A 57,671-nucleotide genomic window follows, 5' to 3' on the forward strand; every position below is an offset into this window, starting at 1 on the left:
GTGCAGTATTAGGGGCCTTTGCAATATTAGCCATGAAAGTAAGTCCTCAAAGATCATACTTTATTTTAGCAGTAATAATGATATTGTTGGTGTTAATAGCATGGAAATGTGGATTTTTTAAACATAAAGAATAGTATGGAGGAAAAGTCATGAATAAAATAAAGATAATTACAATTTTTGGAACAAGACCTGAAGCCATAAAAATGGCACCCTTAGTAAGGGAATTAAATAATATGCCCGAAATTCAAAATAAGGTGTGTGTTACTGCCCAGCATAGACAGATGCTTGATCAGGTACTTGAATTATTTAATATCACTCCGGATTTTGATTTAAATATAATGAAAACAAAGCAAAGCTTAACAGGTATTACAACAAGAGTATTAAGCGGACTAGAGGAAATTTTTGATAAGGAAAAACCAGATCTAATATTAGTTCATGGTGATACAACAACAACATTTGCAGGTGCACTTGCTGCATTTTATAAAAAGATTAAAGTTGGTCATGTAGAGGCTGGATTAAGGACACATGATAAATATTTTCCTTTCCCTGAAGAGATGAACAGAAAATTGACTGGGGCCATTGCAGACATGCATTTTGCACCTACAACAGGGGCAAAGGAAAATTTAAAAAAGGAAGGAGTGGATGAGAAAAATATATTTGTAACTGGTAACACTGTTATTGATGCTATGAAGTATACAGTTCAGCAGCATTATGTTTTTGAAAATGAAGAACTTAATAAAATTGACTATGAAGGTAAGAAAGTCATAATGGTAACTGCTCACAGAAGAGAGAACTGGGGAAAGGGCATAGAAAACATTTGCGATGCACTTAAAAATATTGTTGAGTCAAATGAAGATGTTGAGCTTGTTTACTTAGTTCATCTTAATCCAGTAGTAAGGGATGTAGTCTATTCAAAGCTTCAGAACGTTCCAAGAGTACATTTATTACCACCCCTGGATACAAAGGAAACACATAATCTTATGAATAAATGCTTTATGGTAATGACAGATTCAGGTGGACTTCAGGAGGAAGCACCGCATCTTGGAAAGCCGGTACTGGTATTAAGAAATGTTACGGAGAGACCTGAAGCTGTAAAGGCAGGTACAGTAAAGCTTATAGGAACAGATAAGGATAATATTATTAAAAACGGAAATGAATTAATAAGGAATAAAAATGAGTATGAAAGAATGAGCAGAGCCGTAAATCCATATGGAGACGGTCTGGCATCAAAAAGAATTACAGAAGCTATTTTATATTATTTTGGAATGAGGGAAAACTGTTTTAAAGAATTTGTATAAACATAAAGTTTGTATATTTTTTAACAAAATCTATTGATAATTGCATTTTATTTGGGTATAATGAATGTGTTGACAGAAAACTTTGTAAATTAATATGGTAAATTACCAATTAACAAAATAGGAGGTTTTTATAATGAAAGATGTAGTTATAGTTAGTGCTGTAAGAACAGCCGTAGGCACATATGGAGGAGCATTAAAGAGTGTTTCAGCAGTAGACTTAGGTGCTTTGGTGGTTAAGGAAGCTTTAAAGAGGATAAATTTAGACCCAGCATTAGTTGATGAAGTTATTTTGGGTAATGTGCTTCAGGCTGGACTTGGACAGAATCCTGCAAGACAATCTGCTGTAAAAGCTGGTTTACCAGTTGAAATTCCAGCAATGACAATTAATAAAGTCTGTGGTTCCGGATTAAGAACTGTAAGCCTGGCTGCACAGATAATTAAAGCTGGGGATGCTGATATCATAGTTGCAGGCGGAATGGAAAATATGTCAAGAGCACCATATCTGCTTCCTACAACAAGATGGGGCCAAAGAATGGGAAATACAACTGTAGTTGATTCAATGATCAATGACGGTCTTTGGGAAATCTTTAACAATTACCATATGGGAATGACTGCAGAAAATATTGCAGAGCAGTGGAACATAACAAGACAAGATCAGGATGAGTTTGCTTTAGCATCTCAGAAAAAAAGTGAAGCAGCAATTAAATCAGGAAGATTTAAGGATGAAATAGTTCCAGTAGTTATAAAAACTAAAAAGGGTGAAGTTATTTTTGATCAGGATGAGCACCCAAGATTTGGATCAACAATAGAGGCATTAGCAAAATTAAAGCCTGCATTTAAAAAGGATGGCACTGTTACAGCAGGAAATGCATCAGGTATTAATGATGGTGCTGCTGCAATAATAGTAATGAGTGCTGAAAAAGCTGAAGAATTAGGAATAAAGCCAATGGCTACAATAAAATCATATGGAACAAAAGGCCTGGATCCTAAAATTATGGGATATGGACCATTCTATGCTACTAAAGCAGCTTTGGAAAAAGCAGATTTAAAAGTTGAAGATTTAGATTTAATAGAAGCTAATGAAGCTTTTGCTGCACAAAGTATAGCAGTTGCCAGAGATTTAAAGTTTGATATGAGTAAAGTAAATGTAAATGGTGGAGCAATTGCTTTAGGCCATCCAGTCGGATGTTCAGGAGCAAGAATCCTTACTACTCTTTTATATGAAATGGAAAAGAGAGATTCTAAAAAAGGATTGGCAACACTTTGCATTGGCGGAGGAATGGGAACAGCTATTATAGTTGAAAGATAAAAGTTTTAAGTTAAAAGTTTAAGTTAAAAGTTTAAGTTAAAAGTTCAAATGGCAAAGTTCAGGTATTGTTCTTTGCTGTTTGAACTTTTTTTAGTTTACTGTTATATAGAATGTAATTATATATATATTTATGAAATAAAAGTTAATATTTTGTTAAGTATTAAAAAAAAAATAAATAATCTGCATAACTTATAGTCAATAAATTAAAAATAGATATAAGGGAATTCACAGAAATAATGGGGAATTAGATCATAGGTTTTAATGTAATTAAACATTTAGTCAATAAACTATAAAGAAATGTAAAATTAGTTAAAAAAATAAATAATTTAGAAAATTTTATATTTATCATAAATTGAGTAACTATTCAGCTATTAAAATAATTTAAATTTACTGTTATTATTAATTTATTGAAAAAAAGCCTTCCATTTATCATTATTTTTTGGTATCATAAAGCCTGTCTTGCAAAAACTAATGATAAGGTGGTGACACATCGTGAGTGAAGGCCAAATCATCGAGATTTACAATCAAGGTGTATCTCAGGTTATAGGTGTTATTAAAGAATTATCAAATCAAATTAAAGAACTACAATCTCAAGTAGAAACACTTTCTAAAGAGAATAAGGCTCTAAACGAGCGTGTAAAATCATTAGAAAGCCAAGTCAACAAAAACAGTAGTAATAGCAGTAAACCTCCATCGTCAGATGGCTTTAAAAAGAAGACTAAAAGTTTAAGAACAAAATCAGGTAAAAAACCTGGCGGTCAAAGGGGTCATGAGGGAACAACATTGTGTTTACATGATACTCCTGATGAAATTGAAATTCACAATGTTGAATTCTGTACTGAATGCGGAGCATCCCTAAAGGATGTACCTCCTGAAAGATATATTGTTCGTCAAATTATAGATATACCAGATGTAAAAGTTAAAATTGTAGAGCATAGAGCAGAAGTTAAAATATGTCCTCATTGTAAAAGTAAAAATACAGCTGCTTTCCCAGAAGAAATAAAGAATACAGTTCAATATGGAGAACGCCTAAAAGCGATAGCTGTTTACTTAACTCAATATCAGTTGATTCCGTATAAACGTGCTGTTGAACTCATTGAGGATTTATTTAACCATCATTTAAGTCAAGGTAGTATGGTAACCTTCAATCAAGACTGTCATGATAATTTACAAGCTATAACAAATAGGATTAGAAATAGCCTTACCTCATCTACAGGAGCAGTTCATTTTGATGAAACTGGTATTTATATAGATAAAAAACGCCAGTGGCTTCATGTTGCTTCTAATAAAAATCTTACATATTATGAATGCCATGAAAAGCGTGGTAAAAAGGCTATTGATGATATTACAATACTTCCAAACTTTACTGGGACGGCAGTCCATGATGGTTTTAAAACTTATTTTAAGTATACTAACTGCAATCATGCTCTATGTAATGCTCATATATTAAGAGAACTTAATGGTATAACTGAATTACAAGGTCAAAACTGGGCAAAGCCAATGAAAAATCTATTGTTAGATATAAAAAAAGAAGTAGATTTAGCTAATAACAAACAAAATGCTTTACCTTTAGATAAAATTCAGGATTTTGAATCTAAGTATGATAAAATACTTAAAGCTGGCATTGACGAAGACTATGCTAAAAACATTGAATTATATTCTAAAAAGAAGGTAAAGAAAAGTGCCAGTCTTAATTTACTCAATAGATTAAATGGCTATAAGGAACAAATACTTGCTTTCATGTATGACTTTGATATACCTTTTGATAATAACTTAGCAGAACGTGATTTACGTATGGCTAAAGTTAAGCAAAAGATTTCAGGCACCTTTAGAAGTTCTGCTGGAGCTAACGCTTTTACTAGAATCCGTGGATATGTATCTACTGTAAGAAAACAAGGCAAAAATGCCTTGGATTGCATAAAATCAACATTTACAGTGAATCAATTTGATCCAACTTTGACGTAAAAGCTCCGCTTAAAAAGGAACGAAGTACCTCTTTTTGGTGAACCTAAAATTAATATTAACACCTTACTGTCAGATGCATAAGAATTTGAAAGTAAGGTGCTTTTTTATATACTTTTTAGGGTAACTGAATAGTTACTAAATTGAAGTATTAAAAAATTATATGTCAATATTGATGAAAAATGAATAAAACAAAAGCTATACAGTCGAATTATATGATGAAACCGTATAAACTATGATATTTATAAAGATTTAGTTTAAATTAAAGAAATACTAGATTTTCTTTCTTACAATAACAACTATATAATAGTTCTATTAATGAAACCCCGGGGGTAAACAAATTGAATGATGAAATAAAAAGCATGTTAAAGAAAATTTTTATCTACGATATTGTAGTAGCTATTATATTTTCAGTAATAATTATGGTAGCAATAAGACTTGATTATGCTGTAATATTTCTTTTGGGTCTGGCAATATCCTTCGGCAGTTTTTATTTAAATGCCTTTACCAGCAATTATGCAATTGAAGGCAGGAGAAAAATGTCGAAAAGTATTATTGTTTTATCATTCTTTTTAAGGGTAATAGCCGTAGCATTGATTGGAGCTATATTATTTACATTTAATAAGTATTATGTTATAGCTTATATATTCGGATATAGTACACATTTCATATCAATTTTAATATATGGCTTAACCATAAAAGAAGAGTGAAAGGAAGTGAGTATATGGAGGAAATGAAGGAATTATTCCAGATACCTTTATTTGGATACAAAATAGGTATAACATCAAGTATATTAATTCAGTGGATAGTTATAATAGCTTTAGGAGTGATTGCTTATTCTTTAACTAAAAACCTTAAAAAGGTTCCTGATAAAAAACAGGGAGCTGTAGAGATTTTTGTTAATTTCATAGATAATCTTGTAAAAGACAATATGGGCGAAAATGCTATGGAGTTTGTACCATATGTTGGTACACTGGTAATATATCTGCTTGTATTAAACTTAGTAGGATTAACAGGGTTTAAAGCACCTACAGAGGATTTCAGTGTTACACTTGGATTCGCAGCTGTTAGTTTCTTTGTAATTCAGGCTAATTCTATTAAAAAAAATGGGTTAATTTCATATTTTACAGGATATGCAAAACCACTAGGATTGTTACTGCCAATCAATATACTGGAGAGAATCATGACACCAGTATCATTAAGTCTCCGACTCTTTGGCAATATGACAGCTGGAGCGGTAATATTAGGTATTGTTTACAGCGGACTAGGAAAGTTTTCAATAGGAATACCAATACCGCTGCATGCGTACTTTGATGTATTTGATGGAACAATCCAAACCGCAATTTTTGTTATGTTAACAATGATTAATATAAAAATAATTTCAGAAGAGTAATAATTAATAAGGAGGATAAAATTATGAATATTGATTCAAAAGGATTTGTAGCTGGAATGGCTGCAATAGCAGCTGGTATTGCAGCATTAGGCTGTATAGGTGGAGGTATTGGTACAGGTAATGCAGCAGCAAAAGCTGTTGAAGCTGTAGGAAGACAACCAGAGGCAAGTGGTAAGATTACTACTACTATGATTCTTGGTCTTGCACTATCTGAAGCTACTGCAATTTATGCATTCCTTATCGGACTTTTACTAGTATTTAAAGTTACTTTATAAGAGTTTATTACATAGCATGTGAAGTAACCTGAAGGGAGGCTTCTACTTTAATGAGTGTAGATGGCTTAAGAATTATTGAGACCATTATCAATCTGTTTATTCTATACTTTATTTTAAAAAAGTTTCTTTTTAAGCCAGTTAATAAAGTTCTAACAGATAGAGAAAATGAAGTAAGTGATACCATAACAAGAACAAAGAAAAATGAGGAAAAATCAAAGAGCCTCTTACTTGAAAATGAAGAAATGATCGGTAAATCCAAGGAAAATGGAAAAGCAATAATTGAAGATTATAAAGTTAAAGCAGAAAACATTTCTTCTAATATAGTATCAGAAGCTCATAGTGAAGCAAATCTTATAATGGAAAGAGCAAAAAAGGAAGCTGAAAGAGAAAAAAATAAAGCCAAGGATGAGATAAAAACCCAGATAGTGGATTTAGCAGTTTTAATGTCTTCAAAAGCTTTGGAAGAATCTATTGATGAAGAAAAGCAAAGAAAACTAATTGATGATTTTATTTCTAAGGTAGGTATCTAATTATGTATGAATATTTAGATAGAAGATATGCTCTGGCACTTTATGAGGTTGCTGAGGAAAAGGGAAAAGTAGAAATATTTCTGGATGATTTAAGACAGATTGTAAAAGTTTTTGATAATGATGAAGATTTTTTAAAGATAATGAAGCATCCAGAGATAAGTATTGCAAGAAAAAAGAAGCTTTTCATCAAAATTTTCAAGGGTAAGATTGATGATGATTTACTTTCATTTTTATTAATTTTAATTGAGAAGGATAGAATATTGTTTCTCAAAGAAAAGCTGGTAGAAATGGAAAAGATTCATTTAGACAGGAACAATACACTGCTTGCACATGTAAAAACAGTGATTCCTCTGGATGAGTCACAGAAAAAACAATTAATCAGCAGTCTTGAAAAAAAGTATGATAAAAAAGTTATATTAAAAGAAGAAATAGATAAAAGTGTTATCGGTGGTGTCTATGTCAGAGTTGGCGATGATGTAATTGATGGTACTTTAAAATCTAAATTACAGGAAATGAAAAAATTAATGCTTAAAAGAGAATAGAGGTGAGCCTATGAACATTAAACCTGAAGAAATTACGTCAATAATAAAAAAAGAAATTGAAAAATATGATAATAAAATAGAAACTGTTGATTCAGGTACAATTATTCAGATAGGTGATGGAATAGCAAGAGTTTATGGATTAAATGATTGTATGGCAGGTGAACTTCTAGAATTCCCAAAAGATGTATATGGAATGGCCCTAAACTTAGAACAGGATAATGTTGGATGCGTTCTTTTAGGTTCAGAAGAGGGAATAAAAGAAGGAGATATAGTAAAGAGGACAGGAAGAGTTGTGGAAGTGCCTGTTGGTGAAGCATTAGTGGGCAGAGTTGTTGACGCTTTGGGAAAACCTATTGATGGTAAAGGACCCATATTAACAAATGAAACAAGACCTGTAGAATCACCAGCCCCAGGCGTTATTGATAGACAATCCGTTAAACAGCCGCTTCAGACTGGAATAAAAGCTATTGATTCAATGATACCTATAGGTAAAGGACAAAGGGAATTAATTATAGGTGATAGACAAACAGGAAAAACTGCATTGGCAATTGATACTATATTAAACCAGAAGGGTAAAAATGTAAAATGTATTTATGTAGCCATAGGTCAAAAGCAGTCAACTGTTGCCCATATAGTAAATGATCTGACACAGATGGGGGCTATGGATTATACCATAGTTGTATCTTCAACTGCATCAGAATCAGCACCATTACAATATTTAGCACCATATTCAGGATGCAGTATTGGTGAATATTTCATGGATAAAGGTGAAGATGTATTAATAGTATATGATGACTTATCTAAGCACGCTGTTGCCTATAGAACAATGTCATTATTACTTAGGAGACCACCAGGAAGAGAAGCTTATCCAGGAGATGTATTTTATCTGCACTCCAGATTACTTGAAAGAGCTGCAAAACTTTCAAATAAGCTTGGAGGGGGATCACTTACTGCTCTTCCAATAATAGAGACCTTGGCAGGAGATGTAACTGCATATATTCCTACTAATGTAATTTCCATAACAGATGGACAGATATTCCTGGAATCAGAATTATTTTATGCAGGACAAAGACCAGCAGTTAATGCAGGTATATCTGTATCAAGAGTTGGCGGCAGTGCTCAAATAAAAGCAATGAAGCAGGTTGCAGGAACACTTAGACTTGAACTGGCACAATATCGTGAGCTTGCTGCATTTGCACAGTTTGGATCAGACCTGGATAAAGAGTCTAAGAGAAGGCTTGAAAAAGGTAAGAGATTAACGGAAATACTTAAACAGCCTCAATACAAACCATTATCAGTTGAAAAGCAGGTAATGATTTTATATGCAGGTGTTGATAACCATCTTATGGATATACCTGTTAATAAAATCAGAAAGTTTGAAGATGAATTTTTAGCTTATATGGATACTCAGCACAGGGAAATTGGAGAAGAAATTAACTCTACAGGTGAATTAACTGATGATATAAAATCAAGGCTAAATGAGGCTATAAATGAGTTTAAAAAAGTTTTTTTAGCAGAGGAATAGTCTAGAATCCTTTGCAGGAGGTGAACTATGGCAGGACTAATTGCTATAAGAAGAAGAATTAAGTCCATTACCAACACAAGAAAAATTACTAACGCCATGGGGCTCGTTGCCACCGCTAAGCTTAGAAAAACAAGAAGCTTACTTGATATTAATTGTGATTATTATGATTCCTTTGAGGAAACTATTAAATTAATAGTGCAAAATGTTGAAAATTATAACATATATACTCATGGTAATGAAAGCAATAAAGAGCTGATTATAGTTTTTACTTCCGATTCGGGACTTTGTGGAAGCTTTAATTCAAATGCTGTATCAGAAGCAATTAGGCAGGCATCTGAGAATAAGGATAATTCTTTCATTATGGTGGTTGGACAAAAGGGAAGAGCATATTTCAAAAAATTGAAATACTCTACTGCAGCAGAATATGTTGGAATTTCTGATCTGCCCTCTTTAAAAGAAGCTAGAATTATTGCTGAACATGCATTAAGACTTTATAGGAATGGCGAAGTAGGAAAAATAAAGGTTGTTTATACCAAGTTCCACTCCGCTGTAAAACAAGATGTATTGACAAAAAAGCTGCTTCCAATAGATTTTACTGCAGTTAATAACAGTAGTATTATTCTTGAACCTGAAGTGAATACTTTACTGGAAGACTTATCAGATACATATATTCAGCAATGTATATTAAATTATATGCTTAACTCAAAAGCTAGTGAACAAGGGGCAAGAATGTCTGCCATGAACGGAGCAACTAAAAATGCAAATGACTTATTGGAAAAATTGCAGCTAAAATATAATAGAGTAAGGCAGAGTTTGATTACTCAGGAAATTTCAGAAATAGTTGGTGGAGCAGAAGCTCAAAAGTAAGGAGGTAAACTGATGCCAGGCAAAATAGGTAAAGTTGTACAGGTAATAGGACCTGTTATAGATATAAAGTTTGATTCAGACAGCCTTCCTAATATTTATAATGCTATAGAAATTATACTTGATGATAGAAAAATTGTTGCTGAGGTTGAACAGCATGTTGGTGACGATATTGTAAGAGCTATAGCTATGGAAGGAACTGAAGGTTTAAAAAGAGGAATTGATGCTGTTGATACTGGAAAACCAATAACTGTTCCTGTAGGAGAAGAAGTCCTTGGTAGATTGTTTAATGTTCTTGGAAAGCCTATGGATGAGGCAGGAGAGTTTAAGGCTAATGAATTTTATTCTATTCATAGACCAGCACCAACTTTTGAAGAGCAGTCTGTTGAGCCGGAAATGTTTGAAACCGGGATTAAGGTTATTGACTTGTTAGCACCTTATCAAAGAGGCGGTAAAATTGGACTGTTTGGCGGCGCAGGAGTTGGTAAAACAGTATTGATCCAGGAGTTAATTAATAACATAGCAAAACAGCACGGTGGTTTATCAGTATTTACTGGTGTTGGTGAAAGAACAAGGGAAGGTAATGACTTATACAATGAAATGAAGGAATCTGGTGTTATAAACAAAACAGCACTTGTCTTTGGCCAGATGAATGAACCGCCAGGAGCCAGAATGAGAGTTGCATTAACCGGATTGACAATGGCAGAATATTTTAGAGATCAAGGACAGGATGTTCTTTTATTTATTGATAATATATTCAGATATACCCAGGCAGGATCAGAAGTTTCAGCTTTACTTGGAAGAATTCCAAGTGCAGTTGGATATCAGCCTACACTGGCTACTGAAATGGGAGCTTTACAGGAAAGAATTACATCAACAAAACATGGTTCAATTACATCTGTTCAGGCAGTATATGTTCCAGCAGATGACTTGACTGACCCAGCTCCAGCTACTACATTTGCTCATCTTGATGCAACAACTGTATTGTCCAGATCCATAGTAGAACTAGGTATTTATCCTGCTGTAGATCCATTGGAGTCATCATCCAGGATACTAGATCCTAGAATTGTTGGAAATGAACATTATGAAGTGGCATCAAGAGTAAAACATATTCTTGAAAGATATAGAGAATTACAGGATATCATTGCTATTTTGGGAGTAGATGAACTTTCGGATGAGGATAAGCAGGTAGTAACAAGAGCAAGAAGGATTCAAAGATTCCTTTCACAGCCATTTACAGTTGGTGAGCAATTTACAGGTATCAAGGGTAAATATGTTCCCATTAAAGAAACAATAAGGGGCTTTGAAGAAATATTAGATGGCAAATATGATGATTTACCAGAATCAGCCTTTTTATTTGCTGGAACTATAGATGATGTTGTTGAGAAAGCTAAATCCATTATGGGAAGCCAGGAATAGGAGAGGATTTTATGGCAGAGACTTTAAAATTAACAATTAAATCTCCTGAAAAAGAACTTTTTAGTGGTGCAGTTATTGAAGTCATCACAGAAGGTGAAGATGGTAAGGTAGGAATATTACCTAATCATATACCAATGATCAAGTCTCTAATTCCAACAATAACTGAATTTACTGATGCAGAAGGTAAAAAATATAAAGCTGTTACTTCCGATGGAGTTATAAAGGTTCTTAATAATGAAGCCGTTATACTCTGTGGAGCCTGTGAATGGCCTGAGGATATAGATATAAAAAGAGCTCAGGAGTCAAAGTCCAGATCTGAAAAGAGATTACAGGAAAAGCAGAATATTGATATAAAAAGAGCTGAAAACTCTCTTATGAGAGCGCTTGTTAGAATAAAGGCAAAGGAAATTATATAGATTAGAGTAATTTACTCTAGTCTTTTTTTTATGCATAATTTAATGTAGAAATGAGAAAGCCCCACTTATGCACATTTTTATTTAAAAACTATATATTAATAATATATTTATTGAATATTTCAAAGGGTATTTGTCCATAATCAAAATAATACAAATTATGAGAGGGGTAAAATATATCTCTGTTGAGTTATATTGTGTTTATTATGTTGCGGAAAATAGAAGTTTTTGTATTGATAATTATATTTTTGTTTATAAATATGAACAGCCATTCATTTGCAAGCAATAAAGGAGACTTAATAGATAGCATGGTAAAAAGCTGTAATGGCAATATTCAGGAATATGGAATTAGATTTTCTTTTAATGCTAATGGTAATGGAGAGGAAATATGCAGCAGCATCTTAAAAAAAATTAATCCTAATATTAAGGATATAGATAATGTAGTTCGAAATGATAAATTATACTGTATTGAAATCAAAAGTAATATCATTAATGGTTACATAGAAAGTATTAATTATGACAATTATAATGTTGTAACTGTAAATTTAACTAAGAAGGACAACGTAAACAATTTAACTGATTTTAAAAAAGATATTTCTTCAGCTCTAAGTAAAGATTATAATGTGAACACATATTTCATGTATATTAAGTTCAAAGTTGATTCACAGGATTTAGAACATATTAATGAAAAATTGGGGGTAGTTATAAAAGAACATGGAGGTACTGACATACAAACAGTACAATTAGAAAATGGATTCAGCAGTACTGCTTATACTGGGAGATATTCACCTATTAAAAGTGCTGGAAGATCAATTGATTTAAACTATGCTGTATGCAAATATCCTTCCGGAATTGATGTGATAATTGGAACACCGGAAATACTTACTTCCTACTAAAGATAAACAAAATGTAAATTTAATTAAATTATTAAATGGCCAAAGTTATCTATGCTATACAACAGTACTGTAGATTGGAGGATGTAAATGAGTAAAATAATTATTAATGGAGGAAAAAAGCTAGAAGGGGAAGTAGATATTAGTACAGCTAAAAACTCTATATTACCAATTATAGCAGCCAGCATATTAAGTGAAGATAAGTGTATTATAAATAAGGCCCCTATGTTAGAAGATGTATTTGTATTGTGTGATGTACTAAGGTCTATTTCTGCAAAAATAGACATTGATGTTTTAAACAAAAGCGTATTTATTGATTCATCAAAATTAAAGAATTGTGAACCCAATAGTGAATTAGTTAAAAAAATGAGGGCATCATTTCTTATAATGGGTCCTATGATATCAAGATATGGAAAATTTAAAATTTCACTGCCTGGAGGATGTAATATAGGTACAAGACCAATAGATCTGCATCTGAAGGGGCTTACTGCATTAGGCGCAAAAATAAATGTTGGTCATGGGTATGTAGAAGCCAAGGCCAGCAGACTTGTAGGAAATAAAATATATTTGGATTTCCCATCGGTTGGTGCAACAGAAAATATAATGATGGCTGCTGTAAAGGCTGAGGGAGAAACAATAATAGAGAACTGTGCAGAGGAACCTGAAATAGAGGATTTAGGTAAATTTTTAAATAGTATGGGAGCAAATATTATTGGAGCAGGTACAGATACCATCCATATTATCGGAGTAAAGGAATTAAAGGGAGCATCTCATGTACCCATTTATGACAGGATTGAAGCAGGTACTTTTATGGTAGCAGCTGCTATAACCAGAAGTAAAATTAGAATTAATGGGGCTAATGAACAACATATTAAACCTGTCATTGCCAAATTATCTGAAATGGGAGTAAAAATTCACTGTGAAAGTAACTCAATAACAGTAGATGGAGATGTGGACTTAAAGCCTGTGGATATAAAAACCATGCCATATCCAGGTTTTCCAACAGATATGCAGGCTCAAATGATGGGACTTTTATGTACTGTTAAAGGAACAAGCAATATTTCTGAAACTATTTTTGAAAATAGATACATGCATGTACCAGAGTTAAAAAGAATGGGAGCTAATATTAAAATTGATGGGAGGACAGCCATTATAGAAGGCGTTGATAAATTAACAGGCAGTGAGGTAAAGGCAACAGATTTAAGAGCCGGGGCTGCATTAATATTATGTGGACTGGTTGCTGAAGGACAATCTACAATTACAGATATATATCATATCGATAGAGGATATGTAGAAATAGAAAAAAAGCTGAAAAATTTAGGAGCTGAAATAAAAAGGGTAAATTAATATAAGCTGCTTTAATGCAAAAAAGGGATATTGCTTAATAAATGCAATATCCCTTTTACTTTGGTAATATTTTTATCTTTATACTAATAAAATATATTATGCTATTTTCATTAGAGGGAGGAAGTGCATTGAAAAGAATAATTATCCCCTTTCATTTGAAAAGAATAGTAATAATCTTAACAGCTATTTTATTATTTATAATGATATTACCAATTTTAATTGTAGGTGTTAACAATAATTTAAAAGGCGATATAACTAAATTTGGAGTTAAGCCTAATGATGTTATATTTAATAAGAACAATGGCGGAGGACCAGAAATAAAAGTATATTTAACCAAGGAAAACAAGATTTTAAGCATAAGCCTTGAAGAATATATAAGGGGCGTTGTTGCAGCAGAAATGCCTGCGGAATATAATATTGAAGCTTTAAAGGCTCAGGCAGTAGCAGCCAGAACCTTTGCAGCAGCACATATGGAGTGCTTTGGAGGTGTTAAATACAAGTATGCTAATGGAGCAGATGTAGTGGATACAGTTCAATGTCAGGCATATATGGACAAGGATACCAGATTTAAGGCATGGCCTGAGAAAAAAAGCGGGGAGTATTGGAATAAAATCACTGAAGCAGTAAAGTCTACTGCAGGTGAAATTCTAACCTATAATGGAGAATTGGTTATGGAACCCTATTATTTTGCTGTAAGCAGCGGAAAAACAGAAAGCAGCAAGGATGTTTTTTCTCAAAATATAGATTATTTAAAAAGTGTAAGCAGTCCCGGTGATGAAAATTCACCTGAGTTCAAGTCAGTAGAAAATGTAAAATCAGCGGACTTTGTAAACCGGGTTAACAGCACTTATCCAAATGCAAAACTTTCAGCAGGCAGTATAAAAAAGCAGGTAGCAATTTTAAGTACAAGCAGTGCGGGCACGGTGAAATCTATTAAGCTTGGAGGTACCACAATTTCTGGATCAGATTTTAGAGCCATGTTTAATCTGCACTCCTCAAATTTTACATTAAGCTACAATAAAAACACTGTTATAATTACCTGCAGGGGATGTGGGCATGGTGTTGGCATGAGTCAGTGGGGTGCCAATTATATGGCTAAAGCCGGAGACAGTTACAATAAAATATTAACTCATTATTATCAGGGAGTTAAAATTGAAAAACTAAAATATTAATATATATACTTTGAAATCTGCAAAGTATATAATAGCAATGCTAAAGCTCAAAAGTTAAGTAATAAATATTATCGATTTCCTTTATTAAGGGAATCTTAAGTTTATCTTTTGTAAAAGAAAACTGAGATATTTATTATTTTTTTTTGGGCTTTTTTCTTGATTTAAGTTTTTCATTTGTCAGATGTGGCATATTTTGAAGATAATGTGTAATGTGCTGTCAAAAAAATATGAAAAAAGTAGTAAATTTTTTATATAAAATATGTATTTTTTAGGAGCATATGGACAGACTGAAAATGGAGGTGTTCATATGGACAAAAAAATTTTCAACAAGAGTTCAAATTTTTTTAAAAGGGAGGGCTTCTATGTAATTTTATTTGTATGCTTGTGCGTTGTAGCCGCAGTTGCTGCAGTAACTGCCAAAAACAGTGTAAAGTTAAAAAATACACCTATAACTCAAAATAGCGTTACTGATCAGAAAAATGGCAGCAGCACAGCAGATATAGCACAGGAGCCTAGCGTAGAATATGAAAATGCTCTGCAGGTAAAAAAGAATAACAGAGCAAATATATCTGTACCAAAAACTGGTTCAACAGGTGTAGCAGCTGCTACGGATACAACTTTTGTTAAGCCTGTTAATGGAACAATAGCAAGACAATTTTCATCTGAACCTGTTTATTGGGATTCTACAAATTCCTACAGACCTAATTTTGGTATAGATATAAAAGCTGGTTTAGGTGAACCAGTTGTATCGGTTTTAGGCGGTAAAATCGAGAAAATAAGCAGTACAACTGAGAATGGCGTTGAAATTGTAATAGATCATCAGAATGGGTTAAAAACAGTATATTCAAACCTTGATGCAAAAGTATTAGTAGCTCAGGGACAGACTGTTAAAAAGGGTGAAAAAATAGGTGTTGTTGGCAACACTACATTAAACTCAGCATATGAAAAGTATGGTGATCACTTACATTTTGAGGTTACAAAATCCAAACAATCAGTAAATCCATTAACATATATAAAATACTAGATTATTAGCCATTTTCCGATTAATATATCGGAAAATGGCTATATAAAGTAATTTAAATATGCAGTAAAGCATATTTATAAGTATAGAAGGGTTAAGGAGGCAGCACTTTGAAAGATTACATTGAAGATAGAGTTTTAGAAGTTGCTAAATATATCATAGGATCAAAAGCTACAATCAGAAAAACAGCAAAGGTTTTTGGAGTAAGTAAAAGTACAATACACAAGGATATGACAGAAAGATTGCCTAAAATAAATCCACAAATTGCCATGGAAGCTAAAAATATTCTTGATTATAACAAAGCAGAAAGGCATATCAGAGGTGGAAAAGCTACAAAAATGAAGTACAAGGCTATTGAAGGTTAATAACATTCCTATTATAATAAAACTATTAGTATGCTATAATCAGATTATAATTGTGATTAATTAAAGCATATAACTACAAATGAGCAGGAGTGAAGAGGGAATGTTTTTTAGTATAGGGACAGATTTGGGAATTGATTTAGGAACAGCTACTGTTTTAGTATATATTAAAGGAAAAGGCGTAATATTAAAAGAACCTTCAGTTGTAGCAATAGATAGAACTAATAACAGGGTGCTGGCTGTAGGGGAAGAAGCCAGACAGATGATTGGCAGAACCCCGGGAAATATAGTAGCAATTCGTCCAATGAGAGACGGTGTAATTTCTGATTATGATATCACAGAAAGAATGTTAAAACATTTTATTTCAAGAGCTTGCGGTAAGAGAAGAATATCATCACCAAGGGTAGTGGTTTGTATACCATGTGAGGCTACCGAAGTTGAAAAAAGGGCAGTTATAGATGCAGCTAAGAATGCGGGAGCAAAAAAAGTATTTTTAATTGAGGAGCCATTAGCTGCTGCAATTGGTGCAGGTATGGATATTACCATAGCTAGTGGAAGTATGGTCATTGATATCGGAGGAGGAACCACTGATATTGCAGTTATTTCATTAGGGGGAATAGTGGTAAGATCATCTATTAAAGTAGCTGGAGATAAATTCGATGAATCCATAATAAAGTATATAAGAAAGAAACATAAATTAATGATTGGTGAACGAACTGCAGAGGATTTAAAAATTAATATTGGTTCTGCTTTTAAAATGGACGAGGAGAAAGTGGCTGAAATAAGAGGAAGAGATTTAATAACAGGACTTCCAAAAAATGTAGAAGTATCTTCTGAAGAAATGAGGGAAGCGCTAAAGGAAACAGTAAATGCTATTGCAGATTGTACTCACTCAGTATTGGAGAAGACACCTCCTGAATTAGCAGCAGATATTGCTGATAAAGGAATAATGATGACCGGAGGCGGCTCATTATTAAATGGATTAAGTGATCTAATTCAAGAGGAAACAAAAGTTCCTGTTTATTTAGCGGAGGATCCCGTATCCTGTGTTGCTCTTGGAACAGGTAAAGTGTTAGAATATCTTGACAAAATGGACGTTTCTTTTATTGGAGAAGATATAACACTTATTGATAATAAATAAAAAAGTAAAACAAAGCTCTGATGATTTATTAGAACTTTGTTTTTATTTTTCAATAAATTACTTATAAGTCCAATCTGAAATTTCTTTAAGATAACAAGAATGAATTAATGAATTGACAATGGTTCTGGCCATTGAAATAATTAAATCCAGTCTAATTGAATTGTTACTGAATATTTCATTATTTTCACTTGAGTCAACTATGCCTATAATAGAGCTTTCCCCTACATCAGGAAGTGATTTGCCCACACCTTTTCCTGGATGTATTGCAAAATCTCTTGCTTGTATTTCTCCTATGGAACCTTCATCTCCAAGACAGGCATCTATTCCAATAAAGTTGCTTTGAGGATGAAGAGCTTTTAACTCAGATAATTTTCTATCAATATTTAATGCATGAATAGGATCAGGTATTGTACCATATACAGGCAGTGGAAAGTTTCTTTCTTTAAGAAATGTACCCACTAATGGACCTAGGCAGTCACCTATACATCTATCAGTGCCTATACACACAATTATTGTATCCTTACTAATATAGTCTTTCAAAAAATAAGCAATCTCATAATAAGCCAAAGCATTTTTGTAATAAACTTTTACCTTGTTCAAATGCCAACACCTCCTTAATAATTTATATGAAACTATTGGGAGAAATATTTTACAATGTATAAAAAATTAGTGAATAAACAATATATGCACAAAAGCTTGTGTTAGTTATTCAGGAGCAGCTATGTGTCTAATATTAAATTATTCGAAGGATTAATGAGCATTTTAAAGATATTTTTGAATAATAACTAAATGTAGGGTTTGAAATTAACTCAGTAACAATGTATACTATTGCTTGTTGATAATTTGATAAATATAGATTAAATATGCTGGCATGGCTCAGTTGGTAGAGCAATTGATTTGTAATCAATAGGTCGCGGGTTCAAATCCTGCTGCCAGCACCAGGTGTGGAGGAGTTCCCGAGTGGCCAAAGGGGGCAGACTGTAAATCTGTTACGTAATGTTTCGATGGTTCGAATCCATCTTCCTCCACCATAAAATGGGCGCATAGCTCAGCTGGGAGAGCATCTGCCTTACAAGCAGAGGGTCACAGGTTCGAGCCCTGTTGTGCCCACCATTTTATTTAATTTATATAGACAAAATAATATGCTGGCATAGCTCATCTGGTAGAGCAACTGACTTGTAATCAGTAGGTGGTGGGTTCAAGTCCTACTGCCAGCACCATGTATGGAGGAGTTCCCGAGTGGCCAAAGGGGGCAGACTGTAAATCTGTTACGTAATGTTTCGATGGTTCGAATCCATCCTCCTCCACCAAAGACACTAATTTTAGTGTCTTTTAAGTTTTTAAAAATTATATAGGTTTACTCTTATCAAGAGAGGTGGAGGGAAAGGGCCCTATGAAACCCGGCAACCGATGCATTTGCATTAAGGTGCCAATTCCTGCAGATATTTCTGCAAGATAAGAGAGTTGTTAGTAATTAACCTCTTCTTATGAAGAGGCTTTTTTATTATATTATAGTGTATAGAGAAAGGTGGAGGGAGAATAATGAGAAGATTATTTACATCAGAATCTGTTACAGAAGGACATCCAGACAAAATATGTGATCAGATTTCAGATGCAGTACTAGATGCAATATTAGAAAACGATCCAAATGGAAGGGTTGCATGCGAAGCTACTGTAACCACTGGCATGGTTATGGTTATGGGTGAGATATCTACAAAATGTTACGTTGATATTCCTAAGATAGTTAGAAAAACTATTGAGGATATAGGCTATACAAGAGCAAAGTATGGTTTCGATGCAGATACCTGTGCCATACTTACTTCAATCGATGAACAGTCACCTGATATTGCATTAGGTGTAAACCAGGCTTTAGAGGCTAAAAAAGGACAGATGGATAAATTCGAAGCTATTGGAGCTGGAGATCAGGGTATGATGTTTGGGTATGCCACAAATGAAACTCCGGAATATATGCCTATGCCTATAGCTATGGCACATAAGCTTGCCAGAAGGCTTGCAGAGGTAAGAAAGAATGGAACATTGGATTATCTAAGGCCAGATGGTAAAACACAGGTCACAGTTGAATATGAAGATGATAAGCCAGTAAGAATAGATACCATAGTAATATCAACACAGCATAGTCCACAAGTAACAAGAGACCAAATCGAAAAAGACATGATAGAGTTTGTAATTAGAAAAGTGATTCCACATGAACTTTTAGATGAGAATACAAAGTATTATATCAATCCAACAGGAAGATTCGTAATAGGCGGCCCTCAGGGAGATTCAGGACTAACAGGCAGAAAGATTATTGTAGATACTTATGGAGGATATGGAAGACATGGCGGTGGATGTTTCTCAGGAAAAGATCCAACAAAAGTTGACAGATCAGCAGCATATGCAGCAAGATGGGTAGCTAAAAACTTAGTTGCTGCGAAAGTTGCAGATAAGCTTGAAATAGAATTAGCATATGCAATTGGCATAGCAAAACCAGTATCTATTAATGTGGACACATTTGGAACAGGTAAAATATCTGATGATAAAATTGTTGAAATAATAAATAAGATATTTGATCTGAGGCCAGCTGCTATTATAAGGGATCTGGATTTAAGAAGGCCTATATACAAACAGGTTGCAGCATATGGCCACTTTGGAAGAACAGATTTAAATCTTCCATGGGAGAAGTTAAATAAAGTTTCTGAAATAAAAAAATATATGTAATTACTTTATAAGGATTTCTTTTGTGCAGGGAAATCCTTATATTTTTTATGATATAATAATGTTACGATTTATAATCATGTTTTTCGATATTTGAATAAACTATAGGAATATTGTTAAACATTATAATAATAGTAGGTGAAATTTTATGCAGGAAATACAAGGCTTTATAGAAGATATAGTGTTTAGAAATGAGGATAATGGATATACTGTAGCTAAGTTAAAAGACCATAAAACAATAATAACCATTGTTGGATGTCTGCCATATATTATTGAAGGGCAGAATGTGAAACTAAAGGGGGAATGGGCAGTACATCCTCAGTTTGGTGAACAATTCAAGGTGGAAAATATTGAGGAAATAGTACCAAGTTCTTTAACTGGAATTGAAAGATATTTATCCTCTGGAATTATTATGGGCATAGGTCCTGTTACTGCAAAAAAGATTGTAGAGAAATTTGGAGAAAAAACATTAGAAGTTTTTGATGAGGATATTGATAAATTAAAGGAAATTGAAGGTATTGGTGAGAAAAAATTAGATTTAATAAAGGAATCCTATGTTCAGCAAAAGGAAATCAGAAGTATTCTCATATTTTTACAGAATTACGGTGTCACGCCAAATCAATGCTTAAAAATTTATAAAAGGTTTGGCAGTGATTCCATCTCTGTAGTAAAAAATAATCCATATGTACTTACAGACGAAATTTCAGGTATTGGGTTTAAAACTGCAGATAAAATAGCCAGAAGTTTAGGAATAGAGGCCAATTCGCCATTCAGGATTCAAAGCGGGATAATTTACATAGTAAATCAATTCTGCATGCTTGGAAACACATATATGCCTATGGATAAACTTCTGAAAGAAAGTGTGTCCGTATTAGGTGTAAAGCAAAGTGAAGTTGAGGAAAATATTGTACAGTGTACAGTTGATGGAAAGCTTAAAATAGATAGGGTAGAAAATAATAATTGTGTTTTTACAATACCATACTATTACTGTGAACTTGGAGTTACAAGAAAAATACTTTCTCTTTGTTTTAATAAATATGAAGATTTAAAAATTGATATTGAAAATGACATTAGTGAATTTGAGAAGAATAATAATATTAATTTTGCACCATCACAAAAGGAAGCCATTAAGGGAGCAATGGAAAATGGAGTTGAAATTATTACTGGTGGGCCCGGAACAGGCAAAACCACTATAATTAACTGTATTACAGAAATATTTGAAAAATACAGTTTAACTGTTATGATGGCTGCTCCAACAGGCAGGGCAGCAAAAAGAATGACTGAAACCACAGGAAGAGAAGCAAAGACAATACACAGATTACTGGAAATGGGCATAAATGAGCAGGAAAATGATATGCTCTTTAACAGGGGAGAGGAGTCACCCCTTGAATGTGATGTTGTAATAGTTGATGAAGCATCAATGATAGATATAACTCTTATGAATAATCTTTTGAGAGCTATATCACTAGGCACCAGGCTGATAATTGTGGGAGATGTGGATCAGCTTCCTTCAGTAGGACCAGGGAATGTATTAAGAGATCTTATTGAAAGCAATTGTGTTAAAGTTGTAAGACTAAAAGATATATTCAGACAGTCTGAAAAAAGCATGATAACACTGAACGCTCATAAAATAAATAATGGGGAAATGCCAGTTTTAAATGAAAAGGATAAGGACTTTTATTTCATAAGATGTGAAGAACAAAATAAGATTATGGATACATTGATTCAGCTAATTGACAAGAGGCTTCCTAAGTTCAATAAAAACTGGAATAAGAGGTCGGATATCCAAATTTTATCACCTATGAGAAAGGGAATCCTTGGAGTAACTAATTTAAATAAAATGCTTCAAAGTGTATTAAATCCACCTGATAAACTTAAAGATGAAAAAGAAGTAAGAGATATTATTTTCAGGGTTGGAGATAAGGTAATGCAGACAAAAAATAATTACTCTTTAAAATGGACTAGGATCAGCGGAAGTGGAGAAAATGAAGGACTTGGTATATTTAACGGTGATGTTGGCTTTATTGAAGAAATAAATCATGATAATAACACTGTAAGCATTATATTTGATGATGAGAGAAGAGTAATCTATGATAATATTTATTTAGATGAGATTGATCTGGCATATGCAATTACTATTCATAAAAGCCAGGGAAGTGAATTCCCAGTAGTAATAATGCCGATTTTTAACGGACCTCCTTTATTAATGAACAGAAATTTGTTTTACACGGGTATAACGAGAGCCAAAAAGTTAGTAGTTCTGGTGGGTTCAATAAAAGCAATGAAGCACATGATTGATAATAATAGAAGTTTTGAAAGATATTCATTATTGAAGTGGAGAATTAAGGATATTATTGAAAGTGATGTAGTATGAAAACAAATTTATGGGAAAATAAGATTAGTGAACTCATTTATGAATGGAGCAATGGCAATGAGAAGGTACTGAATATTACATCAGTACCATTTAATTCCTCAATATATCTGTTAAAAACAATTATTTCATATGTATATAAACAAAAGAAAGTGCTGTATATCACCGAAGAAAACGAAAAAGAAATTGATTTAATAGATAATATAAAGCAGTCCACAAAATTCAGAGGATATACCTATGTAAGATCTAAAAGCACCAACTCTGACAGCCCGTTAGTAATATGTAATTATGAAAATGCGAAAGTCAGCATGAGAAAGTATGATCTGGTAATTTACAATGAAGTCAGGAGTCTGCCGGTTTATACAAAGAAGCAGATTATTAATGTCACAAAAGAAAAATGTAAAGAACAGGGCAAAATAATATTTTATTCTATAGAGATGATTGAAAATAATGTTAGAGAAATATTACTTCCTGTAGATAGAAGCAGATTGCCTCAAAGCGAGCCGAGAGTTGTGATTACAAGACTGGATATTAATAAAGAAATACCATATGTAATTTATGAATATTTAAGCTGGTCCATTAACTCCATGAGAAAAGTTGTAATTTTTGTTCCAGGTATGGAGCAGGTGGTAAATGTTTATGGGCATATAAGCCAGTGCTCAGGTAATTTAACCAAAAATATTTACTCTCATCATAAAGGTGATAACGATAAAGCAATTATGAGTTTTAAACATGTGAAAGATGGAATCTTAATAACAGATGATTTTTCTTCTATATTCAATAACATGAGAAATCTTGATAAGATGATGTTTTTTGCCAACGATGAGGTGTATGATTATAAAAAACTTGTTTACCTTTGTGGTCCAAATTTACAAGGGAAAAAGGATTATAGAGGAGAGATAATCTTCTTATCCAATACAGAAACTGATGACATGGAAAATGCCAAAAAAATTATAAGGGATTTTAACAAAGAAGCATGGGAAAGAAATTTATTAGATATATAAGCTACATTTTTGACTGTATAATGGAGTTGATTTATCCGTCTCCGCAGCAATGTATATTGTGCAGTAATTCACTTAAAAGTCACGAATTTCTATGTGAGGACTGCCTGAAAAATATAACCAGGTGTTCAGCTCCAATGGTTATTAAAAGGGAAAAAGAAATTAAATGTTTCAGCTTTGCATATTATTCAAGAACAATAATGGAATTAGTATTAAAGTTTAAATATAAGAGTAATTTTATATGCTGTGAGGCACTGAGCAGTTTTATGGGAGATGCATATGAAAAAAACTCAATTAATTGCGACTTGATTACATATGTACCATTAACAAAGCTTTCTTACAGAAAAAGAGGATTCAATCAAAGTGAAATTCTTGCAAAGCAGATTGGAAGAAGGCTTAATATACCGGTTAAATCGATGCTTGTAAAAAGTAAAGAAAGTAAGGATCAAATTGGTCTTACTGGAGAAGAAAGATGGGAAAATATTAAGGACAGCTTCCAGATTAAAATTGATAACAATATTATAAAAGGCAAGAAAATACTTATCATAGATGATGTTGTTACCACTGGTGCCACATCATACTACTGCGGTGAAATGTTATTAAAAAACGGAGCTAAGGAAATTATAATATTGACTGCAGCAAAAAGTAAGATATAATATAATAGTACAAATTAAGTTAGGTTTGTGGTTGAAAGTCGATGCCAGTCGCAGGCAAAACGATCCACGTAAGTTAAATAAAATATTTAATGAGCATGGTGCGGTTTAGAAGTAAGTCCTGCCGTTTAAAGCGAGAGAATTAGTAGTGACAGGGTAATTCCGGGTAGCAAAACTTCCAGCAGGCGAGTGTGGGGTCAAAGACCAGGTCAACTGACTTAATAATGCAAAATAGCAGTCTCTTTTGAGGCTGCTATATTTATTTTAAATCAAAATACTATAAACTTATTGCCAAAATGGATAAAAGTATATAAAATAGAGTTAATAAATCAAATACAGGAGGGTTAGTTATGGTATCAGAGCTTAAAAATACTTCTGAGTATAAGAATATTTCATCAGAACAGGTAATAAAGTTTTTAAGAACAAGTTTACAGGGACTTTCTGAACATGAAGCATTAAGCCGTGTTAAAAAATTTGGATATAACGAAATTGCAGAAGTAAAAAAGAATGCAGTCTTTCAATTTCTTAAAAGATACTGGGGACCTATGCCATGGCTGCTGGAGTTTTCCATTGTACTCACTATAATATTACAACACTATACTGAAAGTTCAATAATATTTACGCTGTTAACCATTAATGCGGTTATTGGATATATTCAATCCCAGAATTCACAAAAGGCAGTGGAAATGCTTAAAAAAAGGCTGGAAATTAAGGCAAAGGTTCTGCGTGATGGCAAATGGGTTTTAAGGGAGGCCAAGGATATAGCTCCGGGAGATATAATAAATATAAAGCTTGGAGATTTGGTTCCTGCTGATGTTAAAATTCTGGATGGGCATGTATCTGTTGATGAGTCAGCCTTAACCGGTGAATCTTTACCAAAGGATATGAATGAATCAGGCATTATTTATTCCAGTTCAATTGTTAAGCGGGGAGAAGCTAAATGTGTTGTAATCAATACTGGCGCCAATACTTACTTTGGAAAAACTGTTGAGTTGGTAAAAGTGGCCAAGCCTAAATCAAAGCAGGAAGAATTAATGTTTAGTATTGTTAAATACATGATGTATTTGGGAATTACAGCATCGGTTATTGTTTCAATATATGCTGTTTATCTTCATAAGGATATCATGTTTATATTATCATTTATTGTGATTTTTCTTATTGGAGCAATCCCTGTGGCACTGCCTGCAGTACTAACAATTGTTCAGGCAGTAGGAGCCATGGAGCTTTCAAAAAAGGGAGTGCTGGTAACCAGACTTGATTCTATAGAGGACGCAGCATCCATAGATATTTTCTGCTTCGACAAAACTGGGACAATAACTCAAAATAAATTATCAGTTATAGATAGTGCAGCTTTTGGCAAATATAATAATGAAGATATTATTAAAATGGCAACATTAGCATCAAAAGAGGAAGGCATGGATGCAATAGATGTGTCAATTATTAATTATTCAAAGGCAGCTAAAATAAAATTTGAAGGATATAATCAAATTTCCTATACTCCATTTAATCCTGCCATTAAAAGAACAGAGGCAGTGATTAATTGTAATGGAAAGAATTTCAGCATAATTAAGGGTGCTGCACAAACAATTATGGAGTTGTGCGGTAAAATAGATAAAGCAGTTTTGAATAATATAAATGATATAGTATTAAAGTTTTCATCAAAAGGCTTTAGAACCATTGCAGTTGCAGTATCAGATGATGAAAATAGCAATATATATAATTTTGCAGGGTTAATAGCCATTGCTGATCCTCAAAGGATAGATTCTAAGAAAATGATTGAAGAAATAAAAGCACTTGGAATAAGAACCATTATGCTAACCGGGGATAATGCTGCCATAGCTAAGGAAATAGCAGGTCAGGTTGGAATAGGCAGTAAAATCATGTGCGCAGGTGATCTGAAGGGATTAAGTAAAGCTGAACAGCTTAAAGCTATTGAGGAAAGTGACGGCTTTGCTGAAGTATATCCTGAGGATAAATATAATATAGTAAAGCTGCTCCAGGAAAACGGGCATATGGTTGGAATGACTGGGGACGGAGTGAATGACTCTCCGGCACTTAAACAGGCAGAGCTGGGAACAGCAGTAAGTGAAGCCACGGATGTGGCTAAGGCATCTGCAAGTATAATTCTGACTAAACCCGGACTCAGTGAAATAATTGATTCAGTAAAGGTAAGCAGGAAGACATATCAAAGGATGCTGACATGGGTTATAAATAAAATCATTAAGGTTGTTGAAGTAGTTGTATTGTTTACGGCAGGCTTTTTCTGGCTCCATGATGTTGTTATTTCACTTTTAGGAATGTCTTTACTGGTATTTGCAAATGATTTTGTAACTATGTCCATTGCCACTGATAATGTTAAATCCACAGATACACCTAATAGCTGGGATGTTAAAAGAATTACAGTGTCCTCACTGATTCTTGGCATATTCTTTGCATTGGAGGATTTATTTTTAATATTTGCGGGGCTGAAATATTTTCATTTACAATTTGACAAGATACGCACTTTGGTAATGCTGAGTCTTGTGTTTAATACTCAGTTTAGAATATTAATTGTGAGAGAAAGACAGCATTTTTGGTCATCAGTACCAAGTAAGAATTTGCTCATAGTTAATATAGCAACTATAATAGGATTTATACTGCTGGGCATATATGGTGTGTTTATTCCAAATCTTTTGATGAATCAGGTTTTCATAATATTATTCGCAGCTTTAACATTTATGCTTATTGTGGATTTCTTAAAATATTACCTGTTTAAAAAATTCAATATATAAAAAAGGAGCACAATTTTAATGAATGCTTATGAAAAGCTGGAATCACTTAATAATAGGTGTAAGTATATATTTAACATTATACAAAAAGAAGGTCCTTTAACTAAGAATGAACTGATGAATAAGACTGGAATAAAATTTACTACATTAAATAGAGATATGCAGATTCTAATTGACAGCAAAATTGTTGCTGAATCTGCCATAGCTGAATCCACCGGTGGAAGGAGACCAGTTCTGTATGATGTAAACCCTTATGGATTCTATAGTGTGGGTGTTGATATATCAAGAACCTATACTCAGATAGTTATAACAAATTTAAAGATTAATATTGTGGCTGAAGAAATTATAAATGACAATTATAATATTGATAATATAATTGACATTCTGCCGGAACGTTTAAATAATTTATTTAGAAAATTAAAAATTGAAAGTTCTATGGTTGCGGGTATTGGCATAGGCATAGTTAAAGGATTCCCTATAAAATCACTTAATGACAGATTGATTAAGGAATTTGGAATAACTGCATATATTGATAATGGTGAGAATGCTGCAGTTATTGGAGAGCATTTTTTTGGATTGGGTAAGGATAAGGACAATATTGCTTATATTAACTGCGGTGTGGGAATAAGAACAGGCGTAATATCTTCAGGAGTTTTAATCCGAACAATAAATAATTCTGAAGATGCATTTGGACACATGATTGTTGATATACAGGGGGAGCCATGCTCCTGCGGAAATTTGGGATGTGTGGAAAGTTATACCTCAATACCAAGGATAACTGAAAAGTTTATATCTGAAATGAAAAAAGATAAAAAGGCTTTCAGCAGTATTGCACATAAGAATTTAAATGAAATTGATTATAGATATGTGTGCAGTTTAGCAGAATCTAACAATAATACTGCTATAGATATATTATTGAATTCTGCTAAACATTTTGGCATAGGACTTTCAAATTATATAAGGCTGTTTAATCCACAGCTGATAATACTAAGCGGGCCTCTTGTTCAGTATTCCCAGTTATTTTATGATGAGTGCAAAAAAATTGCAATTGAAAAGTCTCATATTAAAAATAACAATATCAGCTTTAGCAGAGGGGGATATTTTAAAAATAAATCCATAGCTGTCGGAGCTTCAGTTATGGCTATTGAGAATCTGATAAATTCAAAGTTATAATTAAAATTAAAAGTGGTCTTATCCATAACTTCAAATTGGGGTTATGGTTTTTTTGCCTAAAAAATGAATACATAAGTAAAAATTAGTCAATAATTTAGAAAAGTATGGAAGTTACATAAGGTGGTGATTCAATGTCAATAGGCCTGTTTGGAGTAATGGGACTTGCAGCCTATATAGGGTGCAGACCAATGGATACTGCTTTGACGGCGCAGATTAAAGGCAGAGAAATTAATATTAGTGAAGTAAAGAAAGAGGAGTATGTAAATAAATGCTTTTCTGAAGATGAAGATTGGATAAATGTTATAGTATCGTATTATACCAATAATATATCAGATTGTAATAAAACAGATGGAATCGGGGCAAACAATGTGAAACTCAGCAGGGGGAATATAGCTATGCCTAAGGAGTACTCTTTCGGTACTAAATTATATTTAGAAAACATGGGAGTATTTATTAATCAGGATGTAGGTGGAGCTATTAAAAGGATAAATAATAATACAATAAAAATAGACATGTACATACCAGATGCAAGTGAAGAATATATAAGAAAATTAGGGATTAAAAAGGTTAAGGGAAAGATTATAAAGTAATAGATGTTTATTTTCGTATAATATAAAGAATAATTAAGAAATAATATTAAATAACTGCATAAATATATTTAAATATATTTAATATTTTGTAAATTAACAATATTAAACTTGTTATTATTTTAAAAAGGTATTAAAATAAGATTAACAAATTAAACATTAATGCATTGATGGTAATATGATTTATTTTACAAAAATCACCTACGGGGTGTGAGAGGGGCTGAAAGCATGAAAATAACAGTAAGTGGTAAAAATATTAATATTACTGACGGGCTCAGGAGTGCAGTTGAGAAAAAGTTGTTTAGACTGGATAAATATTTCAACCCTGAAGTAGAGGCACATGCTACTTTAAGTGTCCAAAAGACAAGGCAGATAATTGAAGTTACAATACCTTTTAATGGAGTAATCTTAAGGGGAGAAGAGTCAAATGAGGACATGTACGCTTCAATTGATTTAGTCGTAGATAAATTAGAAAGACAAATAAGAAAACAAAAAACTAAATTGGAAAGAAGAAATCATGGCGATTCATTAAGATTTCAGTACATTCCAGATGTAGATGAAAAAGAAAAGGCTGAAGGAAAAATTGTTAAGACTAAGAAATTTGCAATAAAGCCTATGTCTAATGAGGAAGCTGTACTACAAATGGAGTTGTTAGGACACACTTTCTTTGTATATGAAAATGCTGATAATGGCGAAGTAAATGTTATTTACAAGAGAAAGGATGGAAATTTCGGCTTAATTGAACCTGAATTTGAATAATGATAATAACAAAAAGAGGAGTGATGCTCCTCTTTTTTTTATAAAGAATGATATAATATATTTACCAATATTTAAAAATTACAAAGTTGAATGAAGTTTCATTAAGTGTTATAATTTTAAAGTGTATATTTATGCCTATATAAATTTTTATTTGGATAGTGAGGATAAAAAGTATGAAAATTCTTGACAAAGTTTTTGGAACATATAGTGAGAGGGAAGTAAAAAGAATAATTCCAATTGTAAATAAAATTGAAAGCCTGGAACCTGAAATTTCTAAATTAAGCGATGATCAGTTAAGGGGTAAAACTGCTGAATTTAAAAACAGACTGAATAACGGGGAATCTCTTGATGACATTCTGCCTGAGGCATTTGCAGTTGTAAGAGAGGCATCACAGAGGGTTCTTGGAATGAAACACTTTAGAGAGCAGCTAATAGGTGGTATTGTTCTCCATCAGGGAAGAATATCAGAAATGAAAACTGGTGAAGGTAAAACATTGGTTGCAACACTGCCATCCTATTTAAATGGACTGACAGGTAAAGGAGTTCATATTGTAACAGTTAATGATTACCTGGCAAAAAGAGATAGAGACTGGATGGGAAAAATACATGAATTTCTGGGACTTAAGGTTGGGGTAATACTTCATGACATGAACCAGACTCAAAGGCAGGAAGCATATAATTGTGATATAACATATGGAACTAACAGTGAACTTGGCTTTGATTATCTTAGGGATAATATGGTTATATATAAGGAAGAAAGAGTTCAAAGAAAATTAAATTTTGCCATCGTTGATGAAGTTGACTCTATATTAATAGATGAAGCCAGAACTCCTCTTATAATATCAGGTCAGGGAGAAAAATCAACAGAACTTTATAAAGTAGCAGATTATTTTTCAAAGTCATTGGTTAAAGAAAAAGATTTTACTGTAGATGAAAAGGCGAATTCAGTTATTTTAACTGATGAAGGCATTGAAAAGGCAGAGAAATTCTTCAGGGTGGAAAACTATGCTGATCCAGAAAATATGGAAATTCAGCACAATGTTGTACAGTCACTTAAGGCTAATTATATAATGAAAAAGGATAAGGACTACATGGTGAGAAATGGAGAAGTCCTTATCGTTGATGAGTTTACAGGAAGAGTAATGGAAGGCAGACGATATAGTGATGGACTGCATCAGGCTATAGAAGCAAAAGAAGGAGTTAAAGTGGAAAGGGAGTCTAAAACCCTTGCTACTATAACATATCAGAATTATTTCAGAATGTATAATAAGCTTTCAGGAATGACTGGTACTGCATTAACTGAGGAAAATGAATTTAGGGAAATTTATGGCTTAGATGTTATTGTGGTGCCTACTCATTTACCAGTTGCAAGAATTGACAGTCCTGATTTGATATATAAATCTGTAAAGGGAAAATATAAGGCAATTGCTGATGATATAGTAGAAACACATTCAAAAGGGCAGCCAATACTTGTTGGTACTGTTAGTATAGAAAAATCAGAACTGCTTTCAGATATGCTGAAGAAAAAGGGAATCCCTCATCAGGTTTTAAATGCTAAGTATCATGAGAAGGAAGCAGAAATAATATCACATGCAGGAGAAAAGGGCATGGTAACTATAGCTACTAATATGGCTGGACGTGGTACTGATATTAAGCTTGGTGAAGGAGTAGTTGAAGTAGGCGGCTTAAAGGTAATAGGAACTGAGAGACATGAATCAAGAAGAATAGATAATCAGCTTAGAGGTCGTTCAGGACGTCAGGGGGACCCTGGTGCATCAAGATTTTATGTATCCTTAGAAGATGATCTTATGAGAATATTTGGGTCAGATAAGCTTCAGGGCATAGTTGATAAACTTGGACTTGAAGAGGACGAAGCCATTGAGAGCAAAATGGTAACTTCGGCCATTGAAAGTGCTCAAAAGAAGGTTGAAGGAAATAACTTTGACATAAGAAAAACATTACTTCAGTATGATGATGTTATTAATAAGCAGAGAGAAATTATATATAAGCAAAGATCTCAGGTTCTTGAAGGGGAAGACTTAAAAGAACAGGTTCAGCAGATGATAGAGGATATTATAACCGGAGCTGTGGATTCACATATCTCAGGAGTAGAGGAAGAATTTGAAAGTGATCTGGCAAAATTAATAGATTTTGCAGAAGACTTGTATCTTCCTAAGGATTATGTTACTGTGGAAGAGCTTTCAAAGCTGTCAAATGAAGAAATAAAAGATAAGCTATTAGAAACTGCCAGACAAATGTATGCTGCAAAAGAGCAGGAATTTACTTCTGAACAGATGAGAGAAATTGAAAGAGTAATTATGCTGAGAGTTGTTGACTCAAAGTGGATGGATCATATTGACGATATGGAACATCTGAAACAGGGTATAGGCTTAAGGGCATATAAGCAGCAGGATCCTGCTCAGGCTTATCAGTTTGAAGGCAGTGATATGTTTAATGAAATGATATATAACATTAAATTGGATACTATTAAGTATTTATTCCATGTACAGATTGCAAGGACTCCTGAAAGAGAGAGGGTTGCTAAGGAAACTTCAACTAATTATGAAAGTGACAGCTCATTAAAAAAGGAACCTGTTAGAAAAGAACACAAGATAGGTAGAAATGATCCATGTCCATGCGGAAGTGGAAAGAAGTATAAAAACTGCTGCGGAAGACAGGCTTAAATTGGAGTGATGAAAATGCTACTGCAGGTAGAAGAATCAATGAACGAACTGGTAGAACTCAGGAAAACATTAAATGAAATAAGGGATTCACTTTGACATTGAGGCTTTAACAAAAAGGGTTAAAGAACTTGAGAATAAAATGCAGGAAAAAGACTTTTGGGATAATATAAATAAGGCTCAGGAAATAACTGTAGAGGCTAAAGGCATTAAGGATAAGATTGATAAATTTTCAGCTTTAAATAATTCACTGGAAGACTTAATTGTATTGTGCCAGTTAACACTTGAAGAACAGGACACAAGTTCAGTATCAGAAGTATTGTCAGACACTGGGAAAATCAAGGGAGAAATTGAAAGATTAAAAATAGAAATACTTTTATCAGGACAATATGATAAAAACAATGCCATATTAAATCTTCATGTTGGCGTTGGCGGTACTGATGCTCAGGACTGGACTGAGATGCTGCTTAGGATGTATACAAGATTTGCGGAAAAAAAAGGATTTAAAGTAGAAACTTTAGATATTCTTCCAGCAGATGATTATGGACTTAAGAGTGCCTCTTTGAAGATTTCCGGAGATTTTGCCTATGGATATTTAAAATCAGAAAAAGGCATACACAGGCTTGTGAGAATATCGCCATTTAATGCAAATGGCAAAAGACAAACCTCCTTTGCTTCACTGGAAGTACTGCCGGAGCTTACAGAGGAACAGGATATAAATATAAGAAGTGAAGACTTAAGAATTGATACTTACAGAGCAAGTGGTGCAGGCGGGCAATATGTTAATAAAACTGAGTCTGCCATAAGAATAACACATATACCAACTGGTATAGTTGTACAGTGCCAAAACGAGAGAAGTCAATACTCAAATAAGGAAACAGCTTTAAAAATGCTAAAGGCTAAATTGGTTGAGCTTAAGGAAAGAGCTCACAAGGAGAAGATTGAAGATTTAACTGGTGAACTAAAGGATATGGGATGGGGAAGCCAAATCAGATCTTATATCTTTCAGCCTTATACTATGGTAAAAGATCATAGAACAGGTGTTGAAAGCGGAAATATTAATGCAGTTATGGATGGAGATATAGACATTTTTATTCTTGGGTATCTAAAGCAAAATTCAAAGTAAGTTACAGGGGTTTACACTATTGTAAATCCCTGTTTAAAAATATTAATGCAGATATGAGAATTAAAGAAATCACCATAATCTCTTTATAGTATAGATACAGAAAGTTGTTATTAAATGCATTTGAAATAACTTCCTGTGATACTACATTAAAACATCTATCTATGGATTTACTGTCAATATAAGAAACCTTATCATTAGGTGTATGAATTCTTGACAGGTCATTATCAATAAAAGTTATGGCATCAATATTTTCCTTTCTAAAAGATTCGTGATCGCTGGAATTTTCAAAAAGATAATTAAAGTAGACTTTATTGCTTTTACATATATTAGCTGCTGATTTTATCAGTGGTGTATTGTTTGTGTCCATGTCACCCCCCATTATACATAGGGGTACAGAATTATTACTGCCTATCATGTCAAAATTAAATACCTTAGCACCATTTAAATCCGACTTGTATTTTTCAACAAATTTTGTTGACCCCACACATCCAAATTCTTCAGCATTAAAGCCCACAAAAATAATATCTCTTTCAGGCCTGCCAAGTGAGCTTATATAATCAGACAGCTCCATAACAAATGAAATACCAGATGCATTATCTAAAGCCCCACTATAAATTGTTCCATTTAAATCAGTACCTACATGATCAAAGTGACCGCCTATAATAATTGGTGAAAGTTTTGGATTTTTTCCTTTAATACAGGCTGTAACGTTATTGATTTCAGTATCCCTTATTTCGTAGGGTATGTAGCAGCTTACGGTATATCCATTTTTCAGCATATTATTAATTTCTTCATTGGCCTTCTGTGTTACCATTATAAATAAACTTATGGAGGAATCATTAATAAATGAACTTCTGAAATTGATATTGTTTTTCTCTGGAGTATAAAAAACTACTTTATCCATACCTTTTGTAACCTGAGTTGTATAATCTGAGAGAGCTGCTATGTCATTTTTATTAAAGCTTATATTATTAATTTTAAAGTTTAGCATATCCTCTTTATAGTCTGTGCCATAATTAAACTCTTTTACAAGCTTCTTATTTTGATCAAATACTTTTAAATATGGCTTACCATCCATTTTATAAGGATATTTAACCTGGAAGCTTTCATAATAGGAGCCTTTGTAAGGCTGTAAATTTTTAACCTGAAACTGTTCTTTGATATATTGGGCTGCCAGTGCATTGTCCACTGTACCGGCAAGTCTCCCATTAAGTGAATCTGATGATAGATATCCTATATAATCTATAACTTTGCTGCTGTTAAATGGACGAATGAAATAATATATCTGGAAGGAGGAAAATAAAAATACCAGTAAAATAGTTAATATATATGTGCTTATAAGCCTTTTCATAATTACTCCTTTAAATTATTACTTGTTAATATTATGAATTAAATTACACATATATAACTGTTTTAAGGTGTATTGTATTTGAATTTAATGTATAATTTATTGTATGACATAAATAATATGCTATAGAAAATGTTGTAATTGGAGGTAAAGATGAAGAACATTACTGAAAGCTTAATGAAAGAACTTAATTTAAAAAAGCAGCAGGTCAATGATGTAATTAAACTGCTTGATGATGGTAATACTGTGCCTTTTATTGCCAGATATAGAAAGGAAGCCACTGGAGGCTTAGATGATATAGTTCTTAGAAATTTTGCTGAGAGACTTACTTATCTTAGAAATTTAGAAAACAGAAAAGCAGATGTTATAAGATTAATTGATGAACAGGGTAAAATCACTGAAGAATTAAAAGCCGCAATAAAGAAATGTGATACATTAACGGAAATAGAAGACATTTACAGGCCATATAAGCCTAAGAAGAGAACAAGAGCTATTATAGCAGTGGAAAAAGGATTAAAACCATTATCAGAAGTAATATTAAATGGAGCTTTTAAAGGTGATATAAAAGAATACTCCAAACAATTTATTAATGAGGAAAAGTCCGTTAACTCTGTAGATGATGCTTTGCAGGGTGCCGAGGATATAATAAGTGAAGTTATATCTGATAATGCTGATTATAGAAAGTGGATAAGAACCCTGATGCAAAGGGAAGGAATAATTGAAACTACAGGGGGAAGTGAGGAAACTACTCCCTATGAAATGTATTATAATTATCAGGAAGCAGTAAGATTGATTCCATCACATAGGATTTTAGCAATCAATAGAGGAGAAAAAGAAAAGATACTTTCAGTAAAAATAACTGTAAACAATGAAAAAATAATAAATTATTTAGAAAAACAATGCTTAAAGAATAACACTGTTACAGATGAATATATTGAAGAAAGCATAAAAGATTCATTAAAGAGACTTATCTATCCATCCATTGAAAGAGAAGTAAGAGCTGATCTTACGGAAAAAGGTGAGAATGGTGCTATAGAAGTATTTAAAGCCAATTTGAAATCACTTTTAATGCAGTCTCCTGTAAAAGGCAAAGTAGTATTAGGATATGACCCGGGATTCAGAACAGGATGTAAAATAGCTGTGCTTGATGATACTGGGAAGTTTTTAGAAAAAGCCACCGTTTATGCTACAGCCCCGCAGAATGACATTGAAGGATCCATAAAAATACTAAAGAGTTTAGTATATAAATATAATGTAGATGTAATATCTCTGGGTAATGGTACTGCAAGCAGGGAGTCTGAAGAGGTAATTGCAGAATTAATTAAAGAAGTAAAAGAAGAAAAAGGTAAGGAACTTTATTATGTTATAGTATCTGAGGCTGGTGCCTCTGTATATTCTGCTTCTCAGCTGGCAAGTGAAGAGTATCCTGATATAAATGTATCAATAAGAGGAGCTATCTCTATAGGCAGAAGGCTGCAGGATCCATTGTCAGAGCTTGTGAAGATTGACCCTAAGGCACTAGGAGTGGGACAATATCAGCATGATGTAACCCCTAAAAAACTTGATGAGTCATTAGGAGGTGTGGTAGAGGACTGCGTAAATAATGTGGGAGTAGATTTAAATATGGCTACGCCATCTCTCTTATCCTATGTATCAGGTATAAATTCAACTATTTCAAAGAATATAGTTGCTTATAGAGAAGAAAATGGCAAGTTCAGCAATAGAAAGGAACTATTAAAGGTTAAAAGACTTGGCGATAAGGCATATGAACAATGTGCAGGGTTCCTGAGAGTTATGGAAAGTACTGAACCACTAGACAACACAGGAGTCCATCCTGAATCATATAAAGCATGCAAGTCACTGCTTAAAACTTTAGGCTATTCTGAGCAGGATCTGAAAAATAACAAACTATCAGACATTGACAGCAAAGTACAGTCAATTGGCCTTGAGAAACTGGCTCAGGATATTAACATTGGAGTGCCCACATTAAAGGATATAATCAAGGAAATAAAGAAGCCTGGCAGAGATCCAAGGGAGGAACTGCCAAAACCAATTCTTAAAACAGGGGTAATAGATATTACTCAGTTAAAGCCTGGTATGATACTTAACGGAACAGTAAGAAATGTTGCTGATTTTGGTGCATTTGTAGATATTGGAGTGCATCAGGATGGACTTGTACATATTAGTCAGCTGTCCGATAAATTTGTTAGGAATCCATTAGACGTTGTTAAGGTTGGAGACATAGTAGAAGTGAGAATTTTAGAAGTAGATGAAAAGAGAAAAAGAATATCACTTAGTATGAAAAAGGAACAATTAAACAGCTAAAATTATTCATAAGCTATTGAATTATTAATAAGTATGTAGTAAAATAAAATTGTAAAAATTAATTAAATAAAGATAATCTTCGGGGCGGGGTTTGATTCCCCACCGGTGGTAAAGCCCACGAGCCTATTTAGGCATGATTCGGTGTAATTCCGAGGCCGACAGTAAAGTCTGGATGAAAGAAGGTTAAGGTATAATGTATTTTTCGCCCTGTTTTTTTTGACAGGGCTTTTATTATGCCCGCACCCTTTGAAGATATCAAAATTTTAGGAGGGTATATCTATGAAAAACGAAAAACTTAATATTTTAGTGAAAGTGTCAATGCTTGGGGTTATCGCATTTCTTCTCATGTTTATTGAAATTCCAATACCAGTATTTCCAAGCTTCCTGAAAATTGACATTAGTGATCTGCCGGCTTTAATTGGTGCTTTTGCTATGGGACCTGTGGCAGGAGTGCTGATAGAATTATTAAAAAACATACTCCATGGCATATTTAATGGCAGTACAGCATTTATTGGAGAATTTGCTAATTTTGCAGTGGGATCTGTTATGGTAATAATTGCAGGATATCTCTATAAAAAGAATAAGAGCAAAAAAACAGCTGTTATGAGCCTTGTTTTAGGAACTGTAATTATGTCAATAACTGCAGGAATATTAAACTATACTTTATTGCTGCCTTTATATGAAAAGTTTTTAGGATTCCCAATTAAAGCTGTGGTTGCAATGGGCAATAAGATTAATCCAAACATAAAGGATTTAAATTCTCTTGTGGTTTTATCCATACTTCCATTTAATCTGCTTAAGGGAACTTTAGTATCTGCATTAACCATGGCAGTTTACAAAAGTGTATCACCAATATTACACGATGATACTTTTGCACAAAGTAAAGCAGTAAAAGAAGACTAATGAATAAAAGTACTAACTATATGAGGTTAGTACTTTTTTATTGTAAAAAATTATTGTTATATTACGATAATTAAATAGAGTATATACTAAAATTGAGGTGGATAAAATGGCGGCAGTATGGAATGTAAATAGTATAAATAATCCTGACTTAAAAAAGTTTTCAGGAAAAATTTCATTTGATATAGGACAGATCTTTTTAGCAAGAATAATTAAAGCCAGTGATAATAATGAGGAAGTACTGCTGAGATTACTGGATGGATGGCAGTTTCCTGCAGAACTATTGGATAAGGATAACATTTCAACTGATAAACTTACAAAATTCCAGGTAGATGGATTTAAAGATGGAAAGCTTCAGATTAAGATAGTTAACGAAAATCAGGATAACACAAAAAACAATGATAGTTCTATAGAATCAGTGCTAATGGATCAGAATATTGAATTAGGTAAGGAGCAATATGATATTTTAGAGAATATGGTTAAGCATAATATGCCTCTGACAAAAGAGAATATTTCAAAGGTTAAAACATATTTGGATATGGCTTCTAAAATAGCTTCAACACCTGAGGAACAGAATAGTTTCATAGAAAAATACCTTAATAGCAAGGATATAGATATTAATTCACAGCAGGGCATGAAAATTGAAAGCACTCTTAAGTCATTTTTTAATGAGCTTAAGAATGTTAATGCAGAAGATATTATGACAATGCTGGAAAATGGTATGGAAATAAATCAGGATAATATTAGAAGCTATAGAAGGCTTTTTAATGAACCTGAAGGGCTGTATAAGCAGATTAAGAATTTGAAATTCCAGATGGATATTAATTTAGATAAAAATATAACTAATAATTTAAAAAGTGATATTACAAAGCATAATATTGAAAACACAAAGAACGTAAATAATAATATTGAAAATACAGAGGACTCAAATAATAGTGTTGAAAATGCAAATGACAATTCTAAAAATACTAAAAAGGTGCAGTTAAATAATAATAATGAAAAAGAAGCTTTACATGAAAATATCAATAATAATGATGTAAATGTGAAAGAAGATAAAATTCAGGACAAAAGCAATTTGAACAAAAATGATATTAAATTAAATGAAGATGGTGTGAAAAAGCCTGACAATACTAACATAACTGATGAACACAATGATAAAAGCAGTACTAAAAATGCTGCTTTGGAAAATAAAACTGATGTTTCAGATACTAAGAATATTGAGAAAAATACTAATGGATTATTTGAAAATATAAAAAGCAAGGATATAGAAAAGGGTTCTGTGATTGAAGTTAAATCTCAGTTAAGCAGAAAAACAGAAGAATTAAAAGATATAATAAAATCAGCACTCCAGATGAATAGTGAAAAGACACCGGAAACATCAGATAAAATAACTCAGATAATTAAAGATAATATTTCGGATTTCAAGGCATTCAACACAGTTTCAAATCAATATTATTATATGGATTTACCAGTTAGAGTTTACAACAGCAATTATGAATGTAAGCTAATCATTAAAGATGATAGAAAAAGGGGCAAAAAACCAGACACAAAGGATGTTAAAATTGCTGCATCTGTAAATACTATAAACATGGGTGTGGTAAATGCATATATTAAAATTAAAAGCTCAATTATGAATGTTAATATTAACTGTAGTGAGAACTGGGTAAAAACTATAGATAATAGTAAAAATAATTTACTAAACAGCTTATCTGATTTAGGCTATAATGTTAATATAAAGATAGAAAAAAAACAGCAGGATCTTTCTTTGTCTAATTGTGCATCGTTTTTTGAAGATGGTAATTTTTCGGGATTAAACATTAGGGTCTAACAAAAGGAGTAGCAGTATTTATGAATAAGAAAAAAAAAGCTGCGGCAATAAGATATGAGGAAAATTATGCAGCACCAATAGTAACAGCTACAGGCATGGGCTGTATTGCTGATAAAATTATTGAAAAGGCAGGAGAAAACAGCGTACCAGTAGTATATGACAATGAATTGACAGAGTTACTATGTAATGTTGACATAGGTGATGATATACCTTATGAACTTTATGATGCTGTGGCTAAGGTAATTGCCTATGTAATGGATGTAGATAAAAAAGTAAGTGGGAAGTAAGGTGAAGCAATGGGTCTTTATGCAATATCAGATCTTCATTTAGCCTTATCAAGTGATAAGCCAATGGACATTTTTGGACAACAATGGTATAAGCATGATGAAAAGATTAAGGAAAACTGGTTAAAAAAGATTGGAGAAAATGATACTGTTTTAATTGCAGGTGATATATCCTGGTCAATGAAAATGGAAGATGGTATTAAAGATTTGGAATGGGTGCATAACCTGCCTGGGAAAAAAATACTGGTAAAGGGTAATCATGATTACTGGTGGTCAAGTATAACAAAGTTAAATAATTTATATGATGATATGTTTTTTATACAAAACAACTTTTTTTCATATGAAGATTATGCTATTTGCGGCACAAGGGGATGGATTCTGCCTTCAAGTGAAGGCTTTACAACTCATGATGAGAAAATTTATGCAAGAGAAGTTATAAGGTTAAAATTATCTTTAGATGAAGCTTATAAGGCAGGCTATAGAAAATTTATTGTTATGACACATTACCCTGCATCTAATGAAAACATGGAGGATACAGAGTTTACAAGGATTTTTGAACAATACCATGTAGACATAGTTATATATGGTCACTTGCATGGACCTGTTTTGAAAAATATTAAAAACTACAATAAAAATGGTGTTAACTATATTATGACTTCCTGTGATTTTATAGATTTCAATCCTATTAAACTTCTATAGAAGGAAAAATTAAAAAATAATAAGATCAATTTTGCTTTTCAGTTATAAATACTGAAAAGCTTTTCATTTTTCATCAGGAATATTATTGACTTATATATTTATATATTGTAATATATAAATATAGTGATGTTTGATATTTAACAAGCAAAGTATATATATGAATATAAGCAGAAAAAGAAAGGGTTTGCAGCTATGGATAACAATATTAAAGAATATAATGAAAGTGCCGAATTGCTGAAGGTATTGGCACATCCTGCCAGACTATGTATAGTAAGGGGACTTTTAAATAAAGGGCAGTGTAATGTAACTTATATGCAGAATTGTCTGGGACTTCCTCAATCAACTATATCTCAGCATTTACAGAAACTGAGATCAGCTGGAATAATTGAAGGAGAGAGAAATGGCCTGGAAATAAATTATAAGGTATGCAATGAAAAGGTTATATCAATTATAAATGTATTATTTGGTGAAGAATAAATTAATTTTGGGAGGTAAAATTTTATGGGTAAAAAGATTTTAATTGTAGGCGGCGTTGCAGGTGGGGCTTCTGCGGCAGCAAGACTTAGAAGGCTTGATGAAAATGCAGAAATAATAATGTTTGAGAGGGGAGAGTATATTTCCTATGCCAATTGCGGACTTCCATATTATATTGGAGGAGCCATAAAGGATAGAAGTAATTTACTGGTTCAGACTCCTGAAGCCATGAGAAGCAGATTTAAAATTGATGTAAGGGTAAATAGCGATGTAGTTTCTTTAGATACCGTTAATAAGAAGATTAAAGTTAGTTCGCTTGATAGAGGGGAATACGAGGAAAACTATGATTATTTAGTTTTATCTCCAGGCGCAAAGCCAGTGAAACCTCCCATTGAGGGAATAAATAATCCTAAAATTTATACTCTTAGAAATGTACCTGATACTGATAAAATTAAATCTTTTATTGATACAAATAATGCAAAGAGCGCTGTAGTTATCGGCGGCGGTTTTATTGGAGTTGAAATGGCAGAAAACCTGAAGGAAAGGGGCTTAAATGTGGTTCTTGTTGAAGCTGCACCACATATTTTAGCACCATTTGACAGTGATATGGTAACAAATGCTGAAAAAGAACTTCAGGATAATGGAGTTGGGATAATTTTAAATGATGGAGTTAAATCCTTTAAGGAAAATGGAGAAAAGGTAGATGTTTCCCTGCAAAGCGGAACCAGTTTAAGCTGTGATATGGTTATATTGGCCATTGGAGTAAAGCCAGATACAGATTTGATAAAGAATACTCCAATAGAGCTTGGACCAAAAGGACATATTGTTGTAAATGAGCATTTACAGACAAATGCAGATGGGGTCTATGCTATAGGTGATGCTATAGAGGTAGTAGACTATATTAATAAAGGAAAAACTGCAATAGCATTGGCAGGCCCTGCAAATAAGCAGGGAAGAATAGCTGCAGATAATATTTGCGGAATAAATTCAACCTATAAGGGAAGTATGGGAACAGCTGTTGTTAAGGTATTTGGATTAACAGGTGCCAATACAGGAAACAACGAGAGAACATTAAAAGCTAAGGGAATACCTTATAAAGTAATTTATGTTCATCCTCAGTCCCACGCAGGCTATTATCCAGGAGCAAGCCCAATATCACTTAAACTTATATTTAATGATGAAGGAAAGATTCTTGGAGCTCAGGCCTTTGGATATGACGGGGTAGACAAGCGAATTGATGAAATTGCTGTGGTTATAAGGCTTGGAGGTACAGTTTATGATTTAGAAGAACTGGAACTGGCTTATGCACCTCCTTTTAGCTCAGCAAAGGATCCTGTTAATATGGCAGGATTTACTGCAGAAAATGTTTTAACAGGCAAGGTAGAAGTAATTACTCCTATGGAAATTGATAACAGAGATAAAAATAACTCTATATTACTGGATGTAAGAGATGATATTGAAACTGATAATGGAGTTATTGAAGGTGCATATAAAATACCAGTAAATTCCCTTAGAGAAAGAATGAGTGAATTAGATAAGAATAAGGAAATAATTGTTTACTGTCAGGTGGGCTTAAGAGGATATATAGCAGCAAGAATATTATCTTCCAATGGATACAAGGTAAAGAATGTTACAGGCGGTTATAAGAGCTATATAATGGGCAAATTTAAGCCTGACACCATAGGCTCAATGCCAGGCGGGAAAAATGAGAAGGATGACAAAAGCATAAATGAAAAGGAAACTGCATCAGATATAACTTTGGATGCCTGCGGGTTATGCTGTCCAGGACCTCTTATGAGGGTAAATAATTGTGCTGAAACCATGGAAGTTGGACAAATCATGAGAGTTACAGCTTCAGACGCTGGTTTCTATGAAGATGTAAAAGCCTGGTGTGAAAGAACTAATAATGAACTGGTCAAAAGATCCAGGGAAAATGGTTTGATTTCAGCTGTTATAAGAAAAGGCAAAAAGCCGGAAGCAGCTGCATCATCTAATATTGCACCAGTAAAGGATAATAAAACTTTAATAGTATTCAGTGGAGATTTTGATAAGGCTATTGCATCATTTATTATTGCCAATGGAGCTGTAGCAATGGGCAAAAAGGTAACTATGTTCTTTACATTCTGGGGCTTAAATATTTTAAGAAAACCTGAAAAAATTAATATAAAAAAAGGATTCATGGATAAAATGTTTGGAGCTATGATGCCAAGAGGAAGCAAAAAGCTTAAGCTTTCAAAAATGAATATGATGGGCATGGGAACCAAAATGATGAGGAAGGTTATGAAGGATAAGAATATAAATTCCCTGGAGGAACTAATTCAATCAGCTATTGATAGCGGTATACAAATAGTAGCCTGCCAGATGTCCATGGATGTAATGGGACTTAAAAAGGAAGAATTATTAGATGGAGTAAAAGTTGGAGGAGTAGGTTACTATCTGGGGCAGGCAGAGGATTCGAATGTCAATTTGTTTGTATAATAAAAAATTCCTAGCATAATTTGCTAGGGATTTTTTACTTTTTAAATAATTTTGAAAACAGACCTTTTTTCGTATTATTATGTAATTGGTTTTCTTCTTCTTCCTTTTCTTTTTGCGCCTTTTCTTCTTCTTTTTCATCATATCTTATTAAATCTTTTTGATCCCGGCACATTTCCTTAATTTTTTGTTTTGCAGCTGCTGATGTTATTACTTTGCTGAACCATGAAAGAGCCTCATCACTTTTACCAATTCTTCTGTTTAATTCACCTATTAAGTACATAACTGTATATTTATCCATACCATAAATAGGCATGTCCTCATTAAAGTAAGCATCATCAAAGCCTTCCTTAGCCTTTGTTAAAAAGAGTTTTTCATTATCGGCATCTTTTTTTATTCTGTACATCCATGCAATTTTTAAACATGTCATTGCTTTCATGCTGGATTTTGAATTAATTGCCCAATAATTAAGTAATGCTAATTTATATCTTTCAATGGCTATATCTACGTCATAGGTTTCAGGATAATCCTTGGAAACCCACCTTGAAGAAATTTTTTCTTTAACCTGATCGATTTGATGATACTTAATTTTTTCAAAATCAGATTTTAAGGCTGAATATCCACATTCATTACAAACCCACACATCATAAAAATATGGGTTCACCAGATTGTATGATACATAAAAATCACTATACTTTTTACCAATTCTATAAGCGGAGCTCTTTAAAGCTTTTACCTTAAATTTGCTGCCGCACACAGGACATTCTACTTCTCTATTAAAAAGATAATCTTCTTCTGTTTTTTCTTTTTCTTCCTTTTTCTTTGGATCTTCCTGCTTTTTATTGTATAAATCAAGACCTTCAGCGTCTTCAAACCCTAAATCCTCCAGACCGGAAAAAATATCCTTGTTCATGTACAATCACCTACTATATCATATTATTATCTCTTATAAATTTATTATAGCAAAAAAAATGTGAAAATGTATTATTTATTTGTAGATATATATTATAATATAATCATAATATATATTCAAATAAACCAAAAAACACGACTTTAAATATATTTAAAATTAACGTTTAGTAAGGGATGAATAATAATGGCAATTAAAGAATGGAAAACTTTTTTAATTCCCTACGCACAGGCAACAGAGGAATTAAAGGTTAAGTTCAGAAGCATAAGAACAGAATATAGAAGAAAAAACGAATATTCACCTATTGAATTTGTAACAGGAAGAGTCAAAGAAATTTCAAGTATGCTGGAGAAAGCAAATAAATTTAATATTCCTTTGGATAGAATTGAATATGAAATGGAGGACATATCCGGCATAAGAATAATGTGCCAGTTTGTAGATGATATTCAGAAAGTTGTGGAACTGGTAAGAAATAGAAAAGACATGCAGATAATTTATGAAAAGGACTATATAACCAATTATAAACAAAGCGGTTACAGAAGCTATCACATTATAATAAGATATCCTATAAATATGGCGGAAGGACAGAAAAATATTTTAGCGGAATTGCAAATAAGAACACTAGCCATGAACTTTTGGGCCACTATAGAGCATTCATTAAATTATAAATACAAACAGCAAATACCGGAAAATATAAAATACAAGCTTAAGACTGCTGCTGATGCTGCTTTTCAGCTGGATAACCTAATGACGGAAATAAAAGATGAAATTAAAGATGCACAGAAGCTGTTTGAGGTTAAGTCAAGCATAATATCTGATATTATGAATAATATATTGTTTTTAGCATCTTTAGGGAAAATACAAGAGTCAAACAGATATCAGACACAGCTTAATAAACTCATAGAGCAGGGGGAAGTATCTGAGTTAAATAATCTAAAAGAAGCTGCTAAAAAAACTTTGGATTTACATAAATAGGGATTAGGGGAAAACCCCTGATCCTTATTTAATTACTATATTTACAAGCCTTCCCTTAATAACTATAACTTTTACTATATTCTTATTACCTATAAAAGTTTTAACATCCTGATTTTCAAGTGCTGCTTTTTTAATATCCTCTTCTGATAAATCAGAAGGTATATTTATTCTTGCTTTAATTTTACCATTAACCTGCACAGCAATTTCTACCTCATCTTTTACAAGTGCCTTTTTATCATATTCAGGCCAGGATTCATTAAACACTGAATAAGGCATTCCCACGGACTGCCATTGTTCTTCAGCAAAATGAGGGGCAAATGGTGCAATTAATCTAATGAAATCTAAAATAGTTTCTCGTACAAGTGCAGTATTTTTTACTGGTTCATTTTCATATTTTGAAAGAGCATTAGTAAGTTCCATCATTCTTGCAATACAAGTATTGAACTGCATTTTTTCAGCATCTTCTGTAATAGACTTTATAGTATAGTTCCTTACAAAGTTTAAGTCCTTTTCTGCACTGCCAAAGGAATCCTTTGTGCTGGATGAATCAAAATTCTTTAAGCTGTCAAGCACTCTTTCTATTCTATCAATGAATTTTGATATTGATTTTATTCCATCGTCGCTCCAGGCACCGCCCATGGAATAATCGAAACCAAACATAAGATACATCCTGAAAACATCAGCACCATATTCATTTATATATTCATCTGGTGATATTGTATTCCCTTTTGATTTACTCATTTTCTGACCATCAGGACCAAGTATTAATCCCTGGTGCCTTAATGATAAGAATGGTTCATCAAAATTCAGATATCCCATATCTCTTAAAGCTTTTGTAATAAATCTGGCGTAAAGTAAATGCATACATGCATGCTCAGGGCCTCCCACATATTTATCAACAGGAAGCATTTTATTAATAATTTCAGGGTCAAAGGCTTTGGCGCTGTTTTTATTATCAGGATATCTTAAATAATACCAGGATGAACATACAAAAGTATCCAGGGTATCTGCTTCTCTGCGGGCAGGTCCTCCGCATTTAGGACAGGTGGTGTTCATAAATTCTTCACTTTTTGCCAGTGGTGATTTGCCATCAGGTGCAAATTCAACGTTATATGGCAGCTTAACAGGAAGCTGATCCTCTGGTACAGGAACTATGCCGCAATGATCACAGTAAACCACAGGTATTGGTGCGCCCCAATATCTTTGCCTTGATACAAGCCAGTCCCTAAGTCTGTAATTTATTTTTTTAGCACCAAGTCCTAAGGATTCCAGTTTATTTATAATGGCATTTTTTGCAGCTTCACCGGATAAACCGTTATAATCAGAACTATTTGTCATAGGACCATATTCAGTGAATGGAAGTTCTCCGCCTTCTATAACTCTTATTATCGGTAAGTTATACTTTTTTGCAAAAGCAAAATCCCTTTCATCATGTGCAGGCACAGCCATTACAGCTCCGGTACCATAGGTGCTTAATACATAATCACCAATCCAGATTGGAACTTTAGCTCCATTAATAGGATTTATGGCATAGCTTCCAGTGAATACACCTGTCTTTTCTTTTGAAATAGACTGCCTTTCTATATCAGATTGTTTTTTAGTGCTTTCTTTATATTCCTTTACTGCATCCTTATACTCATCAGTAGTAATTTTATCAACAAGTGGACTTTCAGGAGCCAGAACCACATAAGTAACACCAAAAAGTGTATCAGCTCTTGTTGTGAACACCTGAAATTCCAGGTCAGAACCAACTACTTTAAATGTAACTTCTGCACCTGTAGATTTTCCTATCCAATGTCTCTGCATAGCCTTTGTCTTTTCAGGCCAGTCTAATTCATCTAATTTTTGAAGAAGTTCTTCAGCATAATCTGTAATCTTTAGAAACCATTGAGTTAAATCTCTTTTGGTAACTTCAGTACCGCATCTTTCACAGCAATTATCAACTACTTGTTCATTAGCTAAAACTGTATTGCAGCTAGGGCACCAATTTACAGGGGCCTTTTTTCTATAAGCCAATCCTTTTTCATAAAGTTTAAGAAAAACCCATTGAGTCCATTTATAGTATTCAGGCTTGCATGTAATAACTTCGTTGTCCCAATTAAACATAGCCCCCATAGCTTTTAACTGTTTTTCCATAGTTTCAATATTTTTTAAGGTTGAATCCTTTGGATGAACCCCGGTTTTTATAGCATAGTTTTCTGCAGGTAATCCAAATGCATCAAATCCCATTGGCTGAAAAACATTATATCCCTGCATTCTTTTAAATCTAGCCCAGGAATCCACAGGCCCATAATTAAACCAGTGACCTGCATGAAGTTTACTTCCTGATGGGTAGGAAAACATCTCCAGAACATATAATTTTTTATCCATTTTATTTTTATCAAATTTGTATAAATCAGTTTCTTCCCATCTTTTCTGCCACTTTTTATCTATGGCAGTTCCATACTTGCTCATTATATCTCTCCTCATTATTTTATTTTTTGTAAAATAAAAAGCCTCCATCTCTGTATAAGAGACGAAGACTACATTCCGCGGTACCACTCTAATTAAACCATAAAAGGTTTCACTTATAGACTTTATCGGATCAACCCGTATCTGTTTCAGCAGATAAGCTCACAGGCAAGTTCATAAATTTCAGGCACTGTTTTGCACCATACAACAGTTCTCTAAAGGATGAATAAATACTACTACTCCTGATCAAAGCACAACAATATTATATTTAATCAAATTTTATTTTTATTTTATATTAATGTTGAATTATTGTCAAGAAGTTAATCTTTTTCAATGTCATATGTCCACTGATCTATACCACCAAGTGAATACACATTATTATATCCAAGCTGTTCCAATATTTCAGCAGCGTTTTCAGATCTTATTCCCCTTTGGCAGTAAACTATTATCTTTGTGGATTTATTTATATTTTTATGTATAACCTCATCCTTTAATATCTGAAGGGGGATATTTATACTTTTAGGTATATGACCCTGTTTATACTCACTGGGAGTTCTTACATCTATAATCAAAGCTTCTGAAGAAGGCGTATTTATCATATCCTTTACTTCAATGGCAGTAATTTTTTTATAGGCTTTAACACTTTCGTAGGGGAAAAATAAAGTAACAACTATTAATGAAACAGCAATTAAATAAAAGTAAAGTTTAAAATTATTAGAATTCTTGGAAAACATATATTGCACCTCACTATAATTAAAGACTAAGTTACATTTATTACAAAATTTAACTTAGTCTTATTATGTGCTTAGCTGAAAAAAATATCCAAAAATCTAAAAAATAAAAAGCTCTTGAAATTCAAGAGCTTTTTGGCTGCCCATGCTGGACTCGAACCAACAAATGCCTGTTCCAGAGACAGGTGCCTTACCATTTGGCTAATGGGCATTAACATTACTACGACATTAACTATTATATCAAAGATAATAATTATGTCAAGATTTTTTTGTATTTAGATAAATATGTTATAAAAATAGTTAAAGCATAATCATATACCCAGAAACCAACTTCACATAAAATAATGAGAATATAAATGGGATATTTTAATTTTATGCTGCCAATAAAAAATGATTTAATGAGTAAACCACCAATAAAAAGTGATAAATTAAAAAAAAGAAATTTTATAATTATTTCAAAGGGAAGTTTTCTAATTCTTTCAATATAGTATTTACATATCCCATATACTCCGAAAAATAGTACATAAGCTAAAACTGCAATGTTTAATCCACATATGAAAAGAGACAATAAAGCTGTAGCTGCGTAAACCATAATTGAAGTAAGAATGTTAGACGATACTACTGCAATTGGAATTAAAGCAGAAGCAATAATCAAAATAAAAGTTTTATTAATGGGAAAAACATTACCCAAATATACGCATATAACGCCAATAGCAGTAAGAATACCTCCTTTGGCAATATTTGAAGAATTATTTTTAGCCACTAACTTTCACCCCCAATTTCTACAGTTAAAAGTTTAGAGTTTCGAGTTAACAATTAATGTAAGTTTTGCTTTGGCAAAACAAATTAATAAAAATTTACTTATAACTTATAACTTATAACTCATAACTCTTAACTGAATCAGCATCCCGACATTCCATTGCAAAAGCAGTCAATGCAATACAGGGTTGCACATATATTGCAGATAGAATTATCCCTTTGTGTATTAAAAGGCTGCCTATAGGACTGATTTGCATACTGAATCTTGGAAAATGCCTCTCTATATTCCATATTAGAAGGATCCAGATTGCAGGCCGTGCTGATATTACTATAGGCTGCATCATACCATCCCTTCTGCATGTTTACTATACCCATTAAATAGTGCCATTGAGCATCTCGTGAATTAATACCATTCAATTTACGCTCAGCTGATGAAAAGTTTCTACTGTTTATATCCATACGAATGGATTGATAGATTGAATAATTGTCTGTGGAATTATCTGCTGAAGAATAATTATCATAACTTGATGAAGAATTTCTATTTGAATTATCATTAGAATTTTTCATAAGATAATCATAGGCCTCATTTATTTCTATCATCTTCTCTTCTGCAAGATCCTTTAAGGGATTGTCACCATATTGATCTGGATGATATTTTTTTGCCAGCTCCCTGTAAGCTTTTTTAATTTCTTCTTTTGAAGCGTTCTCTTTAATTTCTAAAATTTCGTAGGGATTTCTCATGGGTTTTCACTCCTTGTTTTTTACTTTATCCATTTTTTCAATTAACCCTAAATTTAAAATATTATATAAGAGTTCCTTGTTCTTTTTCAAAGGAATTTTTGTCAGCTGATCAGCGCACTGCCTGCCGCAATTTGTTAATATAAAATCAATTCTTTTATCAATAGATTTTTTAAAAACCTCAAAAGGGCTGTGGTTTACGTTGTAGCATGAATTAATGGCATTAAACCTATGGTTTTCCATATCCTTTTTTAAATCATCATATGCATCTATGATATAAATCCATTTTCCTAAGTTATATCCAAGTGTGTATAAATTTTCATTGAAGCCTTCCAAATAGGATGATAGTATTATACCAGTAATATGAGCAAAATTATGTGAAAGTTCATCTAAACTTTTTTCTGATGAATTTGATTCTGACAGATATAATTTATCAAGATTATCCTTAATCTTAGTATTTATAAGATTATACTTATCCGGGAACTTATAAAATAATTTGTGAAGGACCTTACTGGATAATCTGCTTTTTATGCTATTCTCATCATAAACATCATCTAGTAGTTTATAATAGGATAGACAGACATTACAAAATGCAGCATAATTCAAGGCATCTGAATTAATAACAACAATTTTTTTCTTAAAAGGATGTATAAAACATTTATGACTTTTATACTCTATTTCTTTATCCTCTAAAGCATCAAGCAAAATAGCTAAAAATGTCATGTCATAATTTAAAGTAAGCCTGGGCAGGTTGCCGTAGTTTTCCTTGATACTTAAGCAGAGTCCGCAGTAATATGCTTTAAATTTTTCAAAATCCTTAATTTTAAGTTCCATTTTATAAGGAAAAACATATCCAAACATAATTTATAATCCTTTATTTTTCAGTATATCATAAATACTTAATGAAGTAGTATCTTTCATAGCATATCCCAAAAGTTCAACTGTTTTTTTAAGTTCTTCTTCAGTTGGAGATTCTATTTCAATGTATGGAAATGGGCAGAAAGATTTTTCATTAATATCTATTTCAATTAAAGTATTTTCATATTTGTAGCTTTCTCTGTATTTAGGTATGGTTTGAACAAGCTCTAAACCCAAAGCCTGAAATATTTTTTCCCCCTCATCAGCATTTTTTATTTCTGTTTCATTTTCAGACATAATTTTAAATTCAGTGTTACTTAAAAGTTTTTTTGTGGTGATGTAATTTACTGTACTGTTTGTTTCTTAGTAAATCTTTCACAATCCTTATTCTGGCATAACCATGGTTATTAATAAGTCTTCTATCTGGAAATCAAATATCTTTTTATCTGGTTTTCACTTTTTACAACTTTTGCATGTAACCTCCTCTAGTTTTTTCTTAATTCAGAGATGTTTATATTAAGTATCTTAACTTCAATTTCCTTCAAATTTATGCCTCCTATAGAAACACTTGTTATATAATTTGCTTGACACAATAATGTTTTACTAAAAAGTATATATTATAAAAAATATAAACATTGGATTATTTCATGAAATTATATCATAAAATATATATAAAAGCTTTTTAATATGGGTGATGAATGGATAATTTTTATGAACAATTAGTGACTACTTCGAAACAATAAAGTATAAGACTGCAGTATTGCTTCTATAGTATTGTGCATTATGGGAATACTTTCAGAGTAGTTGGACAATTAATACCAGGTCTTATTATTTTAGCTTTGGCGGCTTTATTATATTATAAAAAAAATATTTTATGTTGAATATGAATATACCTTTACTAATGGAGATGTAGACATTGATAAAATACTAGAAAAAAAGAAAAGGTCAAAGATAATAATTTCAGCATAAAAGACTGCGAATTATTGGCTCCAAGAAATAGTGATTACATTAAAGATTTTTCAAATAAGCCGCAAAAAATGTTAAACCTATATCCTGAAACTTATAAAGGAACAATCTATACAGCTATGATTACAGGAGGCGCAAATAGACTTCAACTAAACTTTGCTCCTGACAATGAATTTTTACAACTCAGTTTCAAATATAATCCGAGAGGAACTAAAATCAGTTGAAAGTTGAAAGTTAAAAGTTAAGAGTCAGTTAGGAACTAAAAACTAAGAAGTAAGAAGTAAGAAGTAGAAGTAAGAAGTAAAGTAAAGATATTTTTCGCGGAGCTGAAAAATTAAATTTAAAGTTTTGCCATTGGCAAAACTACATTAACTTAAAACTTAAAACTTAAAACTTTTAACTGAAATAAAGGGCTGCTCCAAATTTGAAGCAGCCCTTTTATTTATAAAGTATTAGCACTACCTAAAACTTCATCAATTTTCTTTTCAACTAATTTTTGAATGTTATTTCTTGCAGCTCCTAAGTATTTTCTTGGATCAAATTCCTTTGGATTTTCAGCAAATACTTCTCTGATAGAAGCTGTCATAGCTAATCTTATGTCTGTATCATATTGATTTTGCAAACAGCCATTGAAGAAGCCTTTCTAAGCATATCTGCTGGGACTCCTTTAGCGCCTGCAATGTTTCCGCCATATTTATTACATGTTTCAACTGAAGCTTTATCAACTGATGAAGCACCATGAAGAACAATAGGGAATCCTGGTAATTTCTTTTGAACTTCTTCTAATATATCAAATCTTAATTTTGCTTCTCCAGCGAACTTGTATGCACCATGGCTTGTTCCTATAGCTATAGCCAATGAATCAACACCAGTTCTATTTACAAAGTCAACTGCCTGATCTGGGTCTGTGTATATATGAACATCACTCTTTACGTCGTCTTCTACTCCGGCAAGTACTCCAAGCTCTGCTTCAACTACTACGCCGTGGGCATGAGCATATTCAACTACTTCCTTTGTTTTAGCAACATTTTCTTCATATTCATAATGTGATCCATCAAACATAACAGATGTAAATCCTGTTTCGATGGCTAATTTAACTGTTTCAAAATCTGGGCCGTGATCTAAATGAAGAGCTAAATCTATATTAGTATCAGCAATTGCAGCATCAACCATTGCTTTTAAATATTTGGACCTGCATATTTAAGAGCTCCTGATGATACCTGTAAAATAACAGGGGATTTTTTTGCCTTGCAGGCATTTACTACACCTTGAATTATCTCCATATTATTAATGTTGAAAGCACCAATTGCATAATGTCCTTCATAAGCCTTTTTAAACATTTCTTTAGTAGTTACTAATGCCATATTAATTCCACCTTCCAAATTAAAATTTTAATCATTAAAAAATATAACTCATATATATACTTTAAGATCCATATATATGATGCGTCTATGGTCTTATGATGTCCCAGCGGGACACTAATGATTACATTATTATTATAATCCATAACCTTTTTATTTTCCATAGTTTCATTATAAAATATTTATTTCTATTATCAATTAAAAGTTTCTATATAAAGTATATTTTGAAGATTTATTTTTTCACTGTCTTTAATATGCATTATGAGAAGTTTGATAGTATGAACAGAAGCCATGGATTCATCCTTGTTTTTACATTTTACAAATTGGATCATTCTGTAAGCTTCACTATTGATTGGATCCAGCTCAGAATGATGAACAATAACAGACATAGTTTTATAAGTATCCTGCCATTCATTTAAAAATTCATATGATGCAGTGTAGGCATCATCCCAGGCTTCACTACTGATATAGTCTTCAAGATTTTTACTTGCTACTTCAAATTTTTCACAGGTTTTGTTCAGGTATTTTAGAGAAAACACAATAGAAATTATTAATGCGAAAAAAATGATAAATGAAGAATATATATTTTTCATGGAGTATCCTTCCTTTCCTGAAAGTAAAATTCACCCTTTGAATCAATCATTGCAATAAAGACGTCTTTTGTATTTGAGATATTATACTTGTTTAGTTTTTCATTCAGCCAATTTATATTCTTTTTTAATAATTTTAAATTGTCATAGTTCACTTTACCGTCCAGAATTAAAGTAACAGGCATGGTATCCTGAGTAGTTTGTATTTTCATATCCTGTTTTGTAACATTTGAAAGTTCAGTTTTAGGAATTATGGACAGCTGTCCGCTGGTTTCTAAAATGGCATACTGAATATCAGAAATATTATAATATCCTTGAAGCCTCACTTCTTCTATTAAATCATTAAGGTTATATTTATTGACTTTTAACTGCTTAATATCAATTTTACCGTTATTAATAATAATACTTGGCTCGCCGCTGAATAATTTTCTGGCAAATTCACTTTTCAATTCCAATATGGATAAAGTAATTTCTAAAATAAGTAATGTTACAATGGGGATAACGCCGTTTAATAATGGTATTTTAGTATCCTGCATAGGTAATGATGCCAATTCAGAAATCATGATGGCTATAGCTAGTTCAAAGGGCTGAAGCTGACCTATTTGTTTTTTCCCCATTAACCTCATTGTTATTACAACCAGAATATATAAAATTGCAGTTCTTATGAGAATAATAAACATTAGTAATAACACCTCCATAGTTCTATTCTGCTGAAAAAAAGCAAAATTATAAGTGAAAAGGTAACAATTTTATATTTAATAAAGTATAATAATAGTACATCGAAAAAATGGGAGATGAGTTTTGGTGGAGAAATTAAAAATAACTTTTAGTGATGGTACTAATGAACTTTGTGATTATGGGGAAATAATCGGCCATATTTTTGAGGAAAAATATAAAGATACAGCTCAAAAACCAGTATTAGCTAAAGTTAATAATAAATATTATGAACTTACTTCACCGCTAAATGAAGAGGGAGAAATTAAGCCTGTATTTATTAATGAAAATATGGGAATGAAATGCTATATAAGAACATTGCAGTTTATATTAATTAAAGCTGTATCAGATTTATATAAAAATAGTAAAATTACAATTGAACATTCCATAAGTAAGGGGATATTCGGCGAAATTCACAAGGAAACGCCTCTTACTGAAGAGGATATAAGCAAAATAAAGAAGAAAATGACGGAAATAATAGATAAAGATTTTTTAATTAATAAAATAACTTTGAAAAAAGATGAAGCTATTAAGATTTTTATAGATTACAATATGCCTGATAAAGTAAAACTATTAAGACAGCTGGACTCTGAATATTTAAAATTATATGAACTGGATGGAAGATATGATTATTTCTATGGATCTATGGCATATTCCACTGGAGTAATTTATAAGTTTGATTTAATTTATTATAATCCAGGTTTTATATTAAGGTATCCAAGTCAGGAAAATCCATTGGAAATACCGCCATTCAAAGAATATGCAAAGCTTGCCAAGATATTTTATGAAACAGAAAAATGGGGAGAAATATTAGGGGTTGGAGATGTAGGATCTCTTAATAATAAAGCTGCTGATGGTGACATAGTGGATATTATAAGAGTATCAGAAGCATTGCATGAAAAGAAAATAGCATATATAGCAGATACTGTGGCGGAAAGAGAAAAGGTAAAAATAATACTTATTGCAGGCCCCTCCTCATCAGGTAAAACAACATTTGCAAGAAGGCTGGCCATTCAGCTCAGGGTAAATGGATTAATGCCAATACCAATTTCTCTGGATGATTATTTTGTTGACAGGCAGCATACTCCAAAGGATGAAAAGGGTGAGTATGATTTTGAATCAATAAAAGCTTTAGACTTAAAATTATTTAATGAAAATCTGCAGTCACTGCTTCAGGGTAAGGAAACCCATATTCCAAGCTATAATTTTAAAACAGGAAGCAGGGAATGGAGCGGAAATAAGATAAAGCTTCCCAGAAATGGGGTACTAATAATTGAAGGAATTCACGGACTAAATGATATGCTCACCAATTCCATACCAAAGGAAAATAAGTTTAAAATATATATTAGTGCTCTCACTCAGCTAAACCTGGACAGCCATAACAGAATATCTACTACAGATGTAAGGATAATCAGAAGAATAGTAAGAGATTATTTGTCCAGGGGATATGCTGCAGAAGATACATTAAAAATGTGGCCCTCTATAAAAAAAGGGGAAGAAAATAATATTTTTGTATATCAGGAAAATGCTGATGTTATGTTCAATTCCACTTTGGTATATGAGTTATGTATTTTAAAAAAGCACGCTTTAAAAGAACTTGAGAAAATTAATGCTAACAGTTCTGTGTACTATGAGGCATTAAGGCTAAGCAGTTTTCTGCATTTCTTTAAAGATGTTGATGAAAGTCTTGTTCCAGAGAACTCTATATTAAGAGAATTTATTGGTGGAAGCTGTTTTTACAAGTATTAATTTTTTAAAAAAGTGTATAAAAAGTAGAGTCATTGAACTAAATTTATTGTATAATAAATTTAGTTCATTTTAATTTTAAAATGAAAGAATTTATGCAATTGTTGAAAGGCTGGTGTATTCATTTGAGGGAATACAGTGTTTTTGATATATTAGGACCTATTATGATAGGGCCATCAAGCTCTCATACTGCAGGAGCTGCCAGGTTAGGGAAAATAGCCCGAATTATTTCAGACAATGATGTAAAAGATGTTAAATTTTTATTACATGGATCATTTGCCAAAACATATAGGGGGCATGGAACAGACAGGGCATTAGTTGCAGGCATATTGGGAATGGATCCTTCTGATGACAGATTAAAGGATTCAATGGAAATTGCAAGAAAGGAAGGCATAACATTTGAATTTATTGAAACTGATTTAGGAGAAGTACACCCAAATACAGTTAAATTTATAATAACTAAAAGTGACAATAGCAAAATAGAAGTAACAGGTTCATCTATAGGCGGCGGGAATATTGAGATTTTTGAAGTGGATGGAGAGAGTATTTCATTTACAGGGAATTATCCAACTTTAATTATAACTCATGTTGACGTTCCTGGAGCTGTGTCTGAGGTAACCTCACTGCTTTACAAGGAAAAAGTAAATATTGCATTTATGAAGGTGTATAGAAGCAAAAAGGGAGAAAAAGCAATTATGGTTCTGGAAACAGATAGTGAAGTTACAGAAAAAGTTATTAATGAAATTTCAAAGGCTAGAAATATTTTAAGTGTCAGAGTTATAAATCCGGCCAGGGAGAGTGAATAAATTGGTTGACTACGGAAAAGACCTTATAGAGGTTTGTAAAAAAGAGAACATAACTATTTGGGAATATACTTTAAGATCAGAAGTCAGCGATAGTGGAATAAGCAGAGAAAAAGTTTTAGAGAGAATGAAAACTAATTTACATATAATGAAAAGGTCATCGGAATTGGCCATGAATCGTCCAATAAAATCTATAAGCGGACTTATTGGAGGGGACGCAGTTAAATTATCAAAGTATGCTGAGTCCGGTGATACTTTAACAGGAAGCTTTATGGTTAAAGCCATGGCCAGGGCAATTTCATGTTCGGAGGTAAATGCTGCCATGGGTAAGATAGTTGCAGCACCTACAGCAGGGTCTTGCGGAATATTGCCGGCAGTAATTATAACTGCTGGTGAGAGACTTAATAAATCTGAAGATGAATTAGTAAAGGCTCTT

At 32.6% G+C, this 57,671-nt stretch carries 50 protein-coding genes, 6 tRNA genes, 2 pseudogenes, 2 riboswitches and 1 other annotated feature (2 of these 61 cut by a window edge); of the genes and pseudogenes, 45 read left to right on the plus strand and 13 right to left on the minus strand.

Annotation, left to right across the window (positions count from 1 at the left end):
* The 19 genes from EQM05_RS01145 to EQM05_RS01235 all read left to right on the plus strand — a co-directional run.
* A protein-coding gene (locus EQM05_RS01145) for an MraY family glycosyltransferase (RefSeq protein ID WP_128748150.1) crosses the window boundary here: on the plus strand, nt 1-134 show its final stretch. Its footprint begins 895 nt before the window's first position; the window shows 134 of its 1,029 coding nt (coding positions 896-1,029); the start codon falls outside the window, past its left edge; the stop codon is at nt 132-134.
* A 15-nt stretch (nt 135-149) separates the two neighbouring features.
* Entirely contained in the window at nt 150-1,298 is a 1,149-nt protein-coding gene (wecB, locus tag EQM05_RS01150; RefSeq protein WP_128748152.1) for a UDP-N-acetylglucosamine 2-epimerase (non-hydrolyzing), read from the plus strand.
* 133 nt (nt 1,299-1,431) lie between these two features.
* The gene (locus EQM05_RS01155; protein ID WP_128748154.1) at nt 1,432-2,607 is read left to right on the plus strand and encodes an acetyl-CoA C-acetyltransferase; all 1,176 of its coding nucleotides are present in this window, start codon (nt 1,432-1,434) and stop codon (nt 2,605-2,607) included.
* Between the two features lie 492 nt (nt 2,608-3,099).
* Nucleotides 3,100-4,572, plus strand: coding sequence for an IS66 family transposase (locus tag EQM05_RS01160; protein ID WP_128748030.1), 1,473 nt, complete (start codon nt 3,100-3,102; stop codon nt 4,570-4,572).
* A gap of 338 nt (nt 4,573-4,910) precedes the next feature.
* Nucleotides 4,911-5,279, plus strand: a complete 369-nt coding sequence (locus EQM05_RS01165; protein WP_128748156.1) for an ATP synthase subunit I — start codon at nt 4,911-4,913, stop codon at nt 5,277-5,279.
* A 14-nt stretch (nt 5,280-5,293) separates the two neighbouring features.
* Entirely contained in the window at nt 5,294-5,962 is a 669-nt protein-coding gene (locus tag EQM05_RS01170; RefSeq protein WP_128748158.1) for a F0F1 ATP synthase subunit A, read from the plus strand.
* A gap of 23 nt (nt 5,963-5,985) precedes the next feature.
* Nucleotides 5,986-6,237, plus strand: a complete 252-nt coding sequence (gene atpE, locus EQM05_RS01175; protein ID WP_128748160.1) for an ATP synthase F0 subunit C — start codon at nt 5,986-5,988, stop codon at nt 6,235-6,237.
* 50 nt (nt 6,238-6,287) lie between these two features.
* Nucleotides 6,288-6,767: a F0F1 ATP synthase subunit B gene (locus EQM05_RS01180; RefSeq protein WP_128748162.1), complete on the plus strand. Its 480-nt coding sequence runs from the start codon at nt 6,288-6,290 to the stop codon at nt 6,765-6,767.
* A gap of 2 nt (nt 6,768-6,769) precedes the next feature.
* Entirely contained in the window at nt 6,770-7,309 is a 540-nt protein-coding gene (locus EQM05_RS01185) for a F0F1 ATP synthase subunit delta (protein ID WP_128748164.1), read from the plus strand.
* Between the two features lie 10 nt (nt 7,310-7,319).
* Nucleotides 7,320-8,834, plus strand: coding sequence for a F0F1 ATP synthase subunit alpha (gene atpA / locus EQM05_RS01190; protein ID WP_128748166.1), 1,515 nt, complete (start codon nt 7,320-7,322; stop codon nt 8,832-8,834).
* 27 nt (nt 8,835-8,861) lie between these two features.
* Nucleotides 8,862-9,701 (plus strand): ATP synthase F1 subunit gamma, encoded by an 840-nt coding sequence (gene atpG / locus EQM05_RS01195; RefSeq protein ID WP_128748168.1) that lies wholly within the window; start codon nt 8,862-8,864, stop codon nt 9,699-9,701.
* 12 nt (nt 9,702-9,713) lie between these two features.
* Nucleotides 9,714-11,117, plus strand: a complete 1,404-nt coding sequence (gene atpD, locus EQM05_RS01200; RefSeq protein WP_128748170.1) for a F0F1 ATP synthase subunit beta — start codon at nt 9,714-9,716, stop codon at nt 11,115-11,117.
* 11 nt (nt 11,118-11,128) lie between these two features.
* Nucleotides 11,129-11,533: a F0F1 ATP synthase subunit epsilon gene (locus tag EQM05_RS01205; protein ID WP_128748172.1), complete on the plus strand. Its 405-nt coding sequence runs from the start codon at nt 11,129-11,131 to the stop codon at nt 11,531-11,533.
* 230 nt (nt 11,534-11,763) lie between these two features.
* Nucleotides 11,764-12,426, plus strand: coding sequence for a hypothetical protein (locus tag EQM05_RS01210; RefSeq protein ID WP_205694153.1), 663 nt, complete (start codon nt 11,764-11,766; stop codon nt 12,424-12,426).
* An 87-nt stretch (nt 12,427-12,513) separates the two neighbouring features.
* Nucleotides 12,514-13,770, plus strand: coding sequence for a UDP-N-acetylglucosamine 1-carboxyvinyltransferase (gene murA / locus EQM05_RS01215; RefSeq protein WP_128748175.1), 1,257 nt, complete (start codon nt 12,514-12,516; stop codon nt 13,768-13,770).
* 128 nt (nt 13,771-13,898) lie between these two features.
* Nucleotides 13,899-14,942, plus strand: coding sequence for a stage II sporulation protein D (gene spoIID / locus EQM05_RS01220; protein WP_243108089.1), 1,044 nt, complete (start codon nt 13,899-13,901; stop codon nt 14,940-14,942).
* A 307-nt stretch (nt 14,943-15,249) separates the two neighbouring features.
* Nucleotides 15,250-15,966: a M23 family metallopeptidase gene (locus EQM05_RS01225; protein WP_128748176.1), complete on the plus strand. Its 717-nt coding sequence runs from the start codon at nt 15,250-15,252 to the stop codon at nt 15,964-15,966.
* Nucleotides 15,967-16,073: 107 nt separating this feature from the next.
* Nucleotides 16,074-16,328 (plus strand): sporulation transcriptional regulator SpoIIID, encoded by a 255-nt coding sequence (gene spoIIID / locus EQM05_RS01230; protein WP_128748178.1) that lies wholly within the window; start codon nt 16,074-16,076, stop codon nt 16,326-16,328.
* Between the two features lie 100 nt (nt 16,329-16,428).
* A complete protein-coding gene (locus tag EQM05_RS01235; RefSeq protein ID WP_128748187.1) occupies nt 16,429-17,466 on the plus strand; it encodes a rod shape-determining protein in 1,038 nt (345 codons plus the stop codon).
* A 57-nt stretch (nt 17,467-17,523) separates the two neighbouring features.
* On the opposite strand, the gene yyaC is transcribed toward EQM05_RS01235, so the two are convergent.
* Nucleotides 17,524-18,066 carry a spore protease YyaC gene (gene yyaC, locus EQM05_RS01240; protein WP_128748189.1) on the minus strand — a complete coding sequence of 181 codons (543 nt, stop codon included), beginning with the start codon at nt 18,064-18,066 and terminating at the stop codon, nt 17,524-17,526.
* Between the two features lie 265 nt (nt 18,067-18,331).
* Between yyaC and EQM05_RS01245 the strand changes: the two genes are divergently transcribed.
* From EQM05_RS01245 to prfB, 15 genes are all read left to right on the plus strand, one after another.
* Nucleotides 18,332-18,407, plus strand: a tRNA-Thr gene (locus EQM05_RS01245).
* Between the two features lie 5 nt (nt 18,408-18,412).
* A tRNA-Tyr gene (locus EQM05_RS01250) sits at nt 18,413-18,497 on the plus strand.
* Nucleotides 18,498-18,503: 6 nt separating this feature from the next.
* A tRNA-Val gene (locus EQM05_RS01255) sits at nt 18,504-18,579 on the plus strand.
* A 31-nt stretch (nt 18,580-18,610) separates the two neighbouring features.
* Nucleotides 18,611-18,686: transfer RNA gene (locus EQM05_RS01260), tRNA-Thr, on the plus strand.
* 5 nt (nt 18,687-18,691) lie between these two features.
* Nucleotides 18,692-18,776: transfer RNA gene (locus EQM05_RS01265), tRNA-Tyr, on the plus strand.
* A gap of 50 nt (nt 18,777-18,826) precedes the next feature.
* Nucleotides 18,827-18,928: riboswitch (SAM riboswitch) on the plus strand.
* 80 nt (nt 18,929-19,008) lie between these two features.
* Nucleotides 19,009-20,184: a methionine adenosyltransferase gene (metK, locus tag EQM05_RS01270; protein ID WP_128748191.1), complete on the plus strand. Its 1,176-nt coding sequence runs from the start codon at nt 19,009-19,011 to the stop codon at nt 20,182-20,184.
* A 145-nt stretch (nt 20,185-20,329) separates the two neighbouring features.
* On the plus strand, nt 20,330-22,555 hold the full coding sequence (locus tag EQM05_RS01275; RefSeq protein ID WP_128748193.1) for an ATP-dependent RecD-like DNA helicase: 2,226 nt from the start codon (nt 20,330-20,332) through the stop codon (nt 22,553-22,555).
* A complete protein-coding gene (locus EQM05_RS01280) occupies nt 22,552-23,556 on the plus strand; it encodes a hypothetical protein (RefSeq protein WP_128748195.1) in 1,005 nt (334 codons plus the stop codon). Before EQM05_RS01275 ends, EQM05_RS01280 begins: the two co-directional genes overlap by 4 nt.
* Complete coding sequence (locus EQM05_RS01285; protein WP_128748197.1) at nt 23,529-24,209, plus strand: phosphoribosyltransferase family protein; 681 nt, start codon at nt 23,529-23,531, stop codon at nt 24,207-24,209. Before EQM05_RS01280 ends, EQM05_RS01285 begins: the two co-directional genes overlap by 28 nt.
* A gap of 347 nt (nt 24,210-24,556) precedes the next feature.
* Nucleotides 24,557-26,977, plus strand: a complete 2,421-nt coding sequence (locus EQM05_RS01290) for a plasma-membrane proton-efflux P-type ATPase (RefSeq protein WP_128748199.1) — start codon at nt 24,557-24,559, stop codon at nt 26,975-26,977.
* A gap of 18 nt (nt 26,978-26,995) precedes the next feature.
* On the plus strand, nt 26,996-28,147 hold the full coding sequence (locus tag EQM05_RS01295) for an ROK family protein (protein WP_128748201.1): 1,152 nt from the start codon (nt 26,996-26,998) through the stop codon (nt 28,145-28,147).
* A 131-nt stretch (nt 28,148-28,278) separates the two neighbouring features.
* Complete coding sequence (locus EQM05_RS01300; RefSeq protein WP_128748203.1) at nt 28,279-28,737, plus strand: 3D domain-containing protein; 459 nt, start codon at nt 28,279-28,281, stop codon at nt 28,735-28,737.
* A gap of 225 nt (nt 28,738-28,962) precedes the next feature.
* The gene (gene raiA, locus EQM05_RS01305) at nt 28,963-29,493 is read left to right on the plus strand and encodes a ribosome-associated translation inhibitor RaiA (RefSeq protein WP_128748205.1); all 531 of its coding nucleotides are present in this window, start codon (nt 28,963-28,965) and stop codon (nt 29,491-29,493) included.
* Nucleotides 29,494-29,666: 173 nt separating this feature from the next.
* Nucleotides 29,667-32,177, plus strand: coding sequence for a preprotein translocase subunit SecA (gene secA, locus EQM05_RS01310; RefSeq protein WP_128748207.1), 2,511 nt, complete (start codon nt 29,667-29,669; stop codon nt 32,175-32,177).
* Between the two features lie 15 nt (nt 32,178-32,192).
* Nucleotides 32,193-33,300 (plus strand): peptide chain release factor 2 gene (prfB, locus tag EQM05_RS01315; RefSeq protein WP_205694155.1). Its coding sequence is split into 2 segments (ribosomal slippage): nt 32,193-32,258 and nt 32,260-33,300, totalling 1,107 coding nucleotides; the frame shifts between segments, so codons are not numbered across the junction.
* Nucleotides 33,301-33,316: 16 nt separating this feature from the next.
* Here the strand turns inward: prfB and EQM05_RS01320 are convergent.
* Nucleotides 33,317-34,651 carry a M28 family metallopeptidase gene (locus EQM05_RS01320; RefSeq protein WP_128748209.1) on the minus strand — a complete coding sequence of 445 codons (1,335 nt, stop codon included), beginning with the start codon at nt 34,649-34,651 and terminating at the stop codon, nt 33,317-33,319.
* A 150-nt stretch (nt 34,652-34,801) separates the two neighbouring features.
* Between EQM05_RS01320 and EQM05_RS01325 the strand changes: the two genes are divergently transcribed.
* The 7 genes from EQM05_RS01325 to EQM05_RS01355 all read left to right on the plus strand — a co-directional run bounded on the left by EQM05_RS01325 (nt 34,802) and on the right by EQM05_RS01355 (nt 43,636).
* Nucleotides 34,802-36,973, plus strand: coding sequence for a Tex family protein (locus EQM05_RS01325; RefSeq protein ID WP_128748211.1), 2,172 nt, complete (start codon nt 34,802-34,804; stop codon nt 36,971-36,973).
* Nucleotides 36,974-37,044: 71 nt separating this feature from the next.
* Nucleotides 37,045-37,161, plus strand: a riboswitch (FMN riboswitch).
* Nucleotides 37,162-37,252: 91 nt separating this feature from the next.
* A complete protein-coding gene (locus EQM05_RS01330; RefSeq protein WP_128748213.1) occupies nt 37,253-37,876 on the plus strand; it encodes an ECF transporter S component in 624 nt (207 codons plus the stop codon).
* 106 nt (nt 37,877-37,982) lie between these two features.
* Nucleotides 37,983-39,701, plus strand: coding sequence for a hypothetical protein (locus EQM05_RS01335; protein ID WP_128748215.1), 1,719 nt, complete (start codon nt 37,983-37,985; stop codon nt 39,699-39,701).
* A gap of 20 nt (nt 39,702-39,721) precedes the next feature.
* Nucleotides 39,722-39,988, plus strand: a complete 267-nt coding sequence (locus EQM05_RS01340; RefSeq protein WP_128748217.1) for an EscU/YscU/HrcU family type III secretion system export apparatus switch protein — start codon at nt 39,722-39,724, stop codon at nt 39,986-39,988.
* 9 nt (nt 39,989-39,997) lie between these two features.
* Complete coding sequence (locus EQM05_RS01345) at nt 39,998-40,684, plus strand: metallophosphoesterase (protein ID WP_128748219.1); 687 nt, start codon at nt 39,998-40,000, stop codon at nt 40,682-40,684.
* A gap of 192 nt (nt 40,685-40,876) precedes the next feature.
* Entirely contained in the window at nt 40,877-41,161 is a 285-nt protein-coding gene (locus EQM05_RS01350) for a metalloregulator ArsR/SmtB family transcription factor (RefSeq protein ID WP_128748221.1), read from the plus strand.
* A 24-nt stretch (nt 41,162-41,185) separates the two neighbouring features.
* Complete coding sequence (locus EQM05_RS01355; protein WP_128748223.1) at nt 41,186-43,636, plus strand: DsrE/DsrF/DrsH-like family protein; 2,451 nt, start codon at nt 41,186-41,188, stop codon at nt 43,634-43,636.
* 34 nt (nt 43,637-43,670) lie between these two features.
* Here the strand turns inward: EQM05_RS01355 and EQM05_RS01360 are convergent, their stop codons facing one another.
* Complete coding sequence (locus tag EQM05_RS01360) at nt 43,671-44,546, minus strand: DUF2225 domain-containing protein (RefSeq protein ID WP_128748225.1); 876 nt, start codon at nt 44,544-44,546, stop codon at nt 43,671-43,673.
* A gap of 183 nt (nt 44,547-44,729) precedes the next feature.
* On the opposite strand from EQM05_RS01360, the gene EQM05_RS01365 reads away from it, so the two are divergent.
* Nucleotides 44,730-45,518 (plus strand): GTP pyrophosphokinase family protein, encoded by a 789-nt coding sequence (locus EQM05_RS01365; protein ID WP_128748227.1) that lies wholly within the window; start codon nt 44,730-44,732, stop codon nt 45,516-45,518.
* A 24-nt stretch (nt 45,519-45,542) separates the two neighbouring features.
* Here the strand turns inward: EQM05_RS01365 and leuS are convergent, their stop codons facing one another.
* The 10 genes and pseudogenes from leuS to EQM05_RS01420 form a co-directional block, all read right to left on the minus strand.
* Nucleotides 45,543-47,972: a leucine--tRNA ligase gene (leuS, locus tag EQM05_RS01370; protein WP_128748229.1), complete on the minus strand. Its 2,430-nt coding sequence runs from the start codon at nt 47,970-47,972 to the stop codon at nt 45,543-45,545.
* A gap of 54 nt (nt 47,973-48,026) precedes the next feature.
* Nucleotides 48,027-48,228: a binding site (T-box leader), on the minus strand.
* 61 nt (nt 48,229-48,289) lie between these two features.
* On the minus strand, nt 48,290-48,703 hold the full coding sequence (locus tag EQM05_RS01375) for a rhodanese-like domain-containing protein (RefSeq protein ID WP_128748231.1): 414 nt from the start codon (nt 48,701-48,703) through the stop codon (nt 48,290-48,292).
* 133 nt (nt 48,704-48,836) lie between these two features.
* Nucleotides 48,837-48,911, minus strand: a tRNA-Gln gene (locus EQM05_RS01380).
* Nucleotides 48,912-48,953: 42 nt separating this feature from the next.
* Nucleotides 48,954-49,463 carry a hypothetical protein gene (locus EQM05_RS01385; protein ID WP_128748233.1) on the minus strand — a complete coding sequence of 170 codons (510 nt, stop codon included), beginning with the start codon at nt 49,461-49,463 and terminating at the stop codon, nt 48,954-48,956.
* 137 nt (nt 49,464-49,600) lie between these two features.
* The gene (locus EQM05_RS01390) at nt 49,601-50,200 is read right to left on the minus strand and encodes a DnaJ domain-containing protein (protein WP_128748235.1); all 600 of its coding nucleotides are present in this window, start codon (nt 50,198-50,200) and stop codon (nt 49,601-49,603) included.
* Between the two features lie 6 nt (nt 50,201-50,206).
* A complete protein-coding gene (locus tag EQM05_RS01395) occupies nt 50,207-51,058 on the minus strand; it encodes a DUF5685 family protein (RefSeq protein ID WP_128748237.1) in 852 nt (283 codons plus the stop codon).
* Nucleotides 51,059-51,061: 3 nt separating this feature from the next.
* Nucleotides 51,062-51,600 (minus strand): annotated as a pseudogene (locus tag EQM05_RS01400) (CYTH domain-containing protein).
* Nucleotides 51,601-52,463: 863 nt separating this feature from the next.
* Nucleotides 52,464-53,385: pseudogene (fba, locus tag EQM05_RS01410) on the minus strand (class II fructose-1,6-bisphosphate aldolase).
* A 191-nt stretch (nt 53,386-53,576) separates the two neighbouring features.
* The gene (locus EQM05_RS01415) at nt 53,577-53,975 is read right to left on the minus strand and encodes a DUF4363 family protein (protein WP_128748241.1); all 399 of its coding nucleotides are present in this window, start codon (nt 53,973-53,975) and stop codon (nt 53,577-53,579) included.
* The gene (locus EQM05_RS01420) at nt 53,972-54,652 is read right to left on the minus strand and encodes a DUF421 domain-containing protein (RefSeq protein ID WP_128748243.1); all 681 of its coding nucleotides are present in this window, start codon (nt 54,650-54,652) and stop codon (nt 53,972-53,974) included. The genes EQM05_RS01415 and EQM05_RS01420 overlap by 4 nt, the downstream gene beginning before the upstream one ends.
* A 124-nt stretch (nt 54,653-54,776) precedes the next feature.
* On the opposite strand from EQM05_RS01420, the gene EQM05_RS01425 reads away from it, so the two are divergent.
* From EQM05_RS01425 to sdaAA, 3 genes are all read left to right on the plus strand, one after another.
* On the plus strand, nt 54,777-56,435 hold the full coding sequence (locus EQM05_RS01425; RefSeq protein WP_128748245.1) for a nucleoside kinase: 1,659 nt from the start codon (nt 54,777-54,779) through the stop codon (nt 56,433-56,435).
* 122 nt (nt 56,436-56,557) lie between these two features.
* A complete protein-coding gene (gene sdaAB, locus EQM05_RS01430; protein WP_128748247.1) occupies nt 56,558-57,238 on the plus strand; it encodes an L-serine ammonia-lyase, iron-sulfur-dependent subunit beta in 681 nt (226 codons plus the stop codon).
* Nucleotide 57,239: 1 nt separating this feature from the next.
* Nucleotides 57,240-57,671: the 5' portion of an L-serine ammonia-lyase, iron-sulfur-dependent, subunit alpha gene (sdaAA, locus tag EQM05_RS01435; RefSeq protein WP_128748249.1), read on the plus strand. 444 nt of this gene lie beyond the right edge of the window; only the first 432 of its 876 coding nucleotides appear in the window; its start codon is at nt 57,240-57,242; its stop codon lies off the right edge, out of view.

The sequence above is a fragment of the Clostridium sp. JN-9 genome (assembly GCF_004103695.1).
GTDB lineage: Bacteria > Bacillota > Clostridia > Clostridiales > Clostridiaceae > JN-9.

Coding starts and splice junctions, on each gene's coding strand:
- wecB (WP_128748152.1), top strand. CDS start 150: ATGAATAAAATAAAGATAATTACAATTTTTGGAACAAGACCTGAAGCC.
- EQM05_RS01155 (WP_128748154.1), top strand. CDS start 1,432: ATGAAAGATGTAGTTATAGTTAGTGCTGTAAGAACAGCCGTAGGCACA.
- EQM05_RS01170 (WP_128748158.1), top strand. CDS start 5,294: ATGGAGGAAATGAAGGAATTATTCCAGATACCTTTATTTGGATACAAA.
- atpE (WP_128748160.1), top strand. CDS start 5,986: ATGAATATTGATTCAAAAGGATTTGTAGCTGGAATGGCTGCAATAGCA.
- EQM05_RS01180 (WP_128748162.1), top strand. CDS start 6,288: ATGAGTGTAGATGGCTTAAGAATTATTGAGACCATTATCAATCTGTTT.
- EQM05_RS01185 (WP_128748164.1), top strand. CDS start 6,770: ATGTATGAATATTTAGATAGAAGATATGCTCTGGCACTTTATGAGGTT.
- atpA (WP_128748166.1), top strand. CDS start 7,320: ATGAACATTAAACCTGAAGAAATTACGTCAATAATAAAAAAAGAAATT.
- atpG (WP_128748168.1), top strand. CDS start 8,862: ATGGCAGGACTAATTGCTATAAGAAGAAGAATTAAGTCCATTACCAAC.
- atpD (WP_128748170.1), top strand. CDS start 9,714: ATGCCAGGCAAAATAGGTAAAGTTGTACAGGTAATAGGACCTGTTATA.
- EQM05_RS01205 (WP_128748172.1), top strand. CDS start 11,129: ATGGCAGAGACTTTAAAATTAACAATTAAATCTCCTGAAAAAGAACTT.
- murA (WP_128748175.1), top strand. CDS start 12,514: ATGAGTAAAATAATTATTAATGGAGGAAAAAAGCTAGAAGGGGAAGTA.
- EQM05_RS01225 (WP_128748176.1), top strand. CDS start 15,250: ATGGACAAAAAAATTTTCAACAAGAGTTCAAATTTTTTTAAAAGGGAG.
- EQM05_RS01235 (WP_128748187.1), top strand. CDS start 16,429: ATGTTTTTTAGTATAGGGACAGATTTGGGAATTGATTTAGGAACAGCT.
- metK (WP_128748191.1), top strand. CDS start 19,009: ATGAGAAGATTATTTACATCAGAATCTGTTACAGAAGGACATCCAGAC.
- EQM05_RS01275 (WP_128748193.1), top strand. CDS start 20,330: ATGCAGGAAATACAAGGCTTTATAGAAGATATAGTGTTTAGAAATGAG.
- EQM05_RS01280 (WP_128748195.1), top strand. CDS start 22,552: ATGAAAACAAATTTATGGGAAAATAAGATTAGTGAACTCATTTATGAA.
- EQM05_RS01285 (WP_128748197.1), top strand. CDS start 23,529: ATGGGAAAGAAATTTATTAGATATATAAGCTACATTTTTGACTGTATA.
- EQM05_RS01290 (WP_128748199.1), top strand. CDS start 24,557: ATGGTATCAGAGCTTAAAAATACTTCTGAGTATAAGAATATTTCATCA.
- EQM05_RS01295 (WP_128748201.1), top strand. CDS start 26,996: ATGAATGCTTATGAAAAGCTGGAATCACTTAATAATAGGTGTAAGTAT.
- EQM05_RS01300 (WP_128748203.1), top strand. CDS start 28,279: ATGTCAATAGGCCTGTTTGGAGTAATGGGACTTGCAGCCTATATAGGG.
- raiA (WP_128748205.1), top strand. CDS start 28,963: ATGAAAATAACAGTAAGTGGTAAAAATATTAATATTACTGACGGGCTC.
- secA (WP_128748207.1), top strand. CDS start 29,667: ATGAAAATTCTTGACAAAGTTTTTGGAACATATAGTGAGAGGGAAGTA.
- EQM05_RS01320 (WP_128748209.1), bottom strand. CDS start 34,651: ATGAAAAGGCTTATAAGCACATATATATTAACTATTTTACTGGTATTT.
- EQM05_RS01325 (WP_128748211.1), top strand. CDS start 34,802: ATGAAGAACATTACTGAAAGCTTAATGAAAGAACTTAATTTAAAAAAG.
- EQM05_RS01330 (WP_128748213.1), top strand. CDS start 37,253: ATGAAAAACGAAAAACTTAATATTTTAGTGAAAGTGTCAATGCTTGGG.
- EQM05_RS01335 (WP_128748215.1), top strand. CDS start 37,983: ATGGCGGCAGTATGGAATGTAAATAGTATAAATAATCCTGACTTAAAA.
- EQM05_RS01340 (WP_128748217.1), top strand. CDS start 39,722: ATGAATAAGAAAAAAAAAGCTGCGGCAATAAGATATGAGGAAAATTAT.
- EQM05_RS01345 (WP_128748219.1), top strand. CDS start 39,998: ATGGGTCTTTATGCAATATCAGATCTTCATTTAGCCTTATCAAGTGAT.
- EQM05_RS01350 (WP_128748221.1), top strand. CDS start 40,877: ATGGATAACAATATTAAAGAATATAATGAAAGTGCCGAATTGCTGAAG.
- EQM05_RS01355 (WP_128748223.1), top strand. CDS start 41,186: ATGGGTAAAAAGATTTTAATTGTAGGCGGCGTTGCAGGTGGGGCTTCT.
- EQM05_RS01360 (WP_128748225.1), bottom strand. CDS start 44,546: ATGAACAAGGATATTTTTTCCGGTCTGGAGGATTTAGGGTTTGAAGAC.
- EQM05_RS01365 (WP_128748227.1), top strand. CDS start 44,730: ATGGCAATTAAAGAATGGAAAACTTTTTTAATTCCCTACGCACAGGCA.
- leuS (WP_128748229.1), bottom strand. CDS start 47,972: ATGAGCAAGTATGGAACTGCCATAGATAAAAAGTGGCAGAAAAGATGG.
- EQM05_RS01375 (WP_128748231.1), bottom strand. CDS start 48,703: ATGTTTTCCAAGAATTCTAATAATTTTAAACTTTACTTTTATTTAATT.
- EQM05_RS01390 (WP_128748235.1), bottom strand. CDS start 50,200: ATGAGAAATCCCTACGAAATTTTAGAAATTAAAGAGAACGCTTCAAAA.
- EQM05_RS01395 (WP_128748237.1), bottom strand. CDS start 51,058: ATGTTTGGATATGTTTTTCCTTATAAAATGGAACTTAAAATTAAGGAT.
- EQM05_RS01415 (WP_128748241.1), bottom strand. CDS start 53,975: ATGAAAAATATATATTCTTCATTTATCATTTTTTTCGCATTAATAATT.
- EQM05_RS01420 (WP_128748243.1), bottom strand. CDS start 54,652: ATGTTTATTATTCTCATAAGAACTGCAATTTTATATATTCTGGTTGTA.